The 55,121-nt window shown below is 71.6% G+C and carries 51 protein-coding genes and 4 pseudogenes; 33 read left to right on the top strand and 22 right to left on the bottom strand.

What is annotated here, in order from left to right; genetic code table 11:
- Positions 1-216: 216 nt before the first annotated feature.
- Positions 217-654, bottom strand: a complete 438-nt coding sequence (locus ABTZ03_RS30080) for a hypothetical protein (protein WP_350516263.1) — start codon at positions 652-654, stop codon at positions 217-219.
- A 290-nt stretch (positions 655-944) separates the two neighbouring features.
- Positions 945-1,448 carry a hypothetical protein gene (locus ABTZ03_RS30075; RefSeq protein WP_350516262.1) on the bottom strand — a complete coding sequence of 168 codons (504 nt, stop codon included), beginning with the start codon at positions 1,446-1,448 and terminating at the stop codon, positions 945-947.
- 332 nt (positions 1,449-1,780) lie between these two features.
- On the opposite strand from ABTZ03_RS30075, the gene ABTZ03_RS30070 reads away from it, so the two are divergent.
- Both ABTZ03_RS30070 and ABTZ03_RS30065 read left to right on the top strand, forming a co-directional pair.
- On the top strand, positions 1,781-2,212 hold the full coding sequence (locus tag ABTZ03_RS30070) for a hypothetical protein (protein ID WP_350516261.1): 432 nt from the start codon (positions 1,781-1,783) through the stop codon (positions 2,210-2,212).
- Between the two features lie 591 nt (positions 2,213-2,803).
- Positions 2,804-3,022 (top strand): annotated as a pseudogene (locus ABTZ03_RS30065) (VOC family protein); the annotation flags it as partial.
- Between the two features lie 9 nt (positions 3,023-3,031).
- On the opposite strand, the gene ABTZ03_RS30060 reads toward ABTZ03_RS30065, so the two are convergent.
- From ABTZ03_RS30060 to ABTZ03_RS30050, 3 genes are all read right to left on the bottom strand, one after another.
- Positions 3,032-4,474, bottom strand: a complete 1,443-nt coding sequence (locus tag ABTZ03_RS30060) for an NF041680 family putative transposase (protein WP_502894630.1) — start codon at positions 4,472-4,474, stop codon at positions 3,032-3,034.
- 168 nt (positions 4,475-4,642) lie between these two features.
- Positions 4,643-5,617: an amidohydrolase family protein gene (locus ABTZ03_RS30055; protein ID WP_350516260.1), complete on the bottom strand. Its 975-nt coding sequence runs from the start codon at positions 5,615-5,617 to the stop codon at positions 4,643-4,645.
- A gap of 246 nt (positions 5,618-5,863) precedes the next feature.
- Positions 5,864-7,132 carry an alpha/beta hydrolase family protein gene (locus ABTZ03_RS30050; RefSeq protein ID WP_350516259.1) on the bottom strand — a complete coding sequence of 423 codons (1,269 nt, stop codon included), beginning with the start codon at positions 7,130-7,132 and terminating at the stop codon, positions 5,864-5,866.
- A 164-nt stretch (positions 7,133-7,296) separates the two neighbouring features.
- On the opposite strand from ABTZ03_RS30050, the gene ABTZ03_RS30045 reads away from it, so the two are divergent.
- Together ABTZ03_RS30045 and ABTZ03_RS30040 are read left to right on the top strand one after the other, a co-directional pair.
- Complete coding sequence (locus tag ABTZ03_RS30045) at positions 7,297-7,836, top strand: MarR family winged helix-turn-helix transcriptional regulator (protein WP_350516258.1); 540 nt, start codon at positions 7,297-7,299, stop codon at positions 7,834-7,836.
- Between the two features lie 448 nt (positions 7,837-8,284).
- Positions 8,285-8,692, top strand: a complete 408-nt coding sequence (locus ABTZ03_RS30040) for a recombinase family protein (RefSeq protein WP_502894629.1) — start codon at positions 8,285-8,287, stop codon at positions 8,690-8,692.
- Here ABTZ03_RS30040 and ABTZ03_RS30035 read toward each other — a convergent pair.
- Both ABTZ03_RS30035 and ABTZ03_RS30030 read right to left on the bottom strand, forming a co-directional pair.
- Entirely contained in the window at positions 8,678-9,094 is a 417-nt protein-coding gene (locus ABTZ03_RS30035; protein WP_502894628.1) for an ABC transporter ATP-binding protein, read from the bottom strand. The genes ABTZ03_RS30040 and ABTZ03_RS30035 overlap by 15 nt on opposite strands.
- A gap of 319 nt (positions 9,095-9,413) precedes the next feature.
- The gene (locus tag ABTZ03_RS30030) at positions 9,414-9,896 is read right to left on the bottom strand and encodes a hypothetical protein (protein WP_350516257.1); all 483 of its coding nucleotides are present in this window, start codon (positions 9,894-9,896) and stop codon (positions 9,414-9,416) included.
- 189 nt (positions 9,897-10,085) lie between these two features.
- On the opposite strand from ABTZ03_RS30030, the gene ABTZ03_RS30025 reads away from it, so the two are divergent.
- The gene (locus ABTZ03_RS30025; RefSeq protein ID WP_350516256.1) at positions 10,086-10,535 is read left to right on the top strand and encodes a DUF6086 family protein; all 450 of its coding nucleotides are present in this window, start codon (positions 10,086-10,088) and stop codon (positions 10,533-10,535) included.
- A 129-nt stretch (positions 10,536-10,664) separates the two neighbouring features.
- Here the strand turns inward: ABTZ03_RS30025 and ABTZ03_RS30020 are convergent, their stop codons facing one another.
- Complete coding sequence (locus ABTZ03_RS30020) at positions 10,665-10,982, bottom strand: hypothetical protein (RefSeq protein WP_350516255.1); 318 nt, start codon at positions 10,980-10,982, stop codon at positions 10,665-10,667.
- A 426-nt stretch (positions 10,983-11,408) separates the two neighbouring features.
- Between ABTZ03_RS30020 and ABTZ03_RS30015 the strand changes: the two genes are divergently transcribed.
- Complete coding sequence (locus tag ABTZ03_RS30015) at positions 11,409-12,083, top strand: esterase/lipase family protein (RefSeq protein WP_350516254.1); 675 nt, start codon at positions 11,409-11,411, stop codon at positions 12,081-12,083.
- Between the two features lie 312 nt (positions 12,084-12,395).
- Here ABTZ03_RS30015 and ABTZ03_RS30010 read toward each other — a convergent pair whose 3' ends face one another.
- Positions 12,396-13,403, bottom strand: coding sequence for a sigma-70 family RNA polymerase sigma factor (locus tag ABTZ03_RS30010; RefSeq protein WP_350516253.1), 1,008 nt, complete (start codon positions 13,401-13,403; stop codon positions 12,396-12,398).
- Positions 13,404-13,547: 144 nt separating this feature from the next.
- Here ABTZ03_RS30010 and ABTZ03_RS30005 point away from each other — a divergent pair, with 144 nt between their 5' ends.
- Both ABTZ03_RS30005 and ABTZ03_RS30000 read left to right on the top strand, forming a co-directional pair.
- Positions 13,548-14,273 (top strand): SDR family NAD(P)-dependent oxidoreductase, encoded by a 726-nt coding sequence (locus ABTZ03_RS30005; RefSeq protein WP_350516252.1) that lies wholly within the window; start codon positions 13,548-13,550, stop codon positions 14,271-14,273.
- 152 nt (positions 14,274-14,425) lie between these two features.
- Positions 14,426-15,217, top strand: a complete 792-nt coding sequence (locus ABTZ03_RS30000) for an SDR family NAD(P)-dependent oxidoreductase (protein ID WP_350516251.1) — start codon at positions 14,426-14,428, stop codon at positions 15,215-15,217.
- A 16-nt stretch (positions 15,218-15,233) separates the two neighbouring features.
- Here the strand turns inward: ABTZ03_RS30000 and ABTZ03_RS29995 are convergent, their stop codons facing one another.
- A complete protein-coding gene (locus ABTZ03_RS29995; RefSeq protein WP_350516250.1) occupies positions 15,234-16,262 on the bottom strand; it encodes an aldo/keto reductase in 1,029 nt (342 codons plus the stop codon).
- Between the two features lie 104 nt (positions 16,263-16,366).
- On the opposite strand from ABTZ03_RS29995, the gene ABTZ03_RS29990 reads away from it, so the two are divergent.
- Entirely contained in the window at positions 16,367-17,308 is a 942-nt protein-coding gene (locus ABTZ03_RS29990; protein ID WP_350516249.1) for a helix-turn-helix transcriptional regulator, read from the top strand.
- A 102-nt stretch (positions 17,309-17,410) separates the two neighbouring features.
- Here the strand turns inward: ABTZ03_RS29990 and ABTZ03_RS29985 are convergent, their stop codons facing one another.
- Entirely contained in the window at positions 17,411-18,154 is a 744-nt protein-coding gene (locus tag ABTZ03_RS29985; protein WP_350516248.1) for an anti-sigma factor, read from the bottom strand.
- Complete coding sequence (sigK, locus tag ABTZ03_RS29980) at positions 18,151-18,735, bottom strand: ECF RNA polymerase sigma factor SigK (RefSeq protein ID WP_350516247.1); 585 nt, start codon at positions 18,733-18,735, stop codon at positions 18,151-18,153. The genes ABTZ03_RS29985 and sigK overlap by 4 nt, the downstream gene beginning before the upstream one ends.
- A gap of 333 nt (positions 18,736-19,068) precedes the next feature.
- On the opposite strand from sigK, the gene ABTZ03_RS29975 reads away from it, so the two are divergent.
- On the top strand, positions 19,069-20,766 hold the full coding sequence (locus ABTZ03_RS29975) for a molybdopterin-dependent oxidoreductase (protein WP_350516246.1): 1,698 nt from the start codon (positions 19,069-19,071) through the stop codon (positions 20,764-20,766).
- 129 nt (positions 20,767-20,895) lie between these two features.
- Entirely contained in the window at positions 20,896-21,546 is a 651-nt protein-coding gene (locus ABTZ03_RS29970; protein WP_350516245.1) for a fasciclin domain-containing protein, read from the top strand.
- A 651-nt stretch (positions 21,547-22,197) separates the two neighbouring features.
- On the opposite strand, the pseudogene ABTZ03_RS29965 reads toward ABTZ03_RS29970, so the two are convergent.
- Positions 22,198-22,305, bottom strand: a pseudogene (locus ABTZ03_RS29965) (transcriptional regulator); the annotation flags it as partial.
- Positions 22,306-22,617: 312 nt separating this feature from the next.
- Here ABTZ03_RS29965 and ABTZ03_RS29960 point away from each other — a divergent pair.
- The 5 genes and pseudogenes from ABTZ03_RS29960 (at position 22,618) to ABTZ03_RS44295 (ending at position 28,934) form a co-directional block, all read left to right on the top strand.
- Entirely contained in the window at positions 22,618-22,827 is a 210-nt protein-coding gene (locus tag ABTZ03_RS29960) for a hypothetical protein (RefSeq protein ID WP_350516244.1), read from the top strand.
- A gap of 231 nt (positions 22,828-23,058) precedes the next feature.
- Positions 23,059-23,427, top strand: coding sequence for a CU044_2847 family protein (locus ABTZ03_RS29955; protein WP_350516243.1), 369 nt, complete (start codon positions 23,059-23,061; stop codon positions 23,425-23,427).
- Between the two features lie 4 nt (positions 23,428-23,431).
- Positions 23,432-27,589 (top strand): nSTAND1 domain-containing NTPase, encoded by a 4,158-nt coding sequence (locus ABTZ03_RS29950; protein WP_350516242.1) that lies wholly within the window; start codon positions 23,432-23,434, stop codon positions 27,587-27,589.
- A 128-nt stretch (positions 27,590-27,717) separates the two neighbouring features.
- Positions 27,718-28,269, top strand: a pseudogene (locus tag ABTZ03_RS44300) (FAD-dependent oxidoreductase); the annotation flags it as partial.
- Between the two features lie 41 nt (positions 28,270-28,310).
- On the top strand, positions 28,311-28,934 hold the full coding sequence (locus tag ABTZ03_RS44295) for a glutamate-cysteine ligase family protein (protein ID WP_502894627.1): 624 nt from the start codon (positions 28,311-28,313) through the stop codon (positions 28,932-28,934).
- Positions 28,935-29,498: 564 nt separating this feature from the next.
- Here the strand turns inward: ABTZ03_RS44295 and ABTZ03_RS29935 are convergent.
- Together ABTZ03_RS29935 and ABTZ03_RS29930 are read right to left on the bottom strand one after the other, a co-directional pair.
- A complete protein-coding gene (locus ABTZ03_RS29935) occupies positions 29,499-29,702 on the bottom strand; it encodes a hypothetical protein (RefSeq protein WP_350516239.1) in 204 nt (67 codons plus the stop codon).
- Positions 29,699-29,932, bottom strand: coding sequence for a hypothetical protein (locus ABTZ03_RS29930; RefSeq protein WP_350516238.1), 234 nt, complete (start codon positions 29,930-29,932; stop codon positions 29,699-29,701). The genes ABTZ03_RS29935 and ABTZ03_RS29930 overlap by 4 nt, the downstream gene beginning before the upstream one ends.
- 132 nt (positions 29,933-30,064) lie before the next feature.
- Here ABTZ03_RS29930 and ABTZ03_RS29925 point away from each other — a divergent pair, with 132 nt between their 5' ends.
- Together ABTZ03_RS29925 and ABTZ03_RS29920 are read left to right on the top strand one after the other, a co-directional pair.
- Complete coding sequence (locus ABTZ03_RS29925) at positions 30,065-30,787, top strand: GntR family transcriptional regulator (protein ID WP_350516237.1); 723 nt, start codon at positions 30,065-30,067, stop codon at positions 30,785-30,787.
- A gap of 104 nt (positions 30,788-30,891) precedes the next feature.
- On the top strand, positions 30,892-31,260 hold the full coding sequence (locus tag ABTZ03_RS29920; RefSeq protein WP_350516236.1) for an alpha/beta fold hydrolase: 369 nt from the start codon (positions 30,892-30,894) through the stop codon (positions 31,258-31,260).
- A gap of 217 nt (positions 31,261-31,477) precedes the next feature.
- Here the strand turns inward: ABTZ03_RS29920 and ABTZ03_RS29915 are convergent, their stop codons facing one another.
- Positions 31,478-32,755 carry a glycine-rich protein gene (locus ABTZ03_RS29915; RefSeq protein WP_350516235.1) on the bottom strand — a complete coding sequence of 426 codons (1,278 nt, stop codon included), beginning with the start codon at positions 32,753-32,755 and terminating at the stop codon, positions 31,478-31,480.
- Positions 32,756-33,064: 309 nt separating this feature from the next.
- Here ABTZ03_RS29915 and ABTZ03_RS29910 point away from each other — a divergent pair, with 309 nt between their 5' ends.
- The gene (locus tag ABTZ03_RS29910; protein ID WP_350516234.1) at positions 33,065-33,523 is read left to right on the top strand and encodes a hypothetical protein; all 459 of its coding nucleotides are present in this window, start codon (positions 33,065-33,067) and stop codon (positions 33,521-33,523) included.
- 65 nt (positions 33,524-33,588) lie between these two features.
- Here ABTZ03_RS29910 and ABTZ03_RS29905 read toward each other — a convergent pair whose 3' ends face one another.
- Positions 33,589-34,224 (bottom strand): TetR/AcrR family transcriptional regulator, encoded by a 636-nt coding sequence (locus ABTZ03_RS29905; protein WP_350516233.1) that lies wholly within the window; start codon positions 34,222-34,224, stop codon positions 33,589-33,591.
- Between the two features lie 124 nt (positions 34,225-34,348).
- Between ABTZ03_RS29905 and ABTZ03_RS29900 the strand changes: the two genes are divergently transcribed.
- Positions 34,349-35,800 carry an amidase gene (locus ABTZ03_RS29900; RefSeq protein ID WP_350516232.1) on the top strand — a complete coding sequence of 484 codons (1,452 nt, stop codon included), beginning with the start codon at positions 34,349-34,351 and terminating at the stop codon, positions 35,798-35,800.
- 109 nt (positions 35,801-35,909) lie between these two features.
- Here the strand turns inward: ABTZ03_RS29900 and ABTZ03_RS29895 are convergent, their stop codons facing one another.
- The gene (locus tag ABTZ03_RS29895; RefSeq protein ID WP_350516231.1) at positions 35,910-36,794 is read right to left on the bottom strand and encodes an LLM class flavin-dependent oxidoreductase; all 885 of its coding nucleotides are present in this window, start codon (positions 36,792-36,794) and stop codon (positions 35,910-35,912) included.
- A gap of 235 nt (positions 36,795-37,029) precedes the next feature.
- Between ABTZ03_RS29895 and ABTZ03_RS29890 the strand changes: the two genes are divergently transcribed.
- The 7 genes from ABTZ03_RS29890 to ABTZ03_RS29860 all read left to right on the top strand — a co-directional run bounded on the left by ABTZ03_RS29890 (position 37,030) and on the right by ABTZ03_RS29860 (position 45,037).
- Positions 37,030-38,046, top strand: a complete 1,017-nt coding sequence (locus ABTZ03_RS29890; protein ID WP_350516230.1) for a LacI family DNA-binding transcriptional regulator — start codon at positions 37,030-37,032, stop codon at positions 38,044-38,046.
- The gene (locus tag ABTZ03_RS29885) at positions 38,043-39,563 is read left to right on the top strand and encodes a sugar ABC transporter ATP-binding protein (RefSeq protein ID WP_350516229.1); all 1,521 of its coding nucleotides are present in this window, start codon (positions 38,043-38,045) and stop codon (positions 39,561-39,563) included. Before ABTZ03_RS29890 ends, ABTZ03_RS29885 begins: the two co-directional genes overlap by 4 nt.
- A complete protein-coding gene (locus ABTZ03_RS29880) occupies positions 39,553-41,499 on the top strand; it encodes an ABC transporter permease/substrate-binding protein (protein WP_350516228.1) in 1,947 nt (648 codons plus the stop codon). Before ABTZ03_RS29885 ends, ABTZ03_RS29880 begins: the two co-directional genes overlap by 11 nt.
- 89 nt (positions 41,500-41,588) lie before the next feature.
- Positions 41,589-42,491: a ribokinase gene (locus tag ABTZ03_RS29875; protein ID WP_350516227.1), complete on the top strand. Its 903-nt coding sequence runs from the start codon at positions 41,589-41,591 to the stop codon at positions 42,489-42,491.
- Positions 42,488-42,877 carry a D-ribose pyranase gene (rbsD, locus tag ABTZ03_RS29870; RefSeq protein WP_350516226.1) on the top strand — a complete coding sequence of 130 codons (390 nt, stop codon included), beginning with the start codon at positions 42,488-42,490 and terminating at the stop codon, positions 42,875-42,877. The genes ABTZ03_RS29875 and rbsD overlap by 4 nt, the downstream gene beginning before the upstream one ends.
- 171 nt (positions 42,878-43,048) lie before the next feature.
- Positions 43,049-44,587: a phosphatidylinositol-specific phospholipase C domain-containing protein gene (locus tag ABTZ03_RS29865; RefSeq protein ID WP_350516225.1), complete on the top strand. Its 1,539-nt coding sequence runs from the start codon at positions 43,049-43,051 to the stop codon at positions 44,585-44,587.
- Between the two features lie 216 nt (positions 44,588-44,803).
- Positions 44,804-45,037 carry a serine protease inhibitor gene (locus ABTZ03_RS29860; RefSeq protein ID WP_350516224.1) on the top strand — a complete coding sequence of 78 codons (234 nt, stop codon included), beginning with the start codon at positions 44,804-44,806 and terminating at the stop codon, positions 45,035-45,037.
- A gap of 285 nt (positions 45,038-45,322) precedes the next feature.
- Here the strand turns inward: ABTZ03_RS29860 and ABTZ03_RS29855 are convergent, their stop codons facing one another.
- Positions 45,323-45,814 (bottom strand): DUF2690 domain-containing protein, encoded by a 492-nt coding sequence (locus tag ABTZ03_RS29855; RefSeq protein ID WP_350516223.1) that lies wholly within the window; start codon positions 45,812-45,814, stop codon positions 45,323-45,325.
- A gap of 491 nt (positions 45,815-46,305) precedes the next feature.
- Between ABTZ03_RS29855 and ABTZ03_RS29850 the strand changes: the two genes are divergently transcribed.
- The 3 genes from ABTZ03_RS29850 to ABTZ03_RS29840 all read left to right on the top strand — a co-directional run bounded on the left by ABTZ03_RS29850 (position 46,306) and on the right by ABTZ03_RS29840 (position 48,954).
- A complete protein-coding gene (locus tag ABTZ03_RS29850) occupies positions 46,306-46,803 on the top strand; it encodes a hypothetical protein (protein WP_350516222.1) in 498 nt (165 codons plus the stop codon).
- A gap of 748 nt (positions 46,804-47,551) precedes the next feature.
- Positions 47,552-47,857, top strand: a complete 306-nt coding sequence (locus ABTZ03_RS29845) for an EF-hand domain-containing protein (RefSeq protein WP_350516221.1) — start codon at positions 47,552-47,554, stop codon at positions 47,855-47,857.
- A 350-nt stretch (positions 47,858-48,207) separates the two neighbouring features.
- A complete protein-coding gene (locus ABTZ03_RS29840; protein ID WP_350516220.1) occupies positions 48,208-48,954 on the top strand; it encodes an AIM24 family protein in 747 nt (248 codons plus the stop codon).
- 523 nt (positions 48,955-49,477) lie between these two features.
- On the opposite strand, the gene ABTZ03_RS29835 is transcribed toward ABTZ03_RS29840, so the two are convergent.
- Positions 49,478-49,669 (bottom strand): hypothetical protein, encoded by a 192-nt coding sequence (locus ABTZ03_RS29835; protein ID WP_350516219.1) that lies wholly within the window; start codon positions 49,667-49,669, stop codon positions 49,478-49,480.
- Between the two features lie 283 nt (positions 49,670-49,952).
- On the bottom strand, positions 49,953-50,222 hold the full coding sequence (locus ABTZ03_RS29830; protein WP_350516218.1) for a hypothetical protein: 270 nt from the start codon (positions 50,220-50,222) through the stop codon (positions 49,953-49,955).
- Positions 50,223-50,435: 213 nt separating this feature from the next.
- Between ABTZ03_RS29830 and ABTZ03_RS29825 the strand changes: the two genes are divergently transcribed.
- Together ABTZ03_RS29825 and ABTZ03_RS29820 are read left to right on the top strand one after the other, a co-directional pair.
- Entirely contained in the window at positions 50,436-51,110 is a 675-nt protein-coding gene (locus ABTZ03_RS29825; RefSeq protein WP_350516217.1) for a hypothetical protein, read from the top strand.
- Positions 51,111-51,508: 398 nt separating this feature from the next.
- The gene (locus tag ABTZ03_RS29820; protein WP_350516216.1) at positions 51,509-53,719 is read left to right on the top strand and encodes a DUF8189 domain-containing protein; all 2,211 of its coding nucleotides are present in this window, start codon (positions 51,509-51,511) and stop codon (positions 53,717-53,719) included.
- Positions 53,720-53,816: 97 nt separating this feature from the next.
- Here the strand turns inward: ABTZ03_RS29820 and ABTZ03_RS29815 are convergent, their stop codons facing one another.
- On the bottom strand, positions 53,817-54,869 hold the full coding sequence (locus ABTZ03_RS29815; RefSeq protein ID WP_350516215.1) for a helix-turn-helix domain-containing protein: 1,053 nt from the start codon (positions 54,867-54,869) through the stop codon (positions 53,817-53,819).
- A gap of 32 nt (positions 54,870-54,901) precedes the next feature.
- Between ABTZ03_RS29815 and ABTZ03_RS29810 the strand changes: the two are divergent.
- A pseudogene (locus ABTZ03_RS29810) lies at positions 54,902-55,121 on the top strand (hypothetical protein); the annotation flags it as partial.

Raw genomic sequence — 55,121 nt, 5'->3', positions numbered from 1 at the left:
CCGACGCGTCCCCGGTGGCCACGGTCGGCGACCTCTCGACCGGATGGATCGCGAAGTCGCACTGGAGTCCTGGCCGAGGCTCTCCCTGACGCGGACGAGTTCCGGGTCCGAGGGCCGTGGCGGGCCGCCGGTGGTGACGACGAAGGTGCAGGTCCGGTGCGGGTGTCACCTCGGTGCGGTCCTCGTCCGGCTCCGCGGGGGGCGAGGGGGCGGCGGTCAGCTGTCCTGGAGGAGGGTGAGGAGGGCCTGGGCCTGGGGCCGCAGGTCGGCGAGCGGTGCGTTCTCGCAGAACACCTCCAGCCCGAGTGCGGGGCCCAGGGAGGTGGTGTAGTAGGACTGGTAGGCCAGGTACGGGCGGTGGCCTTCCTGGCGGCTCAGGCCGACGTGGAGGGTCGCGCCGGTGGGTTGCCGCCGGCCGGCGACGCCGATCTCGGGCCCGCTGAGCTCCCATTCGGCCTCGTAGGGCTCCGGTTCGGCGGGGAGGGCGAGCAGGGTCCGGGCGAGCCGGCGGACCTCGTCGGGGTCGGCGAAGGGGATCGTCTCGCTGCAGTGGGGCGATCCGGCCTCCAACTCCCATCCGTCGCCGCTGCGTTGGACCTGCAGCCACCACCAGCCGTGATCGTCGCGCCAGGCGCATTCGAGGACCGGATCCATGGTGGTCAACCTCCTGATGGGGGTGGTGCGTTCGGCACCGGGCGCGCCCGTAGGCCGGGCCCGGATGCAGTCTGCTCCGGAGGCGGGGGCGGGCGCGCGGGTTTCCGGGCGGTCCTGCGGTCCTGAGCCCGGGGCCGTCGGCTGCCGGGCGCGGCCCGAACCGTACACCTCGTGCTCCTCCGGCTCCCGGCCAGGTCACTTCGGCAGATCGGCCCGGAGGAAGGGGGCGAGGAGCGCGAACAGGGCGTCGGGGCGGTGGAGCGGGCAGGACGCTCCCGTCCACCCGCCCGTCACCCCGGGCCCGTTCCGTCGCAAGGCGCTTCGGGCTGGCCGTCCTGGCCCGCGACGTGGCCCGCCGCCAGGCGGATGATCTTGCCGGCGGCCTGTCGTACGTCGTCGAGTACGCCGCTGGCCCACGGTCCTGTCGAAGGGTCGGTGAGATCGCCGCTCGTCGTGCCGGTGAGCACGGTGGCCGCGCGCGCCATCGTGGCCGCCAGCGTACCGACGGCGTCGGCGACCGGGTCGACCCAGTCGTCACCGTACTCGTCGGACAGGATCGCCACCGGCAGGCGGTCGACGGTGTAGTAGGTCGTGCTGGCCTCGCGCGCCGCGGCCAGGATCGCGAACAACCGGTCGGCGAGCGCGTCCCGCGCCCGCTCCACCGCGTTCCTCGGATAGGTCATCGACTCGTGGCCGAGCACGACCTCGACCTCCCGTGCGATCACCACGGCCTTGCCCACGAACCGACGGTTGGCTTCCGCGCTCTTGCTCGCCCAATCACGCTCGAACGTCATTCGACGATTGTGACTCCTTCCCGGGCGCCGGTGAAGGCCTGGCCGGTCCCGCCGGACAAGGCCGAGCCGGTGGATCAAGGCCTCACCCGGACCCATCGATCACGGCCGGACACGTGCCCTCTCCCGCACCGCCCTCGACCGGCTCCGCCACCTGCCCCAACTGCTGCTCGCGGAACCCCGGCTGCGCCACGGGGTGCACGTCAACGCGCTCCGCCGCGCCTACGAGCGGGCCTGGTCGGAGCTGCTCGGAGCGGTACCGTGGCAACAGCAACTCGCTTGTGGGAGAGTCGTGTTGCGGCCATACGGCGGACGACCGAGCGCAGGGGGGAACCGTGCTGGAGGAGATTTCGGAGCTGGCCGCGGCAGGAGCGGCGACCGTGGTGGGCGCGATGTTCACCGACGGCTGGGAGGCGGCCCGGACGGGGTTCGTACGGCTGTTCCGGCGCGGCGGTCAGGGCCAGGAGACGGCCGTCGAGGCGCAGTTGACCTCCGGCGCGGAGCTGGTGCAGCGGGCCGAGGACATCGACGCGGCGCGCCAGAGCCTGGAGCCGTTGTGGCGGTACCAGCTGGCGGAACTCCTGCGCCGCCACCCCGAGGCGATCGCGGAGCTGACCACCTGGGTGGAGCAGAGCCGGGCCGCCCAGGCCCAGGCGCTGCCGACGGTGGTCCAGAACGTGGAGGCCCGGGACAACAGCCGCGTCAACGCCGTCGTCCACGGCAACGTCGTCGTGCACGAGGCCGCGCCCGCCGGCGACGACTCATGACGCCGGCCGGCAACGCCTCGTGATCCCCGGCCACGAAGCCTCATGACCCCCGCCGCCGACCCGGAACCGTCCGGCGGCGGGAACCCCGGTGAACGGATCCGGAGCGGGCAGGCCGCCGTCGAGCAGAGAATCACGGTCGTCGCCGGCTACGGCTACGGGGTGATCGGCGCCGACCTCCACGTCTTCGGCGACGGCCTGCCCCTCTACCTGCTGGAGAATTACCGCCCCGCCGGCCGGGAGGACCCCGACCGGCTGGCGGAGTTGCCCAGCCGGATGCTCGACGCCCGCTTCGCCGTGGTCGCCTTCACCGGCCGGGCCGGGGAACTGCGGCAGCTGGAGCAGTGGCGCGACGGCCGGCCGCGGCTGGCCCTGCGCTGGCCGCCTAGCTCAACAACCTCGGCCGCCGCCGGGCGGACGCCGGCGACCGGCCGAACGCGGTGCGGGCCATCGAGGAGGCCGTCGGGCTGCTGCGTCGCCTGGCGGAGGTCAACCCCGCGGTCCACCGGCCGCAGCTCGCCCGGGCCCTCGGCAACCTCGCCCAGCAGCGGGCCGGGGACACCCCGGGCGCCCTGGCGGCGGCGGAGGAGGCCGTCCGCCCCTGGCCACACCGCCCCGGGCTGGCCGGACGGCGCCCCCCAGCAGACGCACCTCGACTTCGCCGTCGAAGACCTCGCGGCCGCAGACCGCGCCGCCACCGACGCCGGCGCCACCCGCCTGCGCCCCACGGAGGAGCCCGGCTCGGACACCGGCACCGGCAGCCGCGTGTACGCCAGCCCCGCCGGACATCCCTTTTGCCTCCGCGCGGCCTGAGCTTGACGTTTAACCTCGCGCGGCGAGGTGGGCCTGGAGCGTGGGTTCGCGTTTGACGGTCTTGCCGACGTCGTGGCGGGGTGCCGGGTTTCGGTTCTTCGAACCCGGCGGCCGTCCCGGGCCAGGTCGGGAGGGTTTCGGCACGCGGGCCGGAGTGAGGACCTTCGCGCGGATGTTGCAGAACCCTCGGCGGACCCGCGCCGGGGTCAACTTCGCTGCTGTCATTGGGCGTTCCCAGGGGCGACGCAGGTCGGCGGCGAGCGGGCGAGCCAGGCGGAGCTGGGTGTGGGCGACGATGACCAGCCAGGTCCACGGGTCAGCGGTGTCCGGTGCGCGGAAGTGCGGCGCCGTCCAGCCGAGGGTGCCCTTGAGTAGGTGGAAGGTGTGTTCAAGGTCGAATCTGCGCAGGAAGGTGCGCCAGATCCGGTCCAGGTGGACGGTATCGATGCCGGTGGCGGAGAACCATAGCCACAGCGGCTTCGCTTCGCGTTCGCCGGGCAGGTGATCGACCTTGAGGCGGACCAACGTGCCGTGGGTGATGGGGATTTCGCCTTCGTGGTCGAGCCAGGGCCCGCGCTTTTGCAGTCGCTGGTGCATCCGGTCCCACGCCTTCGCCTCGGCCTTGCCATAGCGGGTGGTCTCGGTGCAGATGGTGGCGTCGGGCTCGTGCCAGGACTCGGGTTTGGCGAAGGTGAAGGCGGTGCCGTGCTTGCGTGGGCGTCCGCCCTTGGGCGTGGAGCGGGGCTTGCCCGCATCGCGGAGCATGACCCGGTCCGAACGCAGCCGGCCGATCAGCTCGACAGGCAGGTCGGACAAGAGGTGGGCCGGGCGCGTGACGTCATAGCCGGCGTCCATGACGAGCAGGATGTCCGGGTCGCCCAACTGCCAGTGCCCGGCCGCGATCAGGCGGCCGGTGACCTCGCGAAGTTGGTCGGCGGTCACCGCGGTGGCGTCGTCGGCCGGTCCCAGCCGGACCGCGTCCAGCAGCGCGGTCCAGGAGGTGCGACCGGTCTCCAAGGCGGCGACGAAGGAGTAGGGCCAGCCAGGGATCAGCTGGTCGGCGCTGCGGCCGCGGCCGCAGACATGGCAGAACAGGCGGTCATCGCTGGTGGGAGCGTCGGGGCGGAGCCAGTGCGAGACATCGACGGCCAGGGCGATGCGCCCGTCAGCGAGGCGGGGGATCGGAAGGGCGGCCAGCGCGCGGCGCAGCCGGGCGGGCTCGAGCCAGCCCCGGTCCAGCGCGGCGTACATCGCACCGTGCCCACGCCGGTGCTCGGCCGCCAGCGACAGGTCCACCAGCGTCTTGACCGGCCCGTCCGTGCACAGCAGCGCGTCGGTGAGCTCGAAGAGCACGTCCCCGTGCGTGTACAGGCACTCGTAGGAGTCCATCCGAAAGCGGGACAACACGCCCCACTGCTCGACGACAGGCAGATGCACAGGGAAACTCGTCACCAGCGGCCATTCCTTCAGCTTCGTTACTCGACATCTCGAAGCGTGAGGGGCGGCCGCATCTGCTGTCTCGCGAAGAACCACAGATCAGCAGGTCAGGTGACCTCCAAGGTTAAACAACAAGCTCAGGCTGTCACGGTCTTTGCCTGCCGCGGACCTTGCCTGAGGTGATCAGAGCTCGATGCCGTAAAGCGCCGCCGCGTTGCCGCAGCTGAACTTCCGCCGGTCCTCCTCCGAGGTGAAGTGTCCGACGAAGGCGGTGATGTCGTCGTGGGTCGGGTGCTGGAACGGGTAGTCAGTCGAGAAGATCAGCCGGTCGACAGTGGTGACCGTCAGGGCGTGCCGCAACAGCGCCGGGTTCAGCATGCCGGAGGCGGTGATGTAGAAGTTCGACCGGATGTAGTCCGACACCGAACGCTGGAGGCCGGCGATGCGAGACAGGCTGTTGGCCCGGTCCAGCCAGAACAGCAGCATCTCGCCCCAGTGCCCGAGCACCACCTGAAGCTTCGGGTGCCGGTCGAACGTGCCGCGCAGGATCAGGCGCAGCGCCGCGGTGCCGGCGTCCATGTGCCAGCCCCAGCCGAACGTGGCCAGCGCCAGATCGGTCATGGCGTCGAAGCCGCGGTAGGAGGCGTCACGCAGCGCGTCGGAGGGGATCTGCGGGTGGATGAACACCGGCTGTCCCAGCTCCGCCGCGGCGGCGAAGAAGTCCTCGTACGCCGGGTCGTCCAGGAAGCGGTCGCCGGAGCGGCCGTAGACCATGGTGCCGACATGCCCGGCTCCCGCGGCCCGGGCGAGCTCGTCGGCGACGTGCTCCGGTGAGGACAGGGGCAACGTCGACAGCGCGCGGAACCGCCTCGGGTGGCCGGCCACAGCCGCGGCGGCCAGGTCGTTCACGGCACGGCTGAGCCGCACGGCCTGCTCCGGGGGCAAGGGCTGGGTGCCGGGAGGCGTCAGAGCGAGAACCGACACGTCGATCCCCTGGGCGTCCATGGCGGCGATCCGCCCGGCGCCCAGGTCTTCCAGGTGCCGAAGGTTATCGCCCATCTCGTTGAGGACGAGGCTTTCGTCCGGGCGCGGCACAGCTTTGAGGGCGGCGGTCAGATCGGGGGTGAGCCAGTGCTCTTCGATGGCGATGAGGGTCATGTTCCAATCCTTGTCCAGAAGTTGTCGGAAACCAGGCATCACCAGGGCGCTGTCTGACCCGAGCTCTGACCCGAGCGGTGCGGCGGTGCGGGCCGTGCGCTGCCGTGGGTATGACGGTGGCCGGCTGGTCTTCGGACCGGCCGGCCACCGGCTCAGCTTGATAACCTTGAACATCAAGCCAAGTGGTGTCAGATCGTGCGTGCCCGTCAGGGCGATCACCGCGTGGGGAACGTGGCTGCCGTCGTCTCAGGACCGGGACGCGAGCGCCTGATCGAGCCACGCGAAGGCGATCGGCCCGGCACCGGGTTCTCCCATGTGTGCGAGCCCGCCTCGCACGACCAGGTCCGTATGCGTGGCGTCGCCGCGGGTAGCGGCGAGGAGGCTGTCCTCGATCGGGAAGATCGAGTCCTCCGTCCCGTTGATGACCAGCAGCCGGCAGGCCCGCGAGTCCAGCACGCCGGAGTCGACGAGGCTGAACCGGTGGGCGTCGGCAGTGTAGGCGGCCACCGCCGCCGCCGGGTCGGCGTCGCGATAGCCGAACTTGTAGGCCAGCGCCTCGGCCAGATCGAAGGGGTACTCCATCTGGTTCTGCGCGCCGATCCATTCGGCATCGAACATGCGGTGGCCCCCGCCGCCCTGTGCCACCGCCGCGGACAGCCGGTCGGCGTGGGTGTGCGCGACGCGCTGCGCGTAGTACCCGCCGGTGCTGACCCCCCAGGCGAGGATCGCGGCGGGGTCGAAGCCGGACTCGAGGGCACTGTCGGCGACCCAGTCGAGGATGCTGCTCATCAGGCGGTCGGCGGAGGCCGGGTCGCTCGGCGCCGCGGGGCAGTCCCCGGTGCCGGGGATCTCGAAGGCCAGCGTCGCGAAGCCGTGGTCGATGAGCGCCTGGACGCGCGGCGTCTGGTCGGTCCGGTAGCCGTCCAGACCGCAGATGAACAGCACCACGGGCCACCCGGCATCGGGCCGCGGTCCGTGGGGCACGCGAAGGTAGGCGGGGATGTCGGTGTCGTAGTCGCCGGCGGCGAAGTCGGCGTGCTTGAACGGGATGGCGACGGGCACGACCGGCGATTCCATCAATCGGCCGCCCTGCTCGTAGGCGGCCTTGCCCTTCTCCCACGCCTCCTGGCCCAGCGGCGAGCGGACCACGGGGAACCGCGCGGTCCGGTAGACGGCCGCCGCGCGCAGGAACAACTCCCGCGCCCGGTCGGTCTCGCCCTGCTCCGCCGCTGCCCGCGCCTCGTCGGCGAGGCGGTCGCCGACCGGGAGGAACGGCCGGGCGTAGTCGTCCTGGCGGGACAGGAAGGCCGGGTCGTCGCCGGAGACCGCGATCAGTTCGGCGAAGATCGGCTCGAAGTCCGCCAGCCGCCCGTCCTCGAACGGGTAGACCTCGGCGGCGCACGGCCCGCGCCACTTCTGCTCCCACAGCGCCGATACCGACTCGTGGTGCGGGAAGTAGGGGAAGCCGTCGCGGAGAGTCTCGGTGCTGGACTGGACGTGGAATGGCGTGGCCATGGCTGTTCTCCCGGTCGAAGGGCTCAGGGCGCTGGGAGTTCCGAGATTTGCTTAGAACTCGAAGCAAGTCCCACCGTAGATTGCTTCGAGTTCTAAGCAAAAGGGGACGCGGAAGTGACCTATGCCATAGAGATGCTTTGAATTCGAAGCGCTATGCTCGCCGGATGACCGAGAGCCGTCCCGACCCCGAAGCCCGGCCCGATGGCGACGAGCCACTGAACCCGGCCGAGCTGAAGACGCTGATCGCGCTCACAGAGTCGGTCAACCTGCTCCAGTACCGGCTCGAGCAGCAGTTGCGGGAGATCGCCGGCGTCAGTTTCGTGCAGTTCCAGCTCCTGGTCCGGCTGCGCGACGCGGGCGGGACGCAGACCATGACCCAGATGGCGGACGGCATGGTCTACAGCCGCAGCGGGATCACGTATCAGGCCGGGCTGCTGGAGAAGGCCGGGCTGATCACCCGCGGCCCGGACCCGGACGACGACCGCGCGACCGCCGTCACCCTCACCGACGCCGGCCGCGCGCTGCTGGACCAGGTCCTGCCCCCGTACGTGGAACTGGCCCGCCGCCTGCTCTTCGATTCGCTGACCGGCGACGACCTGCCGCAGCTGGCCGAGATCATGGCGCGGGTCCGCGACCACATGCGGGCCCAGCCCTCCCGCTCGGCCACGACGGTACGGCGCCGCCGCGACGACGCCGGAGCTTGATGCTGTCGGGAAGCCATCAAGAAGCTATCGGGAGGAACTGCGACAGCGTCAGAGCTCCGTTTCGGCTGCATCAGGGCTCTGCGTGATCGTGTCAGCCTCCCCGCTGCTGGCCCGGACGGCACATTCTCGCCGACCTCCGCCAGCGCGGACAGCACCTCCTCGCGGGCCGTCCTCGCCTTCTCCCTCCCGCGCCGCGGCCACGCGCGCCTCCGCATCCCGCAGGACCTCCAGCCACGACTCGAGGGCCTCCCGTGGCCTCTGAGCCTGCCGGCACTCATCGTGTGGGCCTGTCGTCAAACGATCGTTTGACGACAGGCAGGCGGCGTGTCCAATGAATCCGGACATTCCGGGACGCCGGGGCGGCGTCGATCCAATCGAATCCGATGGCGATTGCTGACAGGGTTTGGTGACAGATGGGGACCGATCCTCCGTCAGGAAGGGGCCCTCGGTGGCGAACCTGATCTACAAGCGGGTCTCGACCGACCAGCAGTCCACGGCCCGGCAGAACCTCGTCCTGGACGAGGCCGGCATCGAGGACCCGGTCGTCTTCGAGGAGGCCCCGGGCACCTCCAGCCGCCTCCACCCCCTCCGGCGGGCGAAGTTCGGCGAGCTGCCGGCGTACGCGTGGCCGGGCGACACCGTGCACATCTCCGAGATGTTCCGCCTCGTGCGCGGCACCGGCCACATCCTCGACGTGCTCGACATCCTCCACCAGGGCCGCCTCGCCCTGCGCATCCACGACGGCGCGTTCTCCGCGATGGACCTCACCGCCCGCCACCCGCGCACCGGCGAACTGCTGTCCACCGTGAAGTTCATGATGCAGACCCTCGCTTCGAGTTCGTCAACTTACCCATAAATGGGGCGTTTTGATCGCCCGCCGTTCGTGCCATTGCCGGCCTGACGGCCCAACGCGCTCGGCCAACCGCAGCGGCAGCTCGACGTTCTGTCGGGCCGTCAGCGCCGGGATCAGGTTGAAGGACTGGAAGATGAAGCCCATGTGCTCGCGGCGCAGCTCGGTCAGGGAACGCTCGGAGAGCTCGTGCAGCGGCGCGCCGTCGAGCAGGACCTGGCCCGCGTCGACTCGGTCGAGGCCCGCCGCACACTGCAGCAGCGTCGACTTGCCCGAACCCGAGGGGCCCATGACGGCGGTGAAGGTGCCCGCCTCGAAGTCGACGTCCACCCCGTCAAGCGCCTGCACCCGATTGTCACCACGGCCGTAGGTCTTGTGCACGGCAGTCAGGCGGACAATGTCGCCCACCCTCTCCGCACCGACGAAGGCCGGGCTCGAAGCCCGTGCCGGTAGAGCCTTGTTCCGGAACACTCGCTCGCCTTTTCCATGGGGGCATCGGCCGGGGGCATCGGTCACCCGCCTCACCGACGCTAGGGCCGTTCATGGCATCCACGCCTCCGGACTGCCCCTGATCTCGACCCTGAGGAACCCCTGACCTGTGCTGTGCGACATCCCGCGGGTTCTCCTGAGCCCGCCGTAGAAGTGTCACGCGATCCGACGCTGAGCTCGGCCGACGGCATCACTCCGGCGAGGGATAGCGCAACACCTGTTGCACCCGATAGCGTCCTCAGCACTGCCGTTGAGCTGCGCCGACTATCCTCACCTCGTCGTGCGACACCGATCTTCCCCAGAGAATGCGCATCCAGTCTGCGACTTCGGGCAACCAGATCCTCGGCCTGGCCGTGAAGACGAAGACCGCCCCGGTGTGGCCGACCATCAGGCCGATCGACTGCGGGCCGTCGAACCGGGCCGCCTCCTGCACGAAGTGACTCAGCCGCAGCGGCTCCACCACGGGGGCCCGGAGCCTGCCGACCAGCAGCGCGAGGACCGTGTGGACCGCGCTGACCCCCAGGTCGACGCAGAACGCCACGATGAACCAGTCCGGCCCCCGGACCAGCGCCGGCCACAGCCACAGACCGGCCACCACCACCAGGACCCCGACCCCGGCCAGCCGCACCGGCGGGGAGAACACCGCCCGGAACGCCCTCGGCAGGACGACCAGAGCCACCACATCAGCGCCCACCAGAACCGCGCCGACCACCGCCTCCACGCTCAACCGGCCTCCGCCCCAGCCCACTTGCCGCCGCCCGGCGGAACCATGCTCCCACCCCCACCCCCACCCCCACCCCCACCCCCATCCGCCACAGCCCAGCCCTTCGCCCCCGGGCTGCCGCCACCGTGGGTTGTGATCAGCCGGTCGTCGTTATGCTGACCGGTCCGACGGACGGGGAGGCACCGGGTGAGCCAGTACTACGACATGGGTGACGAGACCCTCTGGAACCCGTCCACCGGGGCGTCCCGGTTGTTCCTGCGCCAGCTGGCGGTCTTCGAGGAGGAACTCGGCCTCCCTTCCGGCGTCGGCCCGATGGAGGCGGACGAGTGCCAGATCGACCCAGCCGTACTCGGCGTCTTCGCCAACGCACTCCTGGCCCGGCACCAACAGACCCGACACGCCGTCATGCGGGCCCTGACCGAGGGATTGGTCCTCACGACGCTGGCCCTCGCCGAACGGGCAGGCGCCGAGATCCACTGGGAGTCGCCCAGCCCCGCCCGGGCTGCTGACCTTCGAGACGTGCAGGCCCCGCAGGTCCCGGAGAGCGCAGCCGCACCTGCCGATGAGGAGCGCCGGTCCCGGGACGAGGAACTGCGCCGGAAAGTCCAGGAGTTGGACCGGTCCATGGCGCGCTGACGGGCGTCGCGGCGGGCCACACGGCTCGGTCGGCAACCGCGTCAACGTCCGGTTGAGGGACGCCGATCGGTCACCGGCCCCGGCCCCGGCGCACGAGTGGCCGGGCCGGGGCCGGGAGCGTCGGGCGGCCTACGGGAGGATCGGGCCGATCGAGACCCAGGTGTTGTAGATGCGGCCGCTGGCGCAGTTGGCGGTGGCCGTGCCGTCGCCGAGCATCAGCTTGCTGTACACGGTGACGCCGGACTGGCACTGGGCCGCCACGGACCAGGCCCGCCGCGGTTCGAGGCCGGAACAGACGCCGACGCCGAACGGGCCCGAGGCGTAGGCCGTGCACTGGCCCGTGGTCGGAGTGGTGTCGGCGCCCTTGGCCTGGGCGACGGCCGGTGCGGTCAGTGCGGCGGTGGCGGCGAGGAGCGAGGTCAGGAGCAGTGCCGAGGTGCGGCGCATCGAGGGGCCCTTCCGGGGGTGGGTGTGGCACGACAGGCCTGAGGTCCCGGCAGGCGGAGCACTCCCTGCCAGTTGCGCGAAGCGAGGGAATCCTGGGGGGAATGTGTGATGGCCGTCAATGACGAGGGGCGCGGCATAGGCGAGTTTCCGTCACGGAGCCGCGCCCGGCCGAGTGCACGGCTCGGCGGCCCCGACCTCGCGCTCACGTCCCCGGGATCGCTTCGAGCGAGGGTCACCTGGCATCGGGCCGGGTCTTCTGGAGGTGGTCGGGGATCACCTGGTCGGTCAATGGCCGAAGGCTTGCTGTCCGTTCGGCCGCCGGTCCCCGATGATGCGTCTGGCGCGACCCGTGGGCATCCGCTCAACCGCGGGCGCCCACGCGCGCCGCGTCGTCGTCCCGTCCGCAGACGAACATCGGAGCCGTCCATGCGCCGTCTCAGCACCGCCGCCGCGACCGCCGCCCTGACCGCGGCTCTCCTCACCGGACCGGGAACGGCCGTACCGGCCCTCGCGGACACCGCGCGCATCCCCGTCATCCTCATCCACGGCCGCAACGCGGACCCCGGCGTCTGGGGCCCCCTCACCTCCTACCTCGTCCAGCAGGGCGTCCCGAAGGAGTCCATCCTCACCTGGGGCTACGACACCTCGCAGTCGACGAACGAGGTCCTGGCCGCCCGGCTGGCCGCGTACGTGGACGCCACCGGCGCCGCCAGGGTGAACATCGTCGCCCACAGCCTGGGCAGCCTGCCGAGCCGCTGGTACGTCAAGTTCGGCGGCGGCAGCCGGAAGGTCGCCAACTGGATCTCCCTCGCCGGGCCCAACCACGGCACCGGCATGGCCTACCTGTGCGCCCTGTGGGACCAGGGCTGCAGGGACATGACGCCCGGTTCGTACGTCGTCAGCCACCTCAACCAGGACACCGAGACCCCGGGCCCCACCCGGTACACGACCATCCGGTCCGACAGCGACGAGCAGATCTCCCCGACCACCAGCACCGAACTGAGCGGCGCCGACAACATCGAGATCGACGGGCTCAGGCACAACGACTTCCTGACCAGCACCGACGTCTTCCGACGGATCAGCGACATCCTGGCCCGCTGACAGTGCGCGAACCCGCCGTCGGCACCGCCGGTCCTCCTGGTCGTGGTGCGGGCCTGGCGGGCGGGGTGCCGCGGTGGTCCGGGCCCGTTGCCGTCGGTCGGCCCGCCGGCCTCGACGTCCGGCTCGTCCGGATCGTCCGGCTCGTTCGGCTCGGGGTATGCCGGGCTTGGGTCGCTTGAGTCGCTTGGGTCGCTGCCAGGTGGCCGTCGGGCAACCGCGCTGGCCTGTCGGCCGGTTGACGTTCGGGCCCGCGCCTGGATCACAGCGGTGGTGGGTGGAGTCGGAGGCCGATCGGTTGTCGGTGACGCGGTGTCAGTGCAGTGCGCTCACCGTCCGTGGGAGGCCGAAGTAGGAGGCGAGCGTGCTCTCGAAGTGGGTGAGCGCGCTGACGCCGTCGGGGGAGAACCCGGCCACGAGGATGCCCGCGCCGTGCAGCAGGTCGGATGCCGGGTCGTGGACGTAGAGGCCCCAGGCCGGCTGCCCGTTCGCGCGGGTGGGGAGCATGCGGGCGACCGGGCAGGCGGGGTGGGCGTCGGTCGCGTGGAAGAAGCGCGCGATCGCCTCGGTGCCGTGGTACTCGAAGGGCAGCGGCGGCATCCGGACCCAGGCGTCGTCGGTCATCAGCGCGATGAGCTGGTCGACGTCGTCGCCGGTGAAGGCCGCGACGAAGCGGTCGGTCAGCTCCTGTTCCTCCGGGCTGCCCGGGGCGAGTGCGGTCCGGTCGTCGGTGCGGACCGCCTGCATCGTCGCGCGGGCGCGCTTGAGCGCGCTGGTGACGGCGGACTCGGTGAGGCCCAGCAGCTCCGCCGTCTCCGCGGCGCGGTAGCCGAGGACGTCGCGCAGGATGAGTACCGCGCGTTGGGAGGGCGGAAGGACCTGCACGGCGGTGATGAAGGCGAGGGAGACCGCCTCGCGGGACTCGTAGCGGGCCTCGGGGCCCGGGTTCCGGTCGGGCAGGCCGTCGAGGAGGATGTCGGGGTAGGGCTGCAGCCACAGGAGCTCGCCCAGACGGGAGGGCTCCGGGTGGGTGGCCGCCGCCGGCTGCGCCGGTACGGGACGGCGGCGGGTGGTGCGCAGGGCGTTGAGGCAGCGGTTGGTGGCGATGCGGTGCAGCCAGGTCCGGACCGAGGATCGGGCCTCGAAGCCCGCCAGGCCGATCCAGGCCGCCAGCAGGACTTCCTGCAGGGTGTCCTCGGCGTCCTGGAGCGAACCGAGCATGCGGTAGCAGTGCAGCTGCACTTCGCCGCGGTGCGGCTCGACCAGGGCGGCGAAGGCCTCGCGGTCGCCCGAGCGGGCTCGTTCCAGCAGGTCGTCTGTCATGGTGTGCCTCCTTCACCGCTATCGACACCGGCGAGGCGCGGAACTGGGCGCTCCCACGAGCCCCAGTTTCCGCGCACCGGTGTGTCTGTTCCTGGTGAAAGGCGAAATCCGCCGGACCTGGAACTGATCGGAGCAGTGATCGTGATGCAGACAGAACCCGTCGCCGAACGGATCGTGCTGGTGACCGGTGCCAACCGCGGCATCGGACGTGCACTGGTCGAGGCGGCCCTGCGGCGGGGCGCACGACGCGTCTACGCCGGGACGCGGCAGCCCTTCACCCACCCGGACGCGCGCGTTCGGCCGGTGCGCCTGGACGTGACCGACCAGGCGCAGATCGACGCGGTCGCGGAACAGGTCGAGGAGCTGGACCTGCTCGTCAACAACGCGGGACTGGCGATCTTCGACGAGCTGGGGGACCGCGAGGTGCTCGCACAGCACCTCGGCGTCAACTTCTTCGGGACGCACGCCGTGACGCAGGCGTTCACGCCGCACCTGACCCGCTCCCGCGGGGCCCTGGTCAACGTCCTGTCGCTGGCGGCGCTCGCGGCGGTACCGGGGATGGCGGGCTACTCGGCCTCCAAGGCCGCGGCGTTCGCGCTCACCCAGACCCTGCGTCTGCAGCTCGGCGCTCAGGGGGTGCGCGTCCACGCCGTGCTGGCCGGGCCGGTGGACACCGACATGTCCCGGGACCTCGACATCCCCAAGGCCGCACCGTCCGCCGTCGCGGAGGCGATCCTCGACGGCGTGGCCGCCGGCGACGACGAGATCTTCCCCGACCCGCTGTCGGCGACGCTGTCGCAGGGCTGGCCGACGGGCCCCGTGAAGCTGCTCGAACGCGGGAACGCCGCGTCGGCGGCCGGCCTGCGCTGAGCTCGACGGCACGTGCGGCGGGCCGGCCGTGCGGCGGGCCCGCCGTGCCGAGGGGCCGCCGTGCCGAGGGCCGGTCCGTGGCACGGACCGCTTGCGCAGATCCGTCGTCGCTGTCGGCGACCAGAAGCATCCGCAAGTGACCAGGAGTGACGATGCTGCTTGAGAAGAAGAACGCGATCGTCTACGGGGCGGGCGGAGCGGTCGGCAGCGCGGTCGCGCTCGCCTTCGCCCGGGAAGGGGCACAGGTCTTCCTCGCAGGGCGGACGCCCGCCACGCTGGAGGGCGTCGCGGGCCGGATCCGCTCGTGCGGCGGCAGGGCCCACCCCGCCGAGGTGGACGTGCTGGACGAGGGCGCCGTCGAAGCCCACGCCGCCAGGGTGGTCGAGGTGGCCGGTTCCGTCGACGTGTCGTTCAACGCCGTCAGCCTGCCCCAGACGGGTATTCAGGGCATTCCGCTCGCGGCGTTGTCCGCCGAGGCGTTCGGCCTGCCCGTGGCCACCTACTCGAAGGCCAACTTCCTGACCGCCGGGGCCGCCGCTCGGCGGATGACCGGACAGGGCTCGGGCGTGATCATGATGATCACCGCCAGCCCGTCGCGGACAGCGGTCCCACTGATGGGTGGAATGGCACCGGCGTGGGCGGCGATCGAGGCCCTCTCCCGGGGTCTGGCCGCCGAGCTGGGCCCGTCCGGTGTCCGGGTCGTGTGCCTGAACGCGGCGGGGATGCCGCAGACGCCGCAGATCGCCGAGGTCTACGGCCTCCACGCGGAGGCGTACGGCATCAGCCGGGAGGCCTTCGAGGCCCGTGTCGCGAGCCAGACGTTGCGGCAGCGGCTGCCCACGGTCGCGGAGATCGCCGACGTGGCCGCCTTCGTGGCCTCCGACCGCGCCGGTGCGATGACCGGGGCCATCGCCAACCTCACCGGCGGCCTCGTCGTCGACTGACGGGGAGGCCGTCCTGTCACGCGGCTGCGCGTTCGAGCGGCGGCCGACGCCTCAGTTCGGGCTGGCGGACAGCCGGCGGCTGGTAGGCCATGTCGAGCGTGCCCGTGTCCGTGCCCGGCGGCACGATGGCGTCGATCCGGTCCAGGACGTCGTCCGAGAGCGTGACCTCGGCGCCCGCGAGCAGATCGTCCAGGTGTGCCATGGTCCGCGGTCCGAGGAGCGCGGAGGTGACGCCGGGGTGAGCGAGCACGAAGCCCAGCGCCAGATGGGTCAGCGGCAGGCCCGCCTCCTCGGCGAGCGGGATGAGCTGCTCGACGACGTCGAGCCGCCGGTCGTCCTTGAGGTGCTGGAAGCCGTACTGCGAGCGGTGCGTCGCGGCCTCCTGGCCCTTGCGGTAGCGCCCGGTCAGCAGCCCGCCGCCGAGCGGCGACCAGACCAGGGTGCCCATGCCGAACTCCTGCGCCACCGGGAGCACCTCGCGCTCGATGCCCCGGTTGAGGATCGAGTACACCGGTTGCTCGGTACGCGGCCGGGCGAGGCCGCGCCGCTCGGCGACCCAGTGGGCGCGGACGAGCTCGGAGGCCGGCATGGCCGAGGTGCCGAAGGTGCGGATCTTGCCGGTTCGCTGCAGGTCGGTGAGAGCTTCGAGCGTCTCCTCGATGTCGGTGTCGGGGTCCGGGCGGTGAACCTGGTAGACGTCGACGTAGTCGGTGTCGAGGCGGCGCAGTGAGTCCTCCAGCGCGCGCACCAGCCAGCGCCGGGACGCGCCCCGGTGGTTCGGCTCGTCGCCCATCGGGTTCCCGGCCTTCGTGGCGAGCACGACGTCGGCCCGACGGCCCTTCAGCGCACGGCCGACGATCTCCTCCGACTCGCCGTGCGCGTAGACGTCGGCCGTGTCGATGAGGTTGATGCCGGCATCCAGCGCCCGGTGGATGATGCGGAGGCAGTCGTCGTGGTCGGGGTTGCCGAGGGCGCCGAACATCATGGCGCCGAGAGCGTAGGGGCTCACCTTGATCCCGGTCTTGCCGAGGCCGCGGTAACGCATGGTCCCTCCTGAGGTCCGTCTGCGGGGTGCTGCTACCAGCCTGCCGCGGAAGGGGCGGACGATGAATAGTTGTGAGTCCCAATTTTTTGAGCGAGAGTACGGGCATGACCCCTGACCGGTTCTCCGAAGCACTCGATCTGGTCGAGGTCCGCGGCGTCCTCACCGGTGGCATCGCGGCCCGCGGCGGATGGTGGGGCCGCGGACCGCTCTCCGAGCCGGTCAAGTTCTTCGCGCTCGTCAGCGGCCGGGCCCGCCTGACCACCGACGGGATCGACGAACCGGTCGACCTCGCGGCGGGGGACGTGGCGATCCTCACCGGCCGCTCATGGGTCGCGCTCGAGGCCGGCGCGGAACCCCGCCAGGAGGTGCAGCCGGAATCCGACTTCTCCACCGACCGCTTCGCGCGCTCCGACCGCGATGCCGACGACATCGTGATCGGCGGCTGCGTCAGTCTGAACGAGGCCGGAAGAACGCTCCTCCTCGAATCACTGCCGCCGCTGGCCCACATCAGGTCATCGGGCCACGACGACCGGCTCCTCGCGGCCCTGCTGCGTCTCTTCGACGAGGCGACCGCGCAGCGGCTCGGCTCGGCCTTCGCGATCCGGCAGCACGGCCAGCTCTTCCTGCTGGAGCTGCTGCGGTCCTACGTCGACCAGTGCCCGCTGCCGTCCGGCTGGCTGCGGCTGCTCGTCGACGAGCGCCTCCGTCCCGCCGTCGACCTGCTGCACGGCCACCCCGGGCGCGCCTGGGGACTCCCGGAGTTGGCGCGGGCCGCCGCGATGTCCCGGACGACCTTCGCCGAGCGGTTCCGGGAGACGGCCGGTGTGCCACCGCTGACCTACCTGGGACGGTGGCGCATGCTGCTCGCCCAGCGTGCGCTGCGGGACGGTGACACCCGTGTCGCGGCGCTCGCCGAGGAGTTGGGCTACGGCTCGGAGAGCGCCTTCAGTACGGCGTTCAAACGGGTCGTCGGTGAGTCGCCGCTGCGCTACCGGGCCCGCGTGCGACAGGACGTCACCGGCCGCGTCCGGATCGGGACGCCGTGACGAGCCGGTCGCGCAGGGTCGGCCGGGGCAGTCCCGCGCAGGAGGACCTGATGGCCCACCGCTCCCCTCGGGCGCGCGGGCGGCCGGGTCGGGTCGGCCGGGTCAGGTGAACGGCAGGAGCATGAGCGGCGCCGTGGTGGGGTGCGCCGAGCCGCCCGCGGGTTCGACGGTCACGCCGACACCGCCGGCCCCGTCCGGCGTCCCGGTCAGCAGCAGGACGCCGTCGCCGGTGGACAGCAGACCGGCCGGGCGCATCGTCCCCGCGTCGTCGAACCACAGCTCGTAGGTCGTGCCGGCGGCAGGCGTGGGCAGGCCGGCGGCCAGGAAGCCGGCCTGACCGCGGCTGCTCGACCACACGACCGTGCCCGCACCGACCCCGCCGACGCCGGTGCCGGTGGCGGTACGGGCGTCCGGCGCGGTGAGCAGGCCGACGAAGCGGTCCTGCTGCTGCTGGAGCGCCGCGGCACGGGCCCGGGCCCGCTCGGCCTGCTGGTGCTGCTGCACGGCCACGCCGCCCGCGCCGACGGCCGACGCCAGGCAGACGGCGAGGGCGAGCCTCGCCCAGCCCCTGGCGAGCCGGCCGCGCGGGCGCCCCGGGGCGGGAGCGGTGCGCGGGGCCTCCTGACGCAGCGTCGGCAGCGCGGCCATCACCTGGGCCTTCAGGGCCGGCGGCGGGAGCACGGCCTGGGCGGCGCCCAGCCGGGCGAGGGTGGCGGCGAACTCGGCGACCTCCTGGACGCAGGCCGGGCAGCCGGCCAGGTGGCGTTCGAACTCGGCGCTCTCGGCCGGATCGAGGGCATGGGCGGCGTAGGCGCCGGTCAGGGTGTGCAGGTCGGCGGCGCTCATGCTCCTACCCCCAGGCAGTCGCGCAGGCGGATCAGTCCGTCGCGCATGCGGGTCTTGACGGTGCCCAGCGGGGCGCCGAGGACCTCGGCGACCTGGGGGTAGGTGTAGCCGCGGTAGTACGCCAGCGTCAACGCCTCGCGCTGGAGCTCCGTCAGCATCCTCATGCACCGCCGCACCTGCTCGCGCTCCAGCCGGCCCTCGACCTGCTCGGCGACGCGGTCGAACGCCGGGGCGTGCGAGGCGGCCGCCGCGCGCTGGTCGCGGTCGGCAGCGGCCTGCACGGACCGGACCCGGTCCACCGCGCGGCGGTGCGCGATGGTCAGGACCCATGCCATGACCTCCCCGCGCTCGGCCTGGTAACGGGCGGCGGTGCGCCACACCTCCAGCAGCACCTCCTGGGTTACCTCCTCGGACTGCGCGGGGTCCCGCAGCACCCGGCGCACCAGGCCCAGCACCGGACCGGCCACCGTGTCGTACAGGCGGGAGAACGCGTCCTGGTCACCGCGGGCGACCCCGGCCAGGAGGTCCTTGAGCTCCGGGCCGGGCCGTCCGGGGCCGGACAGGTGGACGACGGTGCTCATCCGGCCGCTCCCCGCAGGCAGTGGGTGGGCAGCGGGCCCCACCGGTGTTCGACGGGCATCACGGGCCTCCCCACGACCCGGCCGGGGACGCGGGAGCACCGGCCGGGTGAACAGAACTACTGACACATGGTCTTCGGGCCCACGGGGCTTTCGGATTGGCGGTGCCGTCGCCGGTTTACCGCCGCAGGGACGACTACAGGGACAACGGGTTCCGCCGAACGCGCTGCGGCGCTGCGGCACAGTGCGGACGCCCCTCCTCGGTGCCCCGAACCCCCGCCCGGGCCCCGGGAAAGTCGCACCCATCCGGCTCACCACGTGCGCCGAATCGGGGGTGTGAGCAACGACGCATCCCCGCCACCGCCGCCGCCCAGGCCGCCGCGGGCCCGGAGCCTGTGGGCCCGGATTCGCCGGGCCGGCGCGGGGGTTGTCACCGGGTGGGCCGCCGCGGTGGCCGCGCTCGGCGCCGGTGAACTGGCCGCCGCCTTCACCGGGCCCGACGCCGCGCCGGTCATCGCGGTCGGCTCCACGGCGATCGACCTGACGCCCACTCCGCTGAAGGAGTACGCGATCCGCACGTTCGGCACCAACGACAAGCCGGTGCTGCTCGGCGGGATCTACCTGACGACGGCCCTGCTCGCCGCGCTCACCGGCGCGCTCGCCGCCCGCCGCCCCGCGCTCGGGGCGGGTGTCTTCGCGGCCTTCGGGCTGCTCGGCTCCTGGGCCGCCCTCTCCCGGCCCGCAGCCGGCGCCGCCGCGGCCGCTCCCGCCCTCACCGCCGGCCTGACCGGGGCAGCAACCCTCCTCCTCCTGGCCCGCCCGCTCCGCACGGCCACGACCGTGGCCCCGGCCACGATCCGGGCCACTGTCCCGGCCACGACCCCGACGGCGCCCGGCGGCTCGCCGTCTGACAGCCCGGCGACCGAGAACGGTCCCGCCGAGCCCGGCAGCGGGTCCACGCACACCTCCCGCCGGACCGTGCTCGCCGCCACCGGCGGGACGATCGCCCTCGGCACGCTCGTCGGCGTCGGCGGCCGCGTCCTGTCCGACCGCCGCTACGACAGCGGCGCGGCCCGCGACGCGGTGCGCATCCCCCCGGCCGCCCGGCCGCTGCCACCGCTGCCCGCCGCGGCACACCCGAAGATCCCGGGCCTGTCCCCGTTCGTCACCTCCAACGCCGACTTCTACCGGGTCGACACCGCGCTCACCCTGCCCCGCATCGATCCCCGGCGCTGGGCCCTGCGCATCCACGGCATGGTCGACCGCCCCCTCCTCCTCACCTTCGACGACCTCCTGCGCGAACCGCTGGAGGAGCTCGACCACACCTTGTCCTGCGTGTCGAACGAGGTCGGCGGCCCCTACGTCGGAACCACCCGCTGGCTCGGCGCAGCCCTGCCCGACCTGCTGCGCCGGGCGGGCGTTCGACCCGGCGCCGACCAGCTCGTCGGCCGCTCCCAGGACGGCATGACCATCGGCACCCCGCTCGCATCGGTCCTGGACGGACGCCGTGCGCTGCTGGCCGTCGCGATGAACGGCGAAGCCCTGCCCGTCGCGCACGGCTTCCCCTGCCGCAGTGTCGTCCCCGGCTTCTACGGCTACGCCTCCGCCACCAAGTGGCTCGTCGACCTGGACGTCACCACCTTCGCCGCCTACGACCCCTACTGGGTGCAGCGGGGTTGGGACCGCACCGGCACGGTGCGCATCGCCTCGCGCATCGAGGTCCCGGCCCCGTTCGCCCGGGTGCCCGCCGGAGACGTCACCGTCGCCGGCACCGCCTGGGCGACCCACCGCGGCATCGCCGCCGTCGAGGTCCGTTTCGACGGCGGGCCCTGGCAGGAGGCCCTGCTCGCCCCCGACCCCGGGCCCGATCTGTGGCGGCAGTGGTTCCACACCTGGACGGGGGCCGCCCCCGGCACCCACCGGATCGAGGTCCGCGCCACCGACACCACCGGAGCCGTCCAGACCCAGAACCGCGCAGCCCCCTACCCGGCCGGCGCCACCGGCTGGCACAGCACCGTCGTCACCGTCACCTGAGCCGTCCAGGCCACCCGAACCACCTGAACCACCTGAACCACCAGCCCGACCGGCCCGCGCATCCGCGCGGACCCGTGCGGCCCGCCCGACGGGCCGGACCGTCACCACCGCACCAAGGAGATCACCGTCATGACCGTCACCACCCGCCGCCACCACCCCGCCGTCGCCCTCGCCGCAGCCGCGGCCCTCGCCCTCACCCTGGGAGCCTGCAGCAGCAACTCCGGATCCTCGACCGCCTCCAGGACCGCCGCCGCGGCGCCGTCCCAGGCAGCCGCACCCGCCACGGCGTCCGACGCGCCGATGAGCGACCAGCCCTTCGGGACCGCCTGCGCGGCCGTGCCCAAGGACGGCGCCGGCTCCTTCACCGGCATGGCCAAGGACCCGGTAGCCACCGCCGCCTCCAACAACCCGCTGCTGTCCACCCTGGTCACCGCCGTCAAGCAGGCCGGCCTCGTCGACACCCTCAACTCGGCGCAGAACATCACCGTGTTCGCCCCGACCAACGACGCCTTCGACAAGATCCCCAAGGCCACCCTCGACGCCGTCCTCGCCGACAAGGACAAGCTCACCAAGCTCCTCACCTACCACGTCGTCCCCCAGCGCCTGGCCCCCACCGACCTCACCGGCGCCCACAAGACCCTGGAGACCGGCAACCTCACCGTCACCGGCGCCACCCCCGACTTCACCGTCAACAACAGTGCCCAGGTCCTGTGCGGCAACGTCCGGACCGCCAACGCCACCGTCTACATCGTCGACACCGTCCTGATGCCCGCCTCCTGACCGGCACCGGCACCGGCACCAGCACCGGCCCGCTGACCGCGGTCCCCGGCCCCACCCCCCCTGGGCCGGGGACCGCACCCGGACGGGCCCGCGATCACAGTGCGGGAAACACGTCACCGGGCACGGCTCAGACGTCGGCGCCGAGGTCGATCCGGGCGATCAGGATCCCGGGGGTGTTCGGCACCCGGGTCGGAATGAGGGCCTGGGGGCACGAACGCAGGGCAAGGGCCCGACAGCGCCAGGTGCCGGCCGTGCGCGGCCGGCACCTGCTTGAGGTGCGCGGCCGGCTCGTGGGCCCGGAGATCGGGTTCGGAGACGGCTGACTTTGTCTTTTCCGTTCGACCACACCAGCCGTGGGGCCGGCAGCGGGATTCGAACCCGCAAGGACCGATTGGTCCGAAGTATCCGTCACCTGCGCACCCGGGCAACGGCGAGACTACTCCGATCGACTGACGATCTGACGGATTTTACGGCTCTTCGGTCGCTTCCCGTGCGTCGGGTCGTGCAGCTTGACGGGTGCCGGCACGTCGACCGGCGAAGCAGCGCAGCGTCCGGTCCGGGACATGGGTTTCGCGCTGGTGCGGTTCCTCGCGGTCGGGGCGAAACCGACCGGGCACTCCTGCCGACCCGTCGCCATGTCCCGTCGGCCGATCAGCCGTGGAGCCGGGGGGCGGGGCGGCGCCGGGTGGCGTGGACGGAACCGAGCAGAGCGAGGGACTGGGCACTGGGGCTGCCCGGTTCGGCGTGGTAGATGATGGGCCCACGTCCGCCGGCTCGCCACGGGCGACGACCTCGACCCCACAACCCGTGTTTCCGGGCTACTCCTCCTGCTGTTCGCCCAGCCGCTGAGCCGCACCTCCCGCATCCGAATCGACCAGGTGACCAAAACGGAGGAGCGGGTCACGCTGACGCTCGGCTCGCACCCGACCGTCCTGCCACCGCCCCCTGGACGCCCTGACGATGGAACTCGTCCACCAGCGGCACGGCTACTCGGCCCTCGGACGCCGTGACGATCACCCGTGGCTCTTCCCTGGGAGAGCCGGCGGGCAGCCGATCAGCAGTCGCCAACTCATGCGCAAGCTCACCGCACTGGGCATCCAGGCCAGGCCCGCCCGCAACACCACACTGATGGAACTCTCCGCCGAACTCCCCGCCGTGGTACTCAGCCGCCTACTCGGCCTGCACATCTCCGCAGCCGAGAAGTGGACAAAAGAGACAGCGTCCACACGCGCCGCCTACGCTGCCGAACTCTCCCGCCGGAAGACCTGCACGTCTCAATAGCCCCCAAGGGGTTTGTCCGCCATCGCGCAGGCCCAGACGGACCAGTGCAGAGTCCTGGGACGGACGGTCCGAGTTCGCCCGTTTCGCCCGTACGTGACTGGCGGTCAGACCCCCTTTCCGGGTTATCGGTCGTGTCCGCTCCTCGGATCGTCCAGTTTCTCCGCATTTCCGTTCTCGCGCGAGTACCTTGTCCGTGCGGTCGCCGTGGGGCGGCGGCAGGGGAGGGATCTGATGGGACAGCAGTTGGCGCGGATGCCGCTGGACTGCGGCGGCTCGATTCTGGTCGAGGCTGCGGAAGGTGGGGCCGGGCCGGTGAAGGCGGGCCGGGTCGGGGATGCGATCCGGGACCTGCCGGTGGGCCTGAGTGCGGCCCTGGAGCCTGTCACCGACCTGGCCCGCACTGTGCTGACCCGGTTGCGTGATGCGGGGCCAGCGGAGCTGGAAGTGGAGTTCGGGGTCGATCTCGCCACGGAGGCCGGGGTGGTGATCACCAAGACGGCGGCTAAGTGCCATCTGACCGTGAAGATGAAGTGGCGCAGGGACGACACCGACGCCGACCCGGGCGCTGGTCCCACGGCGGGTGCTGCGGGGTCGGACTAGTCCTGTGGGCGCCGGGAACGAGCCTTCCGCGATCGACGCTCTGACCGCCGCGGTCGCCCAGGTTCGCGGCGGGGACGGAGCGGTGGTGGGGGCGGCCTTCCTGGTCGCTGGGGATCTGCTGATCAGCTGCGCGCACGTGTTGGTGGACGGCGGTTACGGTCCCGGCGACGTGGTGCCGCTTGGCTTCCCGCGCGTGCACGGTGCTCCGTTGGTGTGGGGCCGGGTGCTGGAGGAGGGGTGGCGTGACCCGCAGGGACAGGACATCGCCCTGGTGCGGCTGGAAGAGGCGCCGGCGGGAGTGGCTCCGCTGTCGCTAGGGTCGGTGGCGGGCTGCCACGGGCACCGGGTCCGCTCGCTCGGCTTCCCCCAACAGGCCCCGCCGGACGGGCATTTCGGCTCGGCCACGGCCGTCGGGGTGCTGTCGGCAGCCGACAGTGCCGGTGATCTGCTGCAGCTGACCGGTGCCAATGATTTGACTACCGGGTTCAGCGGCGGGCCGGTTCTGGATGAGACGACCGGACTGGTGGTCGGCATGCTCACCGCGATCACGGTCCCCGACGGCCACGACCGGGGCCACGGGATCGCCTACGCCACGCCGACCGAGGTGCTGCGGCAGGCATGGCCCGCACCCGAGACGCATGACGTGATGCCGTACAGGGGGCTGGAGCCGTTCACCGCCGAGCACGCCCACTGGTTCCGCGGCCGCAAGGAGGCGGCGCGCCAAGTGGTGGCGGCGCTTGCGGGCGGGCGGCGAGTGGTCCTGTTACTCGGGCCCTCCGGGGCGGGCAAGTCCTCACTGGTCCAGGCGGGTGTGCTCCCCGAGCTGGCTGCCGGGCAGCTGCCGGGCAGCGACCGTTGGCGCCAGGTGATCGTGCGGCCCGGCCTGGACCTGCCCACCGCCCTGGAACAGGCCGGCCTGCCCGACACTGCCACCACAGGGATTGGTACGGCCGTCACGGGCCTGCTGGAGGCCGACCCGGCCCATGACCGTGTTGTGCTGGTCGTCGACCAGTTCGAGGAGTTGCTCGCACCCTCCGCCGGCCCCGCGTCGAAGGCCGCTGCCGCACTGGCCTCGATCACTGAGGCGATCGGGTCCGACGCAGCGCTCAGTGTGGTCCTCGTCATGCGGGATGACTTCTACCCCCGGTTGTCGGCGCTGGCTCCCGCGTTGCTGCAGGCTGCGTTGGAGGCGCAGGGCGTGCTCAACGTGCCCGCCACGCTGACCGCAGAGGAACTGGACGCGATCATCACCGGGCCCGCCGACGAACTGGGCGTGGCCTTCGAAGGGGGGCTCGCGCAGCGAATCGCTTCCGATGTACTTGCTCTCACCCCACTCACCGCTGCGGACTTCGAGGCGTCGGTCACTGTGCTGCCGCTGCTCGAAGTCGCCCTGAGCCGGCTGTGGGGACGCCGACTCCACTACGGCGGCCGCCTCACTCACGATGCCTACCGCCGTATCGGCGGTGTGACCGGAGCCCTGGCCGACTGGTGCGGCGCCGCTCTGCGCGAGCTCGACGAGCGGCAGCGGCGCATCGCCCAGCGGGCCTTGACGGCGCTGGTCCGCCCCGCTGACCAGGGTCTGAACATCCCGGCAGCACGCCAGCAGCTGCCGCTCGACGAACTGCGCGACCTGGCCGCCGACGGCCGCGGTCCCGAGGCGCTGCAAGCCGTTGACGAGGTCCTGGCCGTGCTCGCAGGGCACCGCGTCATCACCACCGACCGGATGGGTGAGTCCGGGCAGCCGGACGACGGGGACGGGATGCCGACGGCCGAGCTGATCCACGACACGCTCGTCCGCGACTGGGACGCCCTGCGCCGCTGGGTCGAGCAGGACGCCCGGTTCCACGATTGGCTCCACCGCACCCGAACCCAGCGCACTCGCTGGCGCGAGCACCAAAACCCCCAGGACCTGCTCACCGGGACAGCCCTCGCGGAGGGGGCAGACTGGGCGCGCCGGCGCCGCTTGCCCGCCGACCTCGAAGGGTTCCTCGCTGCCAGCCGTCGCCACCAACAGGCCGCCGTCCGACGCAGCAGGCGCCTCAATGTCATCCTGGCCATCAGCCTGGCCCTCGCCCTGGTCGCCTCCGCGGTGGCCCTGTGGCAGCGGCAGACGGCCATCGCCGAACAGCAGACCGCCCTTTCGCGGCAACTTGCGGCCGAGTCGAGCACCCTGATCAGCACTGACCCCGACCTGGCATCACTTCTGGCCGTCGCCGCCTACCGGACCAGCCACACAAACGAAGCCGTCGCCGCCCTCGCCACCGCCGCGGGCCTTCCCCTACGCCACCGCATTGCCGGGCACACCGGGGCGGTGACCTCGGTGGCGTTCAGTCCCGACGGGCACACCCTGGCCACCGGCAGTGACGACCACACGGTGCGGTTGTGGGATACCGCCAGCGGCACGAGCCGCGCCACCCTTGCCGGGCACACCGGGGCGGTGACCTCGGTGGCGTTCAGCCCCGACGGACGCACCCTGGCCACCGGCGGTGACGACCAGACGGCGCGCTTGTGGGACGTCGCGAGCCGCACCATCCGCGCCACCCTTGCCGGGCACACCGGGGCGGTGACCTCGGTGGCGTTCAGCCCCGACGGACGCACCCTGGCCACCGGCAGCAGCGACCAGACGGCGCGCTTGTGGGACGTCGCGAGCCGCACCATCCGCACCACCCGCTCCAGCTACGCAGGGGGGGCTGTGACCTCGGTGGCGTTCAGCCCCGACGGACGCACCCTGGCCATCGGCGACGCCGACCGAACAGTGCTGCTGTGGAACATCGCGACGGGCACGTCCCCCGCTGTCGTCACCGAGGCCGGCGCCGTGACCTCGGTGGTGTTCAGCCCCGACGGACGCACCCTGGCCATCGGCAGCAGCTTCGGTAGCGCCGACTTGTGGGACACCGCGAGCCGCACCAGCCAAGACTTCGGCCGCTACGACGACACGGGCGCCGTGACCTCGGTGGCATTCAGTCCTGACGGGAGCACCCTGGCCACCAGCACCCGTGGCGGCATGGTGTGGTTGTGGGACACCGCGAAAGGTAGTACTGACCGCCGCGCCACCCTTGCCGGGCACACCGGGGCGGTGACCTCGGTGGCGTTCAGCCCCGATGGGCACACCCTGGCCACCGGCGGCGACGACCACACGGCGCGGCTGTGGGAGACCGCCAGTGGCACCAGCCGCGCCGTCCACACCGGGCACAACAAAGCCGTGACCTCGGTGGCGTTCAGTCCCGACGGGCACACCCTGGCCACCGGCGGCGACGACCACACGGCGCGATTGTGGGACCTTACGACCGGTACCACGCGCGCTGTCCTCGCCGGGAACATGGGGGCCGTGACCTTGTTGGCGTTCAGCCCGGACGGACGCACCCTGGCCACCAACAGCGACGACGGTGACGTCCGGTTGTGGGACGTCACGAGCGGTACGAGCCACGCTATCCTCTCCGGCGACAAGGCGGCTGTGTTCTCGGTGGCGTTCAGTCCCGATGGGCACACCCTGGCCACCGGCAGCGACGACGGTGACGTCCGGTTGTGGGACGTCGCGAGCCGCACCATCCGCGCCACCCTCACCGGCCATACCAACCGCGTGACCTCGCTGGCGTTCAGCCCCGACGGACGCACCCTGGCCACCGGCAGCTTCGACCAGACGGCGCGCTTGTGGGACGTCGCGAGCCGCACCATCCGCACCACTCTCGCCAACGACGCAGGGGAGGCTGTGTTCTCGGTGGCGTTCAGTCCGGACGGACAGACCCTGGCCACCGGCAGCTACGACGGCGGCGTCCGATTGTGGGACACCGCCAACGGCACGAGCCGCGCTGTACTCGCCGGTGACAGGACAGCTGTGTTCTCGCTGGCGTTCAGTCCCGATGGGCACACCCTGGCCACCAGCAGCGGCGACCCCGTGCGGTTGTGGGACACCGCCAGCGACACGAGCCGCGCCGTCCTCCACACCCATACGGCGGACGTGTACTCGGTGGCGTTCAGTCCTGACGGACGTACCCTGGCCACCAGCGGCGACGACGGCGACGTCCGGTTGTGGGACGTGCCCTATGCCACACCGGACACGGCGATCAGCACGATCTGCCAAGCCGTCCACCGCGAACTCACGCCAAAAGAACAGTCCAAGTACCTATCAGGAGAGCCGAACAGCCCCGTTTGTCCGTCGTGATCTGGGTACAGGCCGGGCGGCGCTGTCAGCGGCACGCTTGAGCTCCCCATCGTGGCGAGCTCTGCCACCATTCCGCACGTTCTGATAGCGCGGATTACCAACAGCTGCTGGACCGTCTGCTCGGCTCGGTGTGGAGCACCCTCAGCCCCGAACAGCAGCACCGCACGCTGGCCGGGTACTGGGACGACCCGGTACTGGAGCGGGCCGCTTCGGTCTCCCTGTGGCAGTTCGTCCACGAGCACCTCTCGCAGGACGCCTGGGACCTGGTCGGACAGGCCAGCGGGCTCGCGCACTACGAGCAGTCCTCGCTGCTGGAGGTGCTGGTCGCCTACTTCGGCCTGTTCCACGACGGGCAGGTCGAGCTGGTGGAGGGATCGGACGCGCTGATCCACGTCTTCGTCCGGGCGCTGGCTCCCGGCACCGTGCGGCTGTCCACCCGGATCGACGAACTGGCGCTGACCGAGGACGGTGTCGAGGTCCGGGGCAGGCGCTTCGGCGCGCGGCTGCGCGAGCACACCGACTACGTGGTGTGCTGCGTCCCGGCCCCCGCACTGGACCGGATCACCGTCACCCCCGGCCTGCCTCACGCGCAGCGGTACGCCGTGCGCGGAATCAGCTACGCCAGCAGTACCAAGACCGTGCTGCACCTGACCCGCCGCCGGTGGGAGCTCCAGGACGGTATCCACGGCGGCGGGAGCTTCACCGACCTGCCGATCCAGCAGTGCTGGTACCCCTCGGACAACGCCGTCCAGGTCGAGGACGGCGTCAACGGCAGCACCAGGCGGCACTGGGTCGCCCGCGACCCGCTGCGCCCGGCCGCACCTTCGGCCAACTCCTGCGGCACGGCTACGACGACGGCTCCAGGCCCACCCCGGCGCACTGGTCCTCCCACCTGGACCAGCTCTGGACCGACACCCGGGTCCGCAACACCCTGGAACTGCGCGCCGCCGACGGCCCGCCGCACCCGCACATCGCCGCCGTCCCGGCCCTGTGGGCGGGGCTCACCTACCACCCCGTAGCCCGCGACGGCGCCTGGGACCTGCTCGGCCACTACACCCTCGCGCAGCGCCGTGCCGCACTCGCCGAACTGCCTGCCCGCGGCCTCGCCACCCGCCTGGGCGGCGATCCCGTCCGCCCGCTGGCCGCCGAACTGCTCCGCCTCGCCCGGGCCGGCCTGTCCGCCCGGGTGGCGGCCGGACTCGAACCGCCGCACGTCCCCGGCTACCTGGACCCGCTGGACGAGATCGTCGCCACCGGCCGCACCTTCGCCGAGCAGTGCCTGCGGCGCTGGGACGGCGAGTTCAACCACGACCCGGCCCGCTACGTCGCCGCCCACCGGGTCTGACGGCGCCGTGGAGCTGCTGGTCGTCGACCTCTCCTGCTCACGCTCTGCGATTCGGCGCGCCTGAACGCCTTTCTCCAGGGTCGCTCGGAGGCCCAGGCGGCCGGAGTGTGGCGCATCCTGGTCGGACCAGGACCACAACTGCGCCGACCGCTGGAGAGCGCTGGCACCGATGAGGTGTTCACCGTCCGTCCACCGCTGGTCCTCGAACCCGTGCATGGTTGGCCTTCGGACCAACTCCCGCTCCAGCAAGGAGAACTGTGCCACCGACAGGCTCGGCACCCTCGCCGGTCCCGTCGGGCGCAGCGTCTCCGCCCCGCCTTCACGCCAGGACCGCCGCCAACGCTCCACCGGCTGCTCGCCGACCCGCAGAACACGGGCGATCACGGAGTTTTTCTGTCCGCCTCGAACCGGCCCGCGACCTCCAGCCGCACCTGTTCACGAACCGCTCGCCACTCAGCGGTCAGACCCCTACGCTGCGCATACCGCCTATCAACTGCCCACCGCAGGGGCGCCCGCCTGCCACTACCCGACAACCGAACGAGAACCTCAGCAGTTCGGCGGTCATCAGGCAGCCCCAGTGTCCGGGGAGGAGCAGCTGTTGGTGCTCACCCACCGCTCCGCCTGGTGATAGGAGTAGAACCTCAGCGGTTCGGGGCGGGGCGGCAGCGCCTTCACCAACCCGCCGGTCCTGTGGTCCTGGACGACCCAGACCGGGTACGAGGCGCCGTCGCAGGCGTCACCGGGAACGATCCCGTATCGAGCACTCATCTGCGGGTCACCTGGATGAACCCGCCGGCCTTCTCGATCTCCCCGGCGAACTCGTCGAACTCGCCGTCGATGGGCGAGATCGTGGCCCTGGAGGGAACCAGCACCGCCTTGGCACCCCGGCCCCTGACCGTCCGCAGCACGGCGAGGAGCAGGTGGCGCTCTTGCGGCGGCTTCCCCGTCTCACCGACCTTCGGCTGACAGATCTCCGGGTGTGACCTGTTGTGGATCATTACTTCAGCTCCCTAGAGCACTCAACTCAGTGTCCTAGGGCAGAAGGTAGAACGTGGAGAAGCACATCCAGCGCCAATGTCGGTGCACTAGTGTGCTTCTGAGTGTCCATCACTTCGACCGAGGAGTCGTGCATGGCCAGCCCCAAGACCTTCACCGCGATCGCCGATCACTACCGGCAGGCGATACTCACCGGCGAACTCTCCTCCGGCGAGAAGCTCCCGACCAACAGGGAGATGTGCCAGCGCTGGAGCGTGGCCGCGGCAACCGTGAGCAGGGCCCTGAACCAGCTGCTGGTGGAAGGGCTCATCAGGACGAGCCCGCGCGGCACCTTCGTTGCGGACGAGGAGACGGCCACCGCGACGGGACGGGACCGCCTGACCATGGTGCAGCGGCTCAGGTCGAGCCTGATGGAGGGCGAGACCAGCCGGGTCACGGCGGCCGAACTGGTGGTTCCCCCGCTGTACGTCCAGGACATCTTCAGTCTGGACCCCGGCGACCAACTCGTCCGCCGCGAGTACGTCGCCGGCCGGGGGAAGACCCGGACCATGCTGGCCGTCGCCTGGTACCCGGCGCACTTCGCCGCCATGGTGCCCGACCTGCTCTCCACCGCGCCGAGCAAGAACGCGGGGCTCACCGCGAAGGTCCTTGAGGCGTCCGGCCGGACGATCACCCATGCCCGCGACGACCTGCACGCCCGGGAGTGCGATGCCCGCGAGGCATCCGCACTGGGACTTCGCGTGGGTTCCCCGGTGCTCGGAGGAGTGCACCGCTGGTCGGACGACGAGGGCGTGATCGAGTTCGGTCTCTGGGTCATCCCGACCCGCGTCACCATCGGCTACGAGTACGGCGGCTGATTCCCTGGCAAACGCACGGCAGCCGTGAGGCGGCGACCTCGCTGCGGAGGGACGAGCCCTGGTACGACGAGGCGATCGGCCCGTTCCGCAGGGACTGGACGGATGTGGGGTCCGACGAGGACGCCGTGCTGGCGGGCCCGTTCTGGTACGGCCGGTGGGACGAGACCGCGCGGGAGCACCATGGCGGGCATGCCAGGCAGCTCAACCGCGCCGCGCGCGCGGCGCACTACGCCGAGGGCGCGTTCGACCCCGATGCGACGAGGGCCGCGATCGCGGGCCTTGAGATCCCGGTCCTGATCCTGGTCGGGGAGCTCGACTTCAGTCCCAGCCCGGTGCTCGCCACGCAGCTCGGCGAGCTGTTCGCGCCCGGCTGGGTGCGGCTCGTCGTGCAGCCCGGGGCCGGGCACCACCCCTGGCTGGACGACGCGGCCCGGTTCGGTGACGTCGTCACGCGCTGGCTCGCCGGGAGCTGACCGACCCTCCGGCGGACCCGGCCCGCTACCGGCTCGGCCCTCGGCCGGCTCCGGCGGCGCGACCGACCGCGAACGCCCCGCCGGGGCCCGGGTCCTCTCGACGCGTGAACGGATCCCGAACCCGACGACCTGCACGGAACTCCGGGCAGAGCCGATTGCGCAGGTCCGGTGCGCCACGCATGCATACCGGGGTGATTGTGGTGCTTCGGCCGACCTGTCAGGAGGTGATGGTCACGGTGGTGGTTTCGGGGTTGCCGCCGTTGCCCTGGTAGACGGTGTCGCCGCTGTAGACGGCGGTGATGGTGTGGGTGCCGGTGGTGTGGAAGGCGGTGACCAGGCCTGCGGCGGCGCAGTTGCCGAGGCCCAGGAACAGGTGTCCGGTGCCGAGGGTCGTGCCGGTGGTGGTGTCGGTGAAGGTGACGGTGCCGGTGGGCCTGGTCGTGGAGCCCGCAGCGGGGCAGACCAGGTCGCTGAGGACGACCGGCGCGGCGACCCGGGTTTGGGAGGGCATCGCGCTCAGACGGGTCGTCACCGGCTTGCCGGGGGTCGTGTAGCTGATGGTGATGCCGGGCGCGGCGTTCGTGAGTGTGGGGCCGGTGCCGCCCGCGGGGACGAGGGATGATCCGCCGCCGCCTCCACCCGCGCTGCCGAACGGAGTTTCCAGGCCGTTGAGGCTGCCACCGCCACCACCGCCGTAGAGGCCGCCACCGCCGGCGCCGCCCGTCCCGGCACCGCCGTTGCCACCGCTGCCGAGCAGACCGGGAGCGCCGGCGGTGCCGCCGGTGGCGGTGCCGCCCGCGCCCGGCTGGGTGGCGGTGCCGGCGCCGCCGCCCATTCCTCCGTTGCACGCCCCGTTCTGGCCGGCCTGTCCGGCGTCACCGCCCTGGCTCCCCGGGAGGCACGACGAGCTGAAGACCTCGCCCGCTCCGCCGCCGCCCGCGGCCACGATGAGCCGGGAGTCGGTGGTGGTCAGTGCGGTGGTGGCGGGCTGCGTGCGGACGTCGGAGGCTCCGCCTCCTCCTCCGCCGAAGCGGGTGGTGCCGCCGCCGTTGAAGCCGCCGATGCACGGCGAGAACACATAGCAGGCCGAGGTGTTGATCGTCGGTGTGCCACCGACCTCGACGTAGAGCGTCTGTCCGGCGCTCAGCCCGCCGAGGGTGCCCGAAACCTGTGCGCCACGGCCACCGGGCGTGTTGTTGACGCCCTCCTTGCCGCCGGATGCGCCGATCGCTGTGACGTCGACCTGGGAGACGCCGGTGGGCACGGTGAACGTCTGCTCCGCGCCGGTCGAGGCGAACGTGCAGGTGGTGGTCGGGCCGGACACCGTGCAGGTGCCCTGCGCATGGGCGCTCCCCGACAAGGCCACCGGTGCCGCGGCGACACAGAACACCCCGGCGGCCAGGGTCAACGCGCGGCCCCGCGAGCCGGTCGAACCGGCACGGCGCGGGATACCGGGCGGTCGCCGGTCGGCTGCGGACGACAGTGAGAACGTCACGATCCACTCCATGAGGGGGTAGAGGGCCGGTCGGCCCGAGGTCCTCCTGTCACTGTCGATCAGATATCCGGGCCCGTGCCCTCGCAGCGGCCTGACACACCGAGGTTTCACACCTGTGGGGCGATGGTCCGGGGCCCGCAGTGTCGTCCTGGTCGTGCTCCTCCTACGATGAGCACTTCGACCAGGGAGCACAGTGGATCTCAGAATGTCAGGGCCGTCTCGGAGGCTCGGAGCGGAACGCCCGTACGCGGGCATCGGCCTTACGGCCGTGGTTCCCGGTGTCGGCCGAACCGCCACCGGGCGGCTCTCGTGAGCCGTCTCCTCAAGGCCCTGCGGTGGGATGACGACGAGGTCGTCATCAGCCTCTTCGCGGCGGCGCCGTTCGCCGAGCCCGCCGATCTCACCTTCGACATCGACGGGTGTTCACCGGATCGAATCGCCAGGTATCACCTCGAAGGCGACGAGGGCGTCCTGAGCGGCCTTCAGGTGGTCGAGTACGATCTTTCCTTCGGTGCGCTGCCGACCCGGCTCGGGCCGTACCTCGAAGCGTGCCTTGAGCAGGTCTGTGAGCGGGGGGCCCGGGTCGCCTGGCTGGGATTCGAAGGCTCGTTCCACTACGACCATCTGCTGACGGGTTCCGTCGCGCGGATGCTCTACGGCGTCGCGGCTCAGGGGCGGCCCGCGGTGGTCGTGCTGGACGACGACGAGCGGACCGGCTCTGCCTGGCCGAAGACCCTCGACTCCTACAGGTCCGAGCTGAAGGGCTGACGTCCCGGCTCGACCACGCCGGGATCCCGGCGTCGGACGCCGGGTGTCGGGTGTCGGGCGTCGGTTCAGCGTCCGCCGGCCCTCCCGCCCCGGTCCAGGACGGCCTCGACCGCGGTGAGGAGTCGCTCGCCCACCCGGTCGACGCTCCCGTTCTGGGCACTGACCTGGGCGCCCTCCAGGAGGAAGGTGATCTCCGCGGCGGCCTCGTCGGGATCCCGTACGCCGGCCTTCTCGCACATGCCCGTCAGTCGGCGCAGCTGGGTGGCCTTGTGGTCCTCGATCAGCCGGCGGGCCGGGTGGTCCCGATCGGGCAGGCCGACGGTGGAGTTGACGAAGGGGCAGCCCCGCTGCGCGATGTCCGGCAGTCCGTCGGCGACGAATCGCGTCACGGCGAGGACCTGGGCCCGGCCGTCACCGGGGTGTTCGGCCTCCGTGCGGTCGAAGGCGGCCGAGTAGCCCGCCGCGACGATCCTCAGCCACTCCTCGATCAGGGCGTCCTTGGTGGCGAAGTGCCGGTACAGGGCCATCTTCGTGGTCTTCGCCCGCTCGGCGATGGCCTGGACCCCGACGGCCCTGATGCCCTCGCGCAGGAAGAGCTCCTCGGCGGCGTCGAGGATGCGCTCACGCGGGGGCAGGCTGGCCACTCTGGTGTCCCGGCCGGGCCTTGGGGGACCGCTCGCCGTCTCCGCCGTCTCCGCCATCTCCGCCTCGCTTCGCTCGCCGTCGCCGGCTTCTCCTCACCCATGTTACGTTACCGACCAACCCCGAACGATACCGATCGGTATCATGCAGGACCGATCGGACTTCCAAGTGAGGCTGAGCATCGTGAAGCTGCACGAATACACCCGGTACGACGCCGTCGGGCTGGCCGAACTCGTCGCACGAGGAGAGGTCACCGCCGCGGAACTCACCGCCGCGGCCCAGGACGCGATGACGGCCGTCAACCCCCGCATCAACGCCGTCGTGGAGAACTGGCCGGCCGAGGACGCCCCGACCCCGGGCAGCACACCGCTCGCCGGTGTCCCGTTCCTCGTCAAGGACCTGGCCGTGGCCATGAAGGGCAAGCGCGTCGAACTGGGCAGCCGCCTCGCCGCCGGCAACACGGCAGCGGCGGACTCCTTCCTGATGCGACGGTTCCGGCAGGCCGGCCTGGTGACACTGGGCCGCACCGCGACCCCCGAGTTCGCCTACAGCACCACCACGGAGCCGGTCCTCCATGGAGCGACCCGCAACCCCTGGGACCTCACCAGGACGCCGGGTGGGTCCAGCGGCGGGTCGGCCGCAGCCGTCGCCGCCGGCATCACACCCATCGCGCACGCCACCGACGCGGCCGGCTCGATCCGCGTCCCCGCCGCGAGCACCGGGCTGTTCGGTCTCAAGCCCACCCGCGGCCGCGTCTCCATGGGCCCGGACGCCGACGAGGTCTTCAACGGCCTGGCCGTGCACGGCGTCCTCAGTCGGACCGTACGCGACAGCGCGACGCTCCTCGACCTGATCCAGGGCCCCGAAAGCGGCGACCCCTACTGGGCGGCACCTCCCCGACGCCCGTACGCCGAGGAGAGCACCCGCGACCCCGGGCGACTGCGCGTCGGGCTGCTCACCACCCCGTGGAACGGACGCGCCGTGGAGCCGGCCGTGCACGAAGCCACCCTGGCCGCCGCCCGCCTGATGGAGTCGCTCGGCCACCGGGTCGAACCCACCGGCGTGGACCTCGGGGTGAGTTGGGAGGAGTTCGTCCTCGCCAACGCCCGCTTGTGGACGGCGAACCTGGTGACCTGGATCGACGGCTTCGCCGAGAGGTTCGGGCGTCCCGTGGACGGGACGACCGTCGAACCGGAGATGCTGGCGAGCTACGCCTGGGGACGCCGGGTGAGCGGCGCGGAGTTCGTGCGGGCCCTCGACGTGCGCAACCGGGTCGCCCGGTCGATCGGCGCGCACTTCGACCGGCACGACGTCCTGCTGACACCCACCCTCCCCGAACTCCCCGTGGCCATAGGCACCTACCGCCACGGCGCGGAGGGCGCGGACGGCCGGGGCTGGCTGGAGCACCTGTTCCACCGGTCGCCGTTCACCGCACCCTTCAACGTCGCCGGCACCCCCGCCATGTCGGTGCCGCTGGCGGCCGATCCGTCCACCGGCCTGCCCATCGGCGTCCAGTTCGCCGCCGGGTACGGCCGCGAGGACGTCCTGTTCCGCCTCGCCGGGCAACTGGAGCGCGCCGCTCCCTGGGCCCAGCGCACGCCCCCGGTCTGGGCGGGCACCCGCCCGGCCGCCTGAACTCCCGGCCGCCTGAACTCCACTCCGGGGACGGGGTGTTCGGGCCAGTGCGGTCGCGCCACGGCCGCGCCGGACGGCACTCCCCGATCGAGGGGGTTCCGCGACGCCCTCAAACCAACTGCGCCAGGCCCTCAGTGGCGATCCGCTCGAACACGGTGGGGTCGGCCGCGAACTGCGAGTCCGGGACGGGCCAGTGCACGACCAGTTCGGTGATCCCCAACTCCCGGTACGTGCCAGCCCATTGGACGAAGGCGTCGAGTGACGCGAGCGGGCGTTCGCCGGTGAAGCCCTGGAGGAGCAGCCTGTCGAGCGAGCCCGGGTCGCGACCCTCGGCCTCGCAGGCGGCGGTCAGCGCCGCCGACTGCGCTGCCACCACGCCCGGGGCCCGCTGCGCCGGAACGTCCGGGTCGGACGGGTCCCCGCACGTGACCCACCCCTGGCCGTACCGTGCCGCGGTCCTCAGTCCGCGCGGGCCGGTCGCGGCCACGCAGAACGGCACGCGCGGACGCTGGACGCAGCCGGGGATGTTGCGGGCCTCGACGGCCGTGTAGTGGCGGCCGGCCCGCGTCGTCGCGTCCTGGCGCAGCAGGTCGTCCAGCAGGGGTACGAACTCGGCGAAGCGGTCGGCCCGTTGCCTCGGCGTCCACTCCCCGCCGCCGAGGACCTGGGCGTCGAAGCCGGTGCCCCCGGCGCCGACGCCGACCGTCAGCCGTCCGCCCGAGATGTCGTCGAGCGTCATCAACTCCTTGGCGAGGGTGACGGGGTGGCGGAAGTTGGGGCTGGTGACGAGGGTCCCGAGGCGGATGCGTTCGGTGGCGGTGGCGGCGGCCGTGAGCGTCGGGACGGCACCGAACCAGGTCCTGTCGCGGAACGACTGCCAGGACAGGTGGTCGTAGGTGTAGGCGGCGTGGAAGCCGAGGTCCTCGGCCCGCCGCCAGAGCTTCTGTCCCTCGCTCCACCGGTGGACGGGGAGGATCACGGTGCTGAGACGCATGCGCCGACTGTAGCGAGGTGCGGCCCTGAACGCCGTCGGCATCGTCCACGAGCGCGCCCGCCCGTACCGCCCCGCCGGACCGGCCGTCCCGCACCCCGCCGGCGAGGGCACCGGCACGGCGTTCATCACGATCGGGTTTCAGCCACCTGCTCACGTCTTGCCCTGAGGCCGTGTAATCGATTCCAATCGTCGCAACGCATCGATGTAATCGATTCCACAAGGAGGTGGGGCGGCTGTGGCGAGCATCAAGGACGTTGCCGCCGAGGCAGGCGTGTCCGTCGCGACGGTCTCGCGCGTCCTGAACGAGCACCCTTCGGTGAGCGAGGACGCCCGGGCGCGGGTGCTGGCCGCCGTCGCGTCGCTCGGGTACCGGCCCAACGCCGTGGCGCGGTCGCTGCGCACCGATCAGACCCGCACCCTGGGGCTGGTGATCAGCGACGTGCTGAATCCGTACTTCACCGAGCTCGCGCGCTCCGTCGAGGAGGAGGCGCGGGCGCTGGGGTACAGCGTGATCATCGGGAACGCCGACGAGCGGCCGGAGCTGCAGGACCACCACGTACGGACGCTGCTGGACCGCCGGATCGACGGACTGCTGGTCTCGCCCACCGACGGCGGCTCGCCGCTGATGCTGGACGCCGCCCGCTCCGGGACGCCGATGGTGTTCGTGGACCGGTGGATCCCCGGCGTGGACGTGCCGGTGGTCCGGGCGGACGGGCGGGGCGCCGTACGGGACCTCGTCGCGCACCTGCACCGGCTGGGGCACCGGCGGCTGGCGATCATCGCCGGGCCGGCGGCCACCACGACCGGGCAGGAGCGGGTGGCGGCGTTCCGTGAGGCGCTGGAGGAGTACGGCCTCGACCTGCCCGACCGGTACATCGGCCAGGGCGACTTCCAGGCCGACAGCGGCCGGCGGGTGACCGAGCGGTTCCTGGACCTCGCCGAGCCCCCGCAGGTCGTGTTCGCGGCGGACAACCTGATGGCGCTCGGCGCCCTGGACGCCGTGCGCGCCCGGGGCCTGCGGGTGCCGGACGACATCGCGCTCGCCGCCTTCGACGACATCCGCTGGTTCGTGCACACGGACCCGCCGATCACCGCGATCGCCCAGCCCACGGGTGAGCTGGGCCGGGCCGCCGTGCGCGCCCTCGTGGACCGCATCGAGGGGCGGGCACCGCGGTCGGTGACGCTGCCCGCCCGTCTCGTCGTTCGCCGCTCGTGCGGCGAGGACCCCGCCACGAACAGGAGCCGGTCGTGAGCGACACGGACGAGTTGCTGCGCATCGAGGGCATCCGGAAGTCCTTCCCCGGAGTGGTCGCGCTGGACGGTGTCGACTTCGACCTGCGGCGGGGTGAGGTCCATGTGCTGCTCGGGGAGAACGGCGCGGGGAAGAGCACCCTGATCAAAATGCTCTCCGGTGCCCACGAACCTGACGAGGGCCGCATCCTGGTCGGCGGCGAGGAGGTCCGCATCCAGGGCGCGCAGGACTCCGAGCGGCTCGGGATCGCCACCATCTACCAGGAGTTCAACCTCGTCCCCGATCTGACGGTCGCCGAGAACATCTTCCTGGGGCGCCAGCCGCGCCGGTTCGGGATGATCGACCGGAAGAGCATGGAGGCGGCCGCCGCGGAGCTGCTGGAGCGGGTCGGGGTCGACGTCCCGCCCCGCGCGCTGGTGCGTGAACTCGGCATCGCGCGCCTGCAGATGGTCGAGATCGCGAAGGCCCTGAGCCTGGACGCGCGGGTTCTGATCATGGACGAGCCGACGGCCGTGCTGACCTCCGACGAGGTCGAGAAGCTGTTCGTGATCGTGCGCGGGCTGCGCGAGGACGGCGTCGGGATCGTCTTCATCACGCACCACCTGGAGGAGATCGCCGCCCTCGGGGACCGGGTCACGGTCATCCGGGACGGCAGGTCGGTCGGCCGGGTGCCCGCCTCCACGCCGGAGGAGGAGCTCGTCCGGCTGATGGTGGGCCGGTCCATCGAGCAGCAGTACCCGCGCGAGCGCGCCGTCCCGGGCGCCGCGTTGCTGTCCGTGGAGGGGCTGTCCCGGGACGGCGCCTTCCACGACGTCAGCTTCGAGGTGCGGGCCGGCGAGGTCGTCGGCCTCGCGGGGCTGGTCGGGGCGGGCCGGACCGAGGTGGTCCGGGCCGTCTTCGGGGCCGACCCGTACGACCGCGGCACGGTCCGCGTCAGCGGGGCTCCCCTCAGGCGGCACGACATCGGCGCCGCCATGACCGCGGGGATCGGGCTGGTGCCCGAGGACCGCAAGGGGCAGGGGCTCGTGCTCGACCAGTCGGTCGGGGAGAACCTCGGACTCGTCACCCTCAAGTCCGCGGCCAGGGCCGGGATCGTCGACCTCAAGGGCCAGCACGCCGCCGCCGCGCGGATCGCCGGGCAGCTCGGTGTGCGGATGGCCGGGCTCCACCAGCCGGTCCGCACGCTGTCCGGCGGCAACCAGCAGAAGGTCGTCATCGGCAAGTGGCTGCTGGCCGACACCAGGGTGCTGATCCTCGACGAGCCCACCCGCGGCGTCGACGTCGGCGCCAAGGTCGAGATCTACCAGCTCGTCAACGAGCTGACGGCGGCCGGAGCCGCCGTCCTCATGGTCTCCAGCGACCTGCCCGAGGTGCTCGGGATGAGCGACCGGGTGCTGGTGATGGCCCAGGGCCGGGTCGCGGGCGAGTTGTCCGCCGCCGAGGCCACGCAGGACGCGGTCATGTCGCTGGCCGTGAGCAACCCCACTACCGAACGGGAGGCCCCCCGTGGCCGCTGAAACGCTCAAGGGCGGTACGGGCGCCGGTGGCGCCGCGGCCCTGCGCCGTCTGCTGCTCGACAACGGTGCGCTGACCGCGCTGATCGTCCTCGTCATCGCCATGTCGGCGCTGTCGGGCGACTTCCTCACCACCGACAACCTGCTCAACGTCGGCGTCCAGGCGGCCGTGACCGCCGTCCTCGCCTTCGGCGTCACCTTCGTGATCGTCTCGGCGGGCATCGACCTGTCGGTCGGTTCGGTGGCCGCGCTGTCGGCGACCGTGCTGGCCTGGAGCGCCACCTCGCACGGGGTGCCGGTGGCCGTCGCGGTGCTGTTGGCGCTGGCGACGGGTGTGGCCGCCGGCCTGGTGAACGGCTTCCTGATCTCCTACGGCAAGCTGCCGCCGTTCATCGCGACGCTCGCCATGCTGTCGGTGGGGCGCGGTCTGGCCCTGGTGATCTCGGACGGGTCGCCGATCGCGTTCCCGGGCTCGGTCTCCCACCTGGGCGACACGCTCGGCGGGTGGCTGCCGGTGCCGGTGCTCGTGATGGTGGCCATGGGGCTGATCACCGCGTTCGTCCTCGGCCGTACGTACATCGGCCGCTCGATGTACGCCATCGGCGGCAACGAGGAGGCGGCCCGGCTCTCGGGCCTGCGGGTGCCGAGGCAGAAGCTCGCGATCTACGCGCTGTCCGGTGTGTTCGCCGCGGTCGCCGGAGTCGTCCTGGCCTCCCGGCTCTCCTCCGCCCAGCCGCAGGCCGCCACCGGGTACGAGCTGGACGCCATCGCCTCCGTCGTCATCGGCGGCGCCTCCCTCGCCGGGGGGACGGGCAAGGCGTCGGGGACGCTGATCGGCGCGCTCATCCTCGCGGTGCTGCGCAACGGGCTGAACCTGCTGAACGTCTCCGCGTTCTGGCAGCAGGTCGTCATCGGTGTGGTCATCGCCCTGGCGGTGCTGCTCGACACGGTGCGGCGCAAGGCCGGGGCCGCTCCCACGGGGACCGGGGCGCCCGGCAGCGGCAGGGGCCGGCAGGTCGCCACGTACGGGCTTGCGGCCGTCGTGGCGGTGGCGATCGTGGGGGCGACGTCGTTCCTGCACGGCGATCCGAAGTCCGCCACCCGGAAGATCGGCCTCTCGCTCTCCACGCTCAACAACCCGTTCTTCGTGCAGATCCGCTCCGGTGCGCAGGACGAGGCGAAGAAGCTGGGAGTGGACCTGACGGTCACCGACGCGCAGAACGACGCCTCGCAGCAGGCCAACCAGCTGCAGAACTTCACCAGTTCGAAGCTCGGGGCGATCGTCGTCAATCCGGTGGACTCCGACGCGGCGGGCAACTCCGTGGCGGCCGCGAACAAGGCGAAGATCCCGGTCATCGCCGTCGACCGCGGCGTCAACAAGGCCGATGTGGCCGCACTGATCGCCTCCGACAACGTCGCCGGCGGCGAGCAGGCGGCGAAGGCCCTCGCCGAGAAGCTCGGCGGCAGCGGGAAGATCGCGATCCTCCAGGGCCTGGCCGGCACCTCCGCCGCACGCGAGCGGGCCGAGGGCTTCGCCAAGGGGCTCCAGGCGTACCCGGGGATCGAGGTCGTCGCGCAGCAGCCGGCCGACTTCGACCGGACCAAGGGCCTCGACGTGATGTCGAACCTGCTCCAGGCGCACCCGGACGTCCAGGGCGTCATCGCCGCCAACGACGAGATGGCACTCGGCGCGGTGAAGGCGCTCGGGTCCAAGGCCGGGGCATCCGTGCAGGTCATCGGCTTCGACGGGACTCCCGACGGGCTCAAGGCGGTCGAGCAGGGGACGCTGTACGCGTCCGTGGCCCAGCAGCCGTCGCAGCTGGGGAGGATCGCCGTGGACAACGCGGTCAAGGCGATCAAGGGGGAGACGGTCGAGGAGACCGTCAAGGTGCCGGTGAAGGTGGTCACGCAGGAGAACGTGGCCGGGTTCAGCGGCTGAGACAGGGAAGAAGGGGTGGCCGGGGAGCCCGCGGAAGCGGGCCTCCGGCCACCCCGTTCGGAGTTCGGATCGCCTGATTGGGGAGTTTCATGTACGACTACGACGTGCTGGTCGTCGGGTCGGCCAACGTCGATCTCGTGATCGGTGTCGAGCGCAGGCCCGGGGCCGGAGAGACGGTGCTCGGGTCGGACCTCGCCGTCCATCCCGGCGGCAAGGGGGCCAACCAGGCCGTCGCCGCCGCGCGCCTCGGGGCGCGCACCGCGCTGCTCGCCCGGGTCGGGGACGACGCGAACGGGCGGCTGCTGCTGGAGTCGCAGCGCGGCGCGGGGGTCGACACCCGGGGCGTCCTGGTGGGCGGGGCCCCGACCGGCGTCGCGCTGATCACCGTCGACCCGTCCGGGGACAACAGCATCGTGGTGTCACCCGGTGCGAACGGGCGGCTCACGCCGGAGGACGTCCGGGCCGCCGGGCCCCTGCTGCGCGCCTCCCGGGTGGTCTCCGCGCAGTTGGAGATCCCGGTGGAGTCGGTCGTCGAGGTGGTGCGGCAACTGCCGTCCGGCACGAGGTTCGTGTTGAACCCCTCGCCGCCGCAGGCGCTGCCGGCCGAGGTGCTGGCGGCCTGCGATCCGCTGATCGTCAACGAGCACGAGGCCCGGGTGATCCTGGGCGGCGGGGAGGTCGGCGACGATCCCGCCGCATGGGCGCGGGAGCTGCTCGCGAGCGGGCCCAGGTCCGTCGTGGTGACGCTCGGTCCGGAGGGTGCGCTGGTCGCGACCGCCGAGGAGGTCGTGCGGGTCGCGTCGGTGAAGGTCGACGCCGTCGACACGACCGGCGCCGGTGACTCCTTCACCGCCGCACTGGCCTGGCGGCTGGGTGCGGGCGCCGCCCCGGCGGAGGCCGCCGCGTACGCCGCCCGGGTGGGCGCCCTCGCCGTGACGCGGCGGGGGGCCCAGGAGTCGTTCCCCACCGCCGAGGAGGTCGCGGCGCTGTGAAGAAGGGCGGGATTCTGAATCGCCATCTCGCTGCAGCCATCGCCGAGTTGGGGCACGGTGACCGGGTGCTCGTGTGTGACGCGGGGATGCCGATCCCGGACGGGCCCCGGGTGGTCGACCTCGCCTTCCGGGCGGGGATCCCGTCGTTCGAGGACGTCCTGGCCGGGCTCCTCGACGAGTTGGTGATCGAGGCGGCGATCGCGGCGCAGGAGGTGCGGGCGGCGAACCCCGCCGCGGACGGGTTGCTGGCCGGCTCCTTCACCGAGCTGGCGTACGTGCCGCACGAATCGCTGAAGGAGCTGAGTGCGGGGGCGCGCCTGGTGGTGCGGACCGGGGAGGCCCGGCCGTACGCGAACGTGCTGCTGCGGTGCGGGGTGTTCTTCTAGGACCGGCCGGGCGCCACCGCTGGACGCGATCGGACGGTTTGTCGAGGTCAGCGGTCCGGCCGTCGGACGACCGGGTCGAACCTACGCCCGCGCCGCGCCCGTTCCAGCATCGGGGGCTCACCGCACCGAGCCCGGCCGCGCCCGCGGCCCTCCCCTCCCCGAAAGGTGGCCATGCCCCACACCTCAGCCATGCTCGCCCGCCCGGCCGGTGCCGCCCTGCGGCGTCTGCGGCGCCTGACCCGGAGGGCGACGATGACCACCGTCGCCCTCCTCGCCCTGGCCGTCGCCCCGCTGGCCGTACCGCACGCCGCCCTGGCCGAGGGGACGGACAACCGCGACGCCTTCCAGAACCTCGGTTCGGCGGACCAGCAGGACTGGATGGGCAAGCTGGGGGCGACCACGCCGCTGACGGCGATGTCCATCCCCGGCACCCACGAGACGCTGGCCGTGCACGGGGGATCCAGCGTCGAGACCCAGCAGAATTTCGGCGACAGCGCGGCGACCCTGAGCGCGCAGCTGGACCGCGGGATCCGCGCGGTCGACATCCGGGTGCGCATCATCAACGACAAGTTCGTGATCCACCACGGCGCCTTCTACCAGAACGCCAACTTCGACGACGTCCTGACCAAGGCGAAGGCCTTCCTCTCGGCCCACCGGGGCGAGACCCTCCTGATGCGGCTGCGGGCCGAGTGCGACGGCTCCACCTTCGGCTGCACGGACGACCACCCGACGGCGAGCCACACGGCCCTCTTCGACGCCTACGCGAAGCAGTACGCGGGCCTGTTCTACAACAACGGCAAGCGCAGCGATCCGCCGACGCTGGGCCAGGCCCGCGGCAAGATCGTGCTGTCCGTCTTCAACGCCGACAACGGCGACTCCTACGGCCTCAACGGCTTCGAGGACCACACCGAGGACACCTGGGCGGCCACCGACGCCCCGGCCAAGTGGAACCTGGTCAACAAGAACATCGCCGCGGCCGGCACGGCCCCCGCCGACCAGACCTTCGTGACCTACACCTCCGCGTCCCGGGCGCCGCTCAACCTCGTCCCCTCCGAGTACGCGGGCGGCTACGGCGTCCTGCGGGGCAAGGACCTGGTCTGGGTCGACGGCGTCAACGTGCGGCTGATGAACTACCTCAACAACGACACCGCCAACCGCCGGCTGGGCATCGTCATGATGGACTACCCCGGCTGGGCGCTGGTGCACGACATCATCGCCCGCAACGGGTACTACGCGGGCAGGAACACCAGCCCGGCGATCTGGGTGGTCAAGGCCGACAAGACGTACGTGGACAGCAAGTACGGCCGGTGCATGACCCGCGGGCCCGAGTTCGACGACTCCGGGCAGGGCGGCCTGGTGCAGCAGCGGGCCTGCCAGAGCAACCCGCCCAGCAGCCACCAGTGGCAGGCCGCCAAGCCGTCCACCTTCGACAGCAAGGGCTACTTCTACATCAAGGCCGCCAACGGCCAGTGCCTGACCGCCCCGTACAACAACGGGACGCCCCCGTCGGCCGGGACCCAGCTGTTCTGGTGGCCCTGCGAGACCCGCTGGATCTCCGACAACCAGATGTGGAACATCATGCCCACCAACCTCGCCGACCAGGCGGCCTACAGGTTCATCAACAAGTGGACGAACCTGTGCCTGATGGTGGACCCGGCGACCGCCTCGCAGTCGGGCGGCAAGGTCGTCCTGGGCAACTGCCCGGCCTGACCCGACCATCGCGCCACCCGGCCCGACGCCACACCGCGTCGGGCCGGGCCCAAACCCCTTGTCGTGTCCCGCCGTTGCCCTGCCCGCGTCGGCGGCACCGTCGGCGGTCCGCCCCCGGCAGCCCGCCGGTGCCCTGCCCGCCGGTTCATCCGGATGTCGTCGCGGAGACCGTCCCCGCGCCGGGCGGGCAGTGTCAGCCGGCCGGGAACGGGGGAGATGACGGTCATGACGGAAGATGAGTTCGAACTCGCTCTTCAGCGCTCTTGGCCCCACCTCGTGGGCATCGACGTCGACGAGGCGAAGGCCGTGATCGAGGCCGAGGCTCCGGACCTGCATGTGGGCCCCGTGCCACTGGGTTACGACGTCGCCTGCGACCTCCGCGTGGACCGGGTGTGGCTGTGGCACGACCCGGACACGCGACTGGTCATCCGGATCCCCCGGGTCGGCTGACCGAGGAACCAGCGCACCACCGCGGGACCGCTCGCCGAGCCGGCCTGGCATCCGCCGTCCACCGACCTGGAGGTCGTGCGGATCCGCCGCCGCAGCGGCGAACCCCTCAGCCTCGCCCCCGTCACCGCAGCAACGGCGTCCACGTCACCACGCGCACGGTGGCGCGGACGCGCTGCTCACGCGGTCGCTCTACGGCAACCGGACATCGGCGGGTCCGCCGACGGGACCGGGTCGAGTACTGCCCGGATGCGGCCCGCCGGCGCGATGAGCGGACGGGGCCGAGTGTCAGTACCAGGTGGTTGCCGCGTAGTCAGTGCCGCCGTTGTACCAGTTGGGCGCCTCGCCGTAGGCTCCCGACACGCTCCCGCCGTCGTAGAGCATGTTCGTGAAGCAGGAGTAGCCCTTGAGTGAGTCGGAGTAGGCCGCGTAGCTGCAGGTTTGGCCTGCGCCGTCCCGGCGGGTGACGCCGGCCTTCTGGCCGATCCCCTTGTTGTAGTAGGAGATTACGCGCCCCCAGACCGTCCGGCAGGTCGGGCTGTAGCGCAACTGGACGTACCCGGTGATCGCGTTGCCGTGGTAGATGGTCGCCTGGCGCGCTGTCGTCGCGTCGTTCCCGCACACCGAGCCGAAGGGCGAGACGCCGTCCCAGCCGTGACCCGAACGTGCGGGTGCGGCGGGTGCGGCGGGTGCGGCCACCGCGGGGCTGACGGTGAGCCCGACGAAACCACAGGCCAGAGTGATCGCCAGGACTGCTGAGCGCTTTCCGGTTTTGCGCATGGCTTCCTCCCAGGAGCCGCGCCCTCGGAGGGGCGCACCTGAGTGAAGTCTCGCGAGGGAGACCGCTGCCGGCGTCCTGCTCAAGGATGACCTGACACTCCGTCAATTGAAGGCCGGACGGTCGCCACCCCTCCGTCAACTCCAGCTCCAGCCAGGCCTGGTGAACGAGGCCGGACACCGGGCCGGGGCGTTGAGGCGTCGTTCGGGCGGTAGCGGCGGCTTTCGTGGCCGCATCCGTGCCGGTGCCGGCACGGATGCGGGTCGCTGCGCGGCTACCGGCTCACGCGCTCGGTGGGCGACCGGCGGGCCGCGTGACGTCATGTCGCTCCGAGGACACGACTTCCGGTCGGCCTTCGCCTTCCTCTACACCGACTGCACGGCTTGGCACTACGCTTCCGGGTGGCCTGCACCTGACATCAGTGGCGGGTCCATGTCCTCGCGCCGAGCACTGCCCGAACGTCGACCCGTCCCACCGACAGGAAAGGCACACGATGCGTCTCCGCAAGGCCCTCACCACAACGCTGGCGACGGTTGCCGCCGTCGCCGGCCTCCTGGCCCCGACCGCGGCCAGCGCAGCCCCGGCCTCCGCCACACGCCCGGCCGACGCCTGGAGGCCGTGCGCCGCCGGCTCGCCGACCAACCAGATCTTCCGGGGCGGCACGAAGATCCCGTCCGGAGAGCGGGTCTGCGTTGCCGCGTACCAACTGGTCATGCAGTACGACGGCAACCTCGTCATCTACAACAACACCGGTCAGGCACTGTGGGACAGCCAGACCGAGGGCTTCCCGGGCGCCTACGCCATCATGCAGAACGACGGCAACTTCGTCGTCTACCAGGGCAGCCAGTGGCTCTGGAACTCGCGGACCGGCGGCAACACGGGGCACTACCTCTACCTGTGCTTCCAGACCGACGGCAACCTCGTGGTCTACGCCCCGCTGCCCGGCATGATCAACTGCAACTCCGACCGGCTGTGGTGGAGCGGCACCTGATCCACCGGCCCGTCATCCCCAGGCGCCCCTCCCCGGTGCGGGGAGGGGCGCCTTCGGCCGTTCGCCTCGACCCGACGGCGACACGTCGCGGCCGGCGGCCGAGCCCGCCCGCTCCGCTTCCGCTGTCCGGGCCGCGAGCACCCGGCGCGTCCTCGCCCAGCCGTTCTACACGGCCGCCCCACAGCACCTGCGAGACGAAGCCGCCTCCCAGCGCGGCGACGCAGACCCCACCTGATCCGCCGGTCCCAGCGGAAGTCTTGCGAGAGTCCCGGAACTCGGTCGCTTGGGTCGCTACGGTCGCCGGAGGGAGGGACATCGGAACGCCTCGACTCCTCTGTGACTGAAAGCGCTTGTCGGCGGATGACGAAGTCAGGGCCTGTTGCGAAAGTAAAGACTTCGCGATCGCTCCGGAGAACCTCACCGAGTGGGATTCCTGCGTCGCGATCCTCGCCGGGGTCTGCCGCACCCCGGCGGTCGATCCCGGCGGTCGGGTTGCGTGGCGGTACGTCCCATCGGGTGAGCGTGCCTGCGGGTGGGGGCACGGCGGCCAGGCGCTGGCTAGGTTGCTGGGCGAACCATCCCCGACCGGCACCGTTCGCCACGGAAGGACCATGACCATGGGCGCGTACAAGCAGAGGGTTCTTGAACTGTTCGATCTCATCGACACCAGCCGCAGCGGTTTCCTCGACCGGAATGACCTGGCGCAGCGCACCGAGGGCCGGAACGCGGTCACGAGATGCTCCACTGGGTGGAGCGGACGATGGTCGGCAAGACGCCCGAGACGCTGCCCGACCCGGTCCAGAACCTCGCCTGTGCGGTCTTCGCCTTGATGGACGCCGACGGGAGCGGGAAGGTCGGCAAGGCCGAGTTCGAGCAGTACCTGAAGGCCCGCAACACCTCCTCCGCGGGTGCCGTGGAGGAGTTCGCCAAGCTCGACTGTGACGGCGACGGGACGCTGGTCCGCGACGACATCGACAAGGCGATCTTCCGCTTCTTCACCGCCCCGGAGCCGGACTGCCCGCAGCAGTGGCTGCGGGCGTTCTTCACGGCCTAATGGGACTCGCCGGGCCCCTGCCGCCCGTGGCCCGCAAAGGGCGGCTGGCGAGGCCTTCGCCCGCCCCCTCACGAACGGGGGTTGCTCCGTGAACGGGCCCGCCGGCGAGGCGGAGGCGGAGCCGGCCCCGTGGGGGCGGGGGCTCGGAAAGCTGAACAAGCACACCCCCAGGCGGACGTCTGCGCCAGGGCAGGCCAGAACCACGGCTGCAAACCGCGGTTGACGCAGAAGACCCGAAGAGGGTGCCGCGGGCCCGTTCCCGTGGTTGGCGGCCGGACGAGGGGGGTAGCCTGCCGCCCGGGGGCGGGCCGAAGTGCGGCAGGTCCAGGGGAGGAACGACGATGCAGGCCGTGGTCAACGGAAGCACGATGCCGGTGCTGGAGATCCGGCTCGACCAGGGGGAAGCGGTCATCACCCCCCATGGAGAGCTGTCCTGGATGTCCCCGAACATCCAGATGTCGCAGACCACCAACGCCGGTGGCGGCCGGGGCGGTCTGATGAACACGCTGAAGCGGGCCGTCGGCGGTGGCGGGCTCTTCCTCACCCAGTACCAGGCCCAGAGCGGCTCCGGCCTGGTCGCCTTCGCGGCGAAGGTCCCCGGCCACATCGTGCCGGTGGACATCGCACCCGGGCGCGACGTCATCGTGCATCGGCACGGCTGGATCTGCGGCACCCCCGGGGTCAGCCCCACCGTCGCGCTCCAGCAGTCCTTCCGCGGCGGCCTGTGGGGCGGCGAGGGCTTCGTCCTCCAGCGCCTGCAGGGCCAGGGCCGCGCCTGGGTCGAACTCGGTGGCGAGATCACCCAGTACACCCTGGCACCCGGCCAGACCATGCTGGTCCACCCCGGCCACGTCGGGATGTTCGACGCGTCGGTGCAGTTCGCCATCACCAGGGTCCCCGGCATCGCCAACAAGATCTTCGGTGGCGACGGCATCTTCCTCGTCGCCCTCACGGGCCCCGGCCAGATCTCGTTGCAGAGCATGCCGGTCTCCGGCCTCGCCCACGCCCTTGAGCCCTACCTCGCCCGCGACGGCGCGGTCGCCGCCGGCGAGGGCGGCGCGATCGGCGGCATCGTCGGCGGCATCCTTCGGAGATGAACCGTCAGGGGCGCGGGGAACCGCGCGACCGTCCGCCACGGCCCTGATGCGGGACGACGCGCCGACTCGACGGGGCGTCGTTCCACGTTCGCTTCGATGTCCTCCGACCCGGTCGACACCCTTCGGGGCCCGGGCGCTCAGCCGGACCGGCGCGGGTCCCGGCGGAGGAACCGCTCGCCCATCGAGAAGGACAGACCGGCCGACACGGGCCGGCGACTCTCCGGCCGTGCGAGCCGCGGACCTGGCCGCGACCAAGTGCCTGGTCAGGGGTCCTGCCTCGGATCGAGTACGAGCCCTGATCCATCGTGAAGTTCCCCACCGACTGCTATGAATTACCCGTTGAACGGCTAGCTCTGGGTACCGCTTGCTGAGCCTGGGTCATCAACCGCCGGGCCTGACGAGGCGGCAGCGGCCCGGACGTCGGGGCCGCGAGCAGCACGAAGGTCCGCCCGCGCCTGGCAGCATGAACGGCCCTCCGGCTTCCGCGAGAGCCCGGCCTCGGCCGGGCTCTTTGCACGTCCGGCTACATCAGGCCGACCTCATGGGCCAGAACACCCGCCGTGACGCCGGCGAGGGGGAACGTCGCCCCCACCAGCGCCCGGGTGGACCAGAAGGCCCTCCTGGTCACCACGGCCAGCCGCCTGGTCTCGTAGGTCAGTTCCTGCGTCGCCGCGACGAGTTGGTCGCGGTGCTCCGTCTGGACAGGCTCGTCCATGACGGGCTCCCTCCCTCGTGCTGGCCGGATGGTCCCGGCCGCGGCCCGCCGAACCGCCCCGCGTGTCTGCGACAGAGATCTTGGGGCGGCTCACGGGACCGCGGAATGTCGATGAGAGCGGGTAGCGCTTCGGGACAACTGCCGTTGGGCACCGCTGCATGGTCGGTGATGTGAGTGTGGGCAGCCGCTGCGTGCGCGGCTACCCACATCAGTGCCCTGTCGGCCGGCCGGGAAATCCGGTCCGGGACCGGAAGCGTTCTTGGGCCGGTCCGCAGGATCTGGATCAGAGCTGGACCACCCAGTTGATGGTGATTGTGCCGGACTGGCCGCTGCCGCTGTTGTCGCTACCCCCGCCGTTGTTCGTGCAGCCGGTGCCGAGGGCAATTCCGCCGGCGCCTCCGGAACCGGGCCCGCTGGCGGAGGTGCCGGTGGCGTCCTCGCCGGCACCTCCGCGCGAGCCTCGTCCGCTGCTGTACTCGGGTTTCGGCCGGTCGAGTTGCTGACTTCTCGTGGAATAATATTCCGATTCTCCGGCGCTGTTGTTGGGTCCCAAGGGAACTCCTACTGTTGCTTCCCGGCGGGCGAATTGATCCGCCGGGGAAAATTGGATCTGATTTCCAGGGGAGACGAAATGGGAGTACGCGAGAACCGTGTGCCGAGGCGGGGAACCTCCGCGCTGTTCGTCCTGCTCAGCTTTTCCATGCTGGCGGCTGTTCAGGCGCCCACCGCCGGGGCCGAGACGGCATCGGACGAGGGTGCGTCGCCGATGGACACCGTGCAGACGCCGTACGGTGCGCTCGGAAAGTGGATGCTTGCCTGCCGGCCGCAGAACGAGCACGGTTGCGCGGATTCCGACAGGTACATCTCCGACTGGCTGGGCCAGAAGCAGGCCAACGGAGAGGGGCTCTACGAGCCGGTCGACGTCGTCATCGTCGACCGGACTTCGGCCAGCCCGGAGGCGTCCACCCTCAAGCTCCTCGGCGGCATGGCGGCCGCTGGCTTCCCCTCGCAGTACGGGCACAGCGACGGGTACGGAGGGGTGGTCGGATCCGCCCCGGTCCACCAGCAGCAACCCGCGCGTCCGACCTGCGGTGCCACTGACGACAGCAAGTACGGCTGCGCGTTCGCCGACGAGGTGTACAACCACTTGGGCCGGATCGACCACGGGCGGGCCTTCGGTCCCGCGCCCCTGCCCGACGGCCACGGCTACGTCTGGACCGCGGCGCTCAGCACGGAGCAGCCCGGCTTCTACCACTGGCGGCCCACGCACGTCTACAAGTCGTTCGATCGGGCCGAGAGCAAGCTGTGCAAGGGGCTGGCGGCGGTCACGGGAGTCACGATCGGCGATCCGCTCGACCTGCACAACCGGATCAAGGCCGACAGCGGCGCGCACTACACCGGTGACTACTCGGGGAAGGCCTGTCTGGCCTTCCTGCCGTAGCCGGTAGGCCGGTTCACGGCCGGGGCGACACGGCGCCGCCCCGACCGTCCCCGCCGTTCACGGCCGCCGTGTTCCTCGGACACGGCGGGCGCCGGTCCCGCCGGCTCTCAGCGCCGGTCGAGCCCGACGCGCTGGCTGCTCCGGCGGCGCGGCCGTTCTTCGCCGCCGCTTCCTGGAGTCCCGCATCCTCGGTCAAGTCCTGGGCCGCTGCGGTGAATTGACGTCAAGGTGGCATCCGGGATCGGGGTCGGAGGACCTGGAGCAAAGCGTGCTCCCACGTTGTGACTGGCCGCTTGCTCGGAAGCGGACGTCGGAATCCCGTTCCGCCTGTCCCACAGATGCGGTTCAAAGCCACCCGCGAGGGTGCGGATCCGCCACGTCGGAAAGGAACTTCGGACATGCATGCACGAATGGCACGGCAATGGAAGGCGAGGGCGTTGCCGGGTGCGGCGATGGCGATGGCAATCGCCCTGTCCTTGGCTTTCCCCGCCCACTCGACGGAAAGCAAGGCCGGCCCGGGAAGCCCGAGCCCCGCGTTCAAGACCGTGGGGCAGAAGGCACAACCCAGCTGGATGCAGTCGATCCCGGACACGATGCCGCTGGCACAGATGTCGATACCGGGCACCCACGAGACGATGGCCTTCACCGGAACCGCGTTCGCCGAGGCCCAGGAGCTCAACGGTGATCCGAGGAGCAGTCTGACCACACCGCTGGACGCCGGTATCCGCGCGCTCGACATCAGGGTCCACCCGAAGGGGGGCGTGTTCGGCGACCTGCTGCACATCTGGCACGGAGTCACCGACCAGAACGCCAACCTCGGCCATGACGTGCTCGCACCGCTGGACGCCTGGTTGAAGGATCACCCCTCCGAGACGGTCCTGATGAACCTCAGCGCCGAGGACTTCACGGACAAGGACGCTTCCTCCTACTGCCCTGGCGAGGATTCCGCGACCTGTCTGTCCGACTTCTTCAAGGACTACGTCGGAAAGGGGAAGCAGTATTCCGACACGTTCTGGAGTCCTTCGATCGCGGGCGACGGCCGGGCCGCGACACCCACCCTGGGGCAGGTGCGAGGCAAGGTCGTCTTGAACGTCTTCCGGAACTCGGCTGGAAACCCCTATCCGGGATGGGGACTGAACTACGGATCCAGTGACGACTACAAGACCCACGTCCAGGACCAGTACAAGGTCGGCACCCCGGCAGCCATCACGGCGAAGTGGGGCCAGGTCCGGGACTTCCTCGCGCTGACGCGGAAGAACGGGGCGGAAAGCCTGCCGTACTACAACTTCCTCTCCGGGACGGGAATCCCGTTCATGACCCCGTCGGATGTCGCCGGCGGCGGTTCCACCGGCAGCTGGGACCCTACGGACCCGCCCACCTACTTCACCGGGGTGAACGAGCGGGCACTGAACTTCCTCAGCACCGACAGCGGAGAGCGGACCGGTGTGCTGATGATGGACTTTCCCGGCTACGGGCTGATAAGTGAGATCATCAGGCACAACCCCACCAGCCGCCCCGGGACGCTCGTGGAGCAGAACGGCCAGATGAACGTCTTCGCCCGAGCGGCTGACGGGAACCTGGTGCGTTCCGTCCTGTCCTACGACGCCCAGGGGAACCAGGGCTCCTGGGTCCAGGAAAGTGTGGGCGCCGACCTGAAAGCACCCAGGATGGGGGGCAACCCGGTCGCCACGGTCCGCAACGACAAGACACTGGACGTCTTCTACCGGAGCGGGGAAGGGCACCTGATCGAGGCCTGGAAATCGCCGGGTTCCGGGTGGGAGTATGCCGACTTCGCGGAGAGGGCGTACGCGTCCGCCGTCATGGCCGGAGACCCCGCCGTGGTGAATCAGGACGGCACCGTCCGAGTCTTCAGCCGCGACGCCTCCAACAGTCACCTGATGGAGAGCGTCCTTCCCACCCAGGGGACCGGGGCGGGCAAGTGGCAGAAATGGGATCACACGGATGTGACGCGAGCCCCGCTGGTCGACGGCGGCGTCACCGCGGTGGTCCGGCAGGACAAGACGGTGGACGTCGTCTACCGTACCGCCGGCGGCCAGGTGAACCACTCCCACTTGTCAGGTACTTCATGGACGGAGGAGATCGTCCCGGCCGAGCCCCTCAGGGGTGCCGGCCGGCTCGGCCCGGCCGCGGGGGACCTCTCCGTGGTCGCCCAGGGGGACACGATCACCTTCTTCAGCCGGGACGCGGAGACCGACCACCTGACGGAGTCGCTGCTCACCGGCGGCGTCTGGGTCCACACCGACCTCACACCGGTGAACCACGCGCCCCAGTCCAGTGGCAGCCCGTCAGCGGCGTTCCGCACGGACGGAACCCTCGATGTGTACTACCGCTCCCCGGACGGGCACCTCATCCAGGCGTGGCTGACGCCCCGCTCCAGCGATTGGCAGTACTTCGACCTCTCGGACCCCAGGTACGGGTACGCGCCGGCCCGGATCGTGGGCGACCCTGCTGTCGCGATCCGCCCCGGGAAGGTCAGCGTCTTCACGCAGAGCGGGACGGGCAGCCACCTCACGGAGAGCTGGCTTGCCACGACCGTCTGGTCGAACTGGGACCTGACCGCTGACGGAAAGGCCCCGGTGCTGGGCTGACCGCCGGTCGCAGCAGGCGGCGCCGCGCCATCCCGGAGCACGGGACGGCGCGGCCTTCGCATGGGTGCGGTGACCGGGTACGTCCCCTCCCGGCGGTTCACGGGTTCGGTCGGCGTGAATGCGTCCGGTGCGACGCCGGCCTGCCGTACCTGCCGTACCTGCCACGCTGGTTCGCCGGGAGGAGCAGGTCGGCCGGCGGGGCATCGGCGGTGACCACATCGATCCACTTCCGAGCCCAGTGGGCCTGCTGATGTTCGGTCGGCATGGCGGCGTAGCCCTGTTCGATCTCGTGCCGGGCCGAGGCGGTGCGGCCCTGGGCGAGCATCGCGACCCCTCGTTGGAGGGTGAGCCAGCCGGGGGTGTACCAGTAGGTGCCCACCGGGAGGTCGGTGTAGTCGATGGTCTCGGCCAGCCGGCCGGCCTCCAGCAGCAGGCGGTCGGCCTCGCGGGTTTCGCCCGCGTGGGCGAGGGCGCGGGCCTGCTGGCCGGTGGCGTAGGCCCGCAGGGCCGGGTGGGCTCGGGTGTCGCGGCGGGCGGCGCCGAACATGGAGGCCGCAGCGGACGGGCTGCCGCAGACCAGTTCCATGACGCCCCGGTAGCTCATGGTGCGCTCCAGACGGTCCGGGGCCTGCGACTCGTACGCGTAGGCCACCGCACGGTCCAGCGTGTTCTCCGCAGCGTCGTACCGCCCGGCGAGGAAGTGGCACCAGCCGAGGTACGCGGCGCCCATGGCGGCCGCGCCGATGGCCGGGGCGCGTAAGGAGTAGGGCGCATCCCCGGCAGCCTCGACAGCCATCTCGGCCCGCGCTGCCACCATGGGCGTCACCTCGGCGGAGGAGGAGGCATCCTCGAGTATTCGCAGCCGGACCAGACCTGACTCCGTCTCGACGATCCTCGTCCTGTCGACCACGTCCGGCCTGCGGGCCTGGAACGCGGCGCGGTCGGGGTCGGCCGGCACCAGGCTCGCGAGCGCTCCGCCCGTCTCGAGCACCTCGTCGAGCAGGCGGGCCAGTGCGGGGTCGGGCATCCGGGCGCCGGACTCCAGGCGGCTGATGGTCGGCTGGGACACGAACACTCGCCCCGCCAGCGTGGGTTGGGACAGGCCCGCCCGTCGCCGCAACAGCCGCAACGTCCGCCCGAAGGAAATCATGTACCCCTCCGTGTCTGGTCGATTACCGAAGGATGGCGTCGGAGCGTACCGCGGCCCGGCATCAGCCGTCTCGCGGTCGCCGCACACGGCAGCGGGTCGAGGATTTCGTCGGATGGGAGCGGGACCTTCCGCTGCGCTACCTCCTCGTCGAGGACGACTCCGATCTGGAGGACACCGAGCGCGTCACGCTCCTCGGGCGCTGCGTCGACGCCGAGGGGCTGTACGTGACACCGGTGCCACCGCCCCGGGAGG

The sequence above is a fragment of the Kitasatospora sp. NPDC096077 genome (assembly GCF_040303245.1).
GTDB lineage: Bacteria > Actinomycetota > Actinomycetes > Streptomycetales > Streptomycetaceae > Kitasatospora.
Note: the sequence above shows the minus strand (reverse complement) of the source record. Positions and strands in the feature narration are given on the sequence as shown.

What these genes read in the sequence shown, in the direction of transcription:
- ABTZ03_RS30045 (WP_350516258.1), top strand. Translation starts at nt 7,297, where the DNA reads ATGACCGAGAGCCGTCCCGACCCCGAAGCCCGGCCCGATGGCGACGAG.
- ABTZ03_RS29935 (WP_350516239.1), bottom strand. Translation starts at nt 29,702, where the DNA reads ATGAGTGCTCGATACGGGATCGTTCCCGGTGACGCCTGCGACGGCGCC.
- ABTZ03_RS29820 (WP_350516216.1), top strand. Translation starts at nt 51,509, where the DNA reads ATGCATGCACGAATGGCACGGCAATGGAAGGCGAGGGCGTTGCCGGGT.
- ABTZ03_RS29895 (WP_350516231.1), bottom strand. Translation starts at nt 36,794, where the DNA reads ATGCGTCTCAGCACCGTGATCCTCCCCGTCCACCGGTGGAGCGAGGGA.
- ABTZ03_RS29825 (WP_350516217.1), top strand. Translation starts at nt 50,436, where the DNA reads ATGGACACCGTGCAGACGCCGTACGGTGCGCTCGGAAAGTGGATGCTT.
- ABTZ03_RS29875 (WP_350516227.1), top strand. Translation starts at nt 41,589, where the DNA reads ATGTACGACTACGACGTGCTGGTCGTCGGGTCGGCCAACGTCGATCTC.
- ABTZ03_RS29835 (WP_350516219.1), bottom strand. Translation starts at nt 49,669, where the DNA reads ATGGACGAGCCTGTCCAGACGGAGCACCGCGACCAACTCGTCGCGGCG.
- ABTZ03_RS30010 (WP_350516253.1), bottom strand. Translation starts at nt 13,403, where the DNA reads ATGACAGACGACCTGCTGGAACGAGCCCGCTCGGGCGACCGCGAGGCC.
- ABTZ03_RS29990 (WP_350516249.1), top strand. Translation starts at nt 16,367, where the DNA reads ATGACCCCTGACCGGTTCTCCGAAGCACTCGATCTGGTCGAGGTCCGC.
- ABTZ03_RS29865 (WP_350516225.1), top strand. Translation starts at nt 43,049, where the DNA reads ATGCCCCACACCTCAGCCATGCTCGCCCGCCCGGCCGGTGCCGCCCTG.
- ABTZ03_RS29850 (WP_350516222.1), top strand. Translation starts at nt 46,306, where the DNA reads ATGCGTCTCCGCAAGGCCCTCACCACAACGCTGGCGACGGTTGCCGCC.
- ABTZ03_RS30075 (WP_350516262.1), bottom strand. Translation starts at nt 1,448, where the DNA reads ATGACGTTCGAGCGTGATTGGGCGAGCAAGAGCGCGGAAGCCAACCGT.
- ABTZ03_RS29930 (WP_350516238.1), bottom strand. Translation starts at nt 29,932, where the DNA reads ATGATCCACAACAGGTCACACCCGGAGATCTGTCAGCCGAAGGTCGGT.
- ABTZ03_RS30015 (WP_350516254.1), top strand. Translation starts at nt 11,409, where the DNA reads ATGCGCCGTCTCAGCACCGCCGCCGCGACCGCCGCCCTGACCGCGGCT.
- ABTZ03_RS30020 (WP_350516255.1), bottom strand. Translation starts at nt 10,982, where the DNA reads ATGCGCCGCACCTCGGCACTGCTCCTGACCTCGCTCCTCGCCGCCACC.
- ABTZ03_RS29955 (WP_350516243.1), top strand. Translation starts at nt 23,059, where the DNA reads ATGGGACAGCAGTTGGCGCGGATGCCGCTGGACTGCGGCGGCTCGATT.
- ABTZ03_RS29985 (WP_350516248.1), bottom strand. Translation starts at nt 18,154, where the DNA reads ATGAGCGCCGCCGACCTGCACACCCTGACCGGCGCCTACGCCGCCCAT.
- ABTZ03_RS30050 (WP_350516259.1), bottom strand. Translation starts at nt 7,132, where the DNA reads ATGGCCACGCCATTCCACGTCCAGTCCAGCACCGAGACTCTCCGCGAC.
- ABTZ03_RS30000 (WP_350516251.1), top strand. Translation starts at nt 14,426, where the DNA reads ATGCTGCTTGAGAAGAAGAACGCGATCGTCTACGGGGCGGGCGGAGCG.
- ABTZ03_RS29815 (WP_350516215.1), bottom strand. Translation starts at nt 54,869, where the DNA reads ATGATTTCCTTCGGGCGGACGTTGCGGCTGTTGCGGCGACGGGCGGGC.
- sigK (WP_350516247.1), bottom strand. Translation starts at nt 18,735, where the DNA reads ATGAGCACCGTCGTCCACCTGTCCGGCCCCGGACGGCCCGGCCCGGAG.
- ABTZ03_RS29995 (WP_350516250.1), bottom strand. Translation starts at nt 16,262, where the DNA reads ATGCGTTACCGCGGCCTCGGCAAGACCGGGATCAAGGTGAGCCCCTAC.
- ABTZ03_RS30005 (WP_350516252.1), top strand. Translation starts at nt 13,548, where the DNA reads ATGCAGACAGAACCCGTCGCCGAACGGATCGTGCTGGTGACCGGTGCC.
- ABTZ03_RS29960 (WP_350516244.1), top strand. Translation starts at nt 22,618, where the DNA reads ATGCGCAAGCTCACCGCACTGGGCATCCAGGCCAGGCCCGCCCGCAAC.
- ABTZ03_RS29860 (WP_350516224.1), top strand. Translation starts at nt 44,804, where the DNA reads ATGACGGTCATGACGGAAGATGAGTTCGAACTCGCTCTTCAGCGCTCT.
- ABTZ03_RS30055 (WP_350516260.1), bottom strand. Translation starts at nt 5,617, where the DNA reads ATGACCCTCATCGCCATCGAAGAGCACTGGCTCACCCCCGATCTGACC.
- ABTZ03_RS29925 (WP_350516237.1), top strand. Translation starts at nt 30,065, where the DNA reads ATGGCCAGCCCCAAGACCTTCACCGCGATCGCCGATCACTACCGGCAG.
- ABTZ03_RS29905 (WP_350516233.1), bottom strand. Translation starts at nt 34,224, where the DNA reads ATGGCGGAGACGGCGGAGACGGCGAGCGGTCCCCCAAGGCCCGGCCGG.
- ABTZ03_RS29970 (WP_350516245.1), top strand. Translation starts at nt 20,896, where the DNA reads ATGACCGTCACCACCCGCCGCCACCACCCCGCCGTCGCCCTCGCCGCA.
- ABTZ03_RS30080 (WP_350516263.1), bottom strand. Translation starts at nt 654, where the DNA reads ATGGATCCGGTCCTCGAATGCGCCTGGCGCGACGATCACGGCTGGTGG.
- ABTZ03_RS29855 (WP_350516223.1), bottom strand. Translation starts at nt 45,814, where the DNA reads ATGCGCAAAACCGGAAAGCGCTCAGCAGTCCTGGCGATCACTCTGGCC.